The organism is Burkholderia mycopellens (genome assembly GCF_964265025.1).
Classification (GTDB): Bacteria; Pseudomonadota; Gammaproteobacteria; order Burkholderiales; family Burkholderiaceae; genus Burkholderia.
Window position 1 is genome coordinate 678,335 of sequence record NZ_OZ183802.1, and the last position, 56,802, is coordinate 735,136.

The 56,802-nt window shown below is 67.2% G+C and carries 49 protein-coding genes, 1 other RNA gene and 1 pseudogene (2 of these 51 only partly in view); 35 read left to right on the forward strand and 16 right to left on the reverse strand.

Going from position 1 to position 56,802, the window contains the following annotated elements; translation table 11 throughout:
• Window positions 1-277 carry the 3' portion of a haloacid dehalogenase-like hydrolase gene (locus ACPTTC_RS03260; protein WP_423391534.1) on the forward strand. 782 nt of this gene lie to the left of the window's left edge, so only the last 277 of its 1,059 coding nucleotides appear in the window; the start codon falls outside the window, past its left edge; its stop codon occupies window positions 275-277.
• A gap of 38 nt (window positions 278-315) precedes the next feature.
• Here the strand turns inward: ACPTTC_RS03260 and ACPTTC_RS03265 are convergent, their stop codons facing one another.
• Genes ACPTTC_RS03265 through thiL form a run of 3 tightly spaced genes read right to left on the reverse strand, consistent with a single transcriptional unit; the run spans window position 316 to window position 2,387 of the window.
• Window positions 316-816, reverse strand: a complete 501-nt coding sequence (locus ACPTTC_RS03265; protein WP_175955645.1) for a CinA family protein — start codon at window positions 814-816, stop codon at window positions 316-318.
• Between the two features lie 31 nt (window positions 817-847).
• Entirely contained in the window at window positions 848-1,399 is a 552-nt protein-coding gene (locus tag ACPTTC_RS03270; RefSeq protein WP_226195334.1) for a phosphatidylglycerophosphatase A family protein, read from the reverse strand.
• Window positions 1,389-2,387 carry a thiamine-phosphate kinase gene (gene thiL, locus ACPTTC_RS03275; protein WP_423391535.1) on the reverse strand — a complete coding sequence of 333 codons (999 nt, stop codon included), beginning with the start codon at window positions 2,385-2,387 and terminating at the stop codon, window positions 1,389-1,391. The genes ACPTTC_RS03270 and thiL overlap by 11 nt, the downstream gene beginning before the upstream one ends.
• A 135-nt stretch (window positions 2,388-2,522) precedes the next feature.
• Here thiL and ACPTTC_RS03280 point away from each other — a divergent pair, with 135 nt between their 5' ends.
• The 3 genes from ACPTTC_RS03280 to ACPTTC_RS03290 all read left to right on the forward strand — a co-directional run bounded on the left by ACPTTC_RS03280 (window position 2,523) and on the right by ACPTTC_RS03290 (window position 6,255).
• Complete coding sequence (locus ACPTTC_RS03280) at window positions 2,523-4,865, forward strand: NADP-dependent malic enzyme (protein WP_279613116.1); 2,343 nt, start codon at window positions 2,523-2,525, stop codon at window positions 4,863-4,865.
• Window positions 4,866-5,243: 378 nt separating this feature from the next.
• Window positions 5,244-5,675: a ribonuclease domain-containing protein gene (locus ACPTTC_RS03285; RefSeq protein ID WP_034182701.1), complete on the forward strand. Its 432-nt coding sequence runs from the start codon at window positions 5,244-5,246 to the stop codon at window positions 5,673-5,675.
• Window positions 5,676-5,691: 16 nt separating this feature from the next.
• Window positions 5,692-6,255: a barstar family protein gene (locus tag ACPTTC_RS03290; RefSeq protein ID WP_175955652.1), complete on the forward strand. Its 564-nt coding sequence runs from the start codon at window positions 5,692-5,694 to the stop codon at window positions 6,253-6,255.
• A gap of 203 nt (window positions 6,256-6,458) precedes the next feature.
• Here the strand turns inward: ACPTTC_RS03290 and ACPTTC_RS03295 are convergent, their stop codons facing one another.
• The 3 genes from ACPTTC_RS03295 to speE form a co-directional block, all read right to left on the reverse strand.
• Complete coding sequence (locus tag ACPTTC_RS03295; RefSeq protein ID WP_423391536.1) at window positions 6,459-7,226, reverse strand: 16S rRNA (uracil(1498)-N(3))-methyltransferase; 768 nt, start codon at window positions 7,224-7,226, stop codon at window positions 6,459-6,461.
• A 17-nt stretch (window positions 7,227-7,243) separates the two neighbouring features.
• Complete coding sequence (locus ACPTTC_RS03300; RefSeq protein WP_175955656.1) at window positions 7,244-7,660, reverse strand: VOC family protein; 417 nt, start codon at window positions 7,658-7,660, stop codon at window positions 7,244-7,246.
• 162 nt (window positions 7,661-7,822) lie between these two features.
• Entirely contained in the window at window positions 7,823-8,680 is an 858-nt protein-coding gene (speE, locus tag ACPTTC_RS03305) for a polyamine aminopropyltransferase (RefSeq protein WP_423391537.1), read from the reverse strand.
• Between the two features lie 216 nt (window positions 8,681-8,896).
• Between speE and tkt the strand changes: the two genes are divergently transcribed.
• Window positions 8,897-10,969, forward strand: coding sequence for a transketolase (gene tkt / locus ACPTTC_RS03310; RefSeq protein ID WP_423391538.1), 2,073 nt, complete (start codon window positions 8,897-8,899; stop codon window positions 10,967-10,969).
• Window positions 10,970-11,056: 87 nt separating this feature from the next.
• Window positions 11,057-12,067, forward strand: a complete 1,011-nt coding sequence (gap, locus tag ACPTTC_RS03315) for a type I glyceraldehyde-3-phosphate dehydrogenase (RefSeq protein ID WP_006485712.1) — start codon at window positions 11,057-11,059, stop codon at window positions 12,065-12,067.
• 76 nt (window positions 12,068-12,143) lie between these two features.
• Here the strand turns inward: gap and ACPTTC_RS03320 are convergent, their stop codons facing one another.
• On the reverse strand, window positions 12,144-13,046 hold the full coding sequence (locus tag ACPTTC_RS03320) for a LysR substrate-binding domain-containing protein (RefSeq protein ID WP_423391539.1): 903 nt from the start codon (window positions 13,044-13,046) through the stop codon (window positions 12,144-12,146).
• Window positions 13,047-13,196: 150 nt separating this feature from the next.
• On the opposite strand from ACPTTC_RS03320, the gene ACPTTC_RS03325 reads away from it, so the two are divergent.
• A complete protein-coding gene (locus tag ACPTTC_RS03325; RefSeq protein WP_226195340.1) occupies window positions 13,197-13,970 on the forward strand; it encodes an SDR family NAD(P)-dependent oxidoreductase in 774 nt (257 codons plus the stop codon).
• 16 nt (window positions 13,971-13,986) lie between these two features.
• Entirely contained in the window at window positions 13,987-15,045 is a 1,059-nt protein-coding gene (locus ACPTTC_RS03330) for an L-idonate 5-dehydrogenase (RefSeq protein ID WP_423391540.1), read from the forward strand.
• 119 nt (window positions 15,046-15,164) lie between these two features.
• On the opposite strand, the gene ACPTTC_RS03335 is transcribed toward ACPTTC_RS03330, so the two are convergent.
• On the reverse strand, window positions 15,165-16,364 hold the full coding sequence (locus ACPTTC_RS03335) for an MFS transporter (protein ID WP_423391541.1): 1,200 nt from the start codon (window positions 16,362-16,364) through the stop codon (window positions 15,165-15,167).
• A 312-nt stretch (window positions 16,365-16,676) separates the two neighbouring features.
• On the opposite strand from ACPTTC_RS03335, the gene cynR reads away from it, so the two are divergent.
• Complete coding sequence (gene cynR / locus ACPTTC_RS03340; protein WP_423391542.1) at window positions 16,677-17,567, forward strand: transcriptional regulator CynR; 891 nt, start codon at window positions 16,677-16,679, stop codon at window positions 17,565-17,567.
• A gap of 54 nt (window positions 17,568-17,621) precedes the next feature.
• Here the strand turns inward: cynR and ACPTTC_RS03345 are convergent, their stop codons facing one another.
• Window positions 17,622-18,344 carry a FadR/GntR family transcriptional regulator gene (locus ACPTTC_RS03345; RefSeq protein WP_423391543.1) on the reverse strand — a complete coding sequence of 241 codons (723 nt, stop codon included), beginning with the start codon at window positions 18,342-18,344 and terminating at the stop codon, window positions 17,622-17,624.
• A 213-nt stretch (window positions 18,345-18,557) separates the two neighbouring features.
• On the opposite strand from ACPTTC_RS03345, the gene ACPTTC_RS03350 reads away from it, so the two are divergent.
• The 3 genes from ACPTTC_RS03350 (at window position 18,558) to ACPTTC_RS03360 (ending at window position 21,524) form a co-directional block, all read left to right on the forward strand.
• Complete coding sequence (locus ACPTTC_RS03350) at window positions 18,558-19,880, forward strand: C4-dicarboxylate transporter DctA (protein WP_423391544.1); 1,323 nt, start codon at window positions 18,558-18,560, stop codon at window positions 19,878-19,880.
• Between the two features lie 103 nt (window positions 19,881-19,983).
• The gene (gene alc / locus ACPTTC_RS03355) at window positions 19,984-20,991 is read left to right on the forward strand and encodes an allantoicase (protein WP_423391545.1); all 1,008 of its coding nucleotides are present in this window, start codon (window positions 19,984-19,986) and stop codon (window positions 20,989-20,991) included.
• Between the two features lie 14 nt (window positions 20,992-21,005).
• The gene (locus ACPTTC_RS03360; protein WP_175955678.1) at window positions 21,006-21,524 is read left to right on the forward strand and encodes an ureidoglycolate lyase; all 519 of its coding nucleotides are present in this window, start codon (window positions 21,006-21,008) and stop codon (window positions 21,522-21,524) included.
• Between the two features lie 169 nt (window positions 21,525-21,693).
• On the opposite strand, the gene fur is transcribed toward ACPTTC_RS03360, so the two are convergent.
• Window positions 21,694-22,122, reverse strand: coding sequence for a ferric iron uptake transcriptional regulator (fur, locus tag ACPTTC_RS03365; RefSeq protein WP_034182711.1), 429 nt, complete (start codon window positions 22,120-22,122; stop codon window positions 21,694-21,696).
• A gap of 142 nt (window positions 22,123-22,264) precedes the next feature.
• Here fur and ACPTTC_RS03370 point away from each other — a divergent pair, with 142 nt between their 5' ends.
• The 9 genes from ACPTTC_RS03370 (at window position 22,265) to ACPTTC_RS03410 (ending at window position 31,548) form a co-directional block, all read left to right on the forward strand.
• Entirely contained in the window at window positions 22,265-23,068 is an 804-nt protein-coding gene (locus ACPTTC_RS03370) for an outer membrane protein assembly factor BamE (RefSeq protein ID WP_226195347.1), read from the forward strand.
• A 62-nt stretch (window positions 23,069-23,130) separates the two neighbouring features.
• Window positions 23,131-23,928, forward strand: a complete 798-nt coding sequence (gene dapB, locus ACPTTC_RS03375) for a 4-hydroxy-tetrahydrodipicolinate reductase (protein WP_423391546.1) — start codon at window positions 23,131-23,133, stop codon at window positions 23,926-23,928.
• A gap of 18 nt (window positions 23,929-23,946) precedes the next feature.
• A complete protein-coding gene (locus tag ACPTTC_RS03380; RefSeq protein WP_423391547.1) occupies window positions 23,947-24,615 on the forward strand; it encodes a MotA/TolQ/ExbB proton channel family protein in 669 nt (222 codons plus the stop codon).
• 24 nt (window positions 24,616-24,639) lie between these two features.
• Window positions 24,640-25,104: an ExbD/TolR family protein gene (locus ACPTTC_RS03385; RefSeq protein WP_423391548.1), complete on the forward strand. Its 465-nt coding sequence runs from the start codon at window positions 24,640-24,642 to the stop codon at window positions 25,102-25,104.
• Between the two features lie 291 nt (window positions 25,105-25,395).
• Complete coding sequence (leuS, locus tag ACPTTC_RS03390) at window positions 25,396-27,990, forward strand: leucine--tRNA ligase (protein ID WP_423391549.1); 2,595 nt, start codon at window positions 25,396-25,398, stop codon at window positions 27,988-27,990.
• Window positions 27,991-28,028: 38 nt separating this feature from the next.
• Window positions 28,029-28,583: an LPS assembly lipoprotein LptE gene (lptE, locus tag ACPTTC_RS03395; protein WP_039361502.1), complete on the forward strand. Its 555-nt coding sequence runs from the start codon at window positions 28,029-28,031 to the stop codon at window positions 28,581-28,583.
• An 18-nt stretch (window positions 28,584-28,601) separates the two neighbouring features.
• Window positions 28,602-29,696, forward strand: coding sequence for a DNA polymerase III subunit delta (gene holA, locus ACPTTC_RS03400; protein WP_423391550.1), 1,095 nt, complete (start codon window positions 28,602-28,604; stop codon window positions 29,694-29,696).
• A gap of 138 nt (window positions 29,697-29,834) precedes the next feature.
• Window positions 29,835-31,106 (forward strand): glutamate-5-semialdehyde dehydrogenase, encoded by a 1,272-nt coding sequence (locus tag ACPTTC_RS03405; protein WP_423391551.1) that lies wholly within the window; start codon window positions 29,835-29,837, stop codon window positions 31,104-31,106.
• A gap of 19 nt (window positions 31,107-31,125) precedes the next feature.
• Window positions 31,126-31,548 (forward strand): CopD family protein, encoded by a 423-nt coding sequence (locus ACPTTC_RS03410; RefSeq protein WP_144245423.1) that lies wholly within the window; start codon window positions 31,126-31,128, stop codon window positions 31,546-31,548.
• 97 nt (window positions 31,549-31,645) lie between these two features.
• Here the strand turns inward: ACPTTC_RS03410 and ACPTTC_RS03415 are convergent, their stop codons facing one another.
• The gene (locus ACPTTC_RS03415) at window positions 31,646-32,494 is read right to left on the reverse strand and encodes a MurR/RpiR family transcriptional regulator (protein ID WP_423391552.1); all 849 of its coding nucleotides are present in this window, start codon (window positions 32,492-32,494) and stop codon (window positions 31,646-31,648) included.
• Window positions 32,495-32,787: 293 nt separating this feature from the next.
• On the opposite strand from ACPTTC_RS03415, the gene edd reads away from it, so the two are divergent.
• From edd to ACPTTC_RS03435, 4 genes are all read left to right on the forward strand, one after another.
• Window positions 32,788-34,644: a phosphogluconate dehydratase gene (gene edd / locus ACPTTC_RS03420; protein ID WP_423391553.1), complete on the forward strand. Its 1,857-nt coding sequence runs from the start codon at window positions 32,788-32,790 to the stop codon at window positions 34,642-34,644.
• Window positions 34,645-34,663: 19 nt separating this feature from the next.
• The gene (gene eda / locus ACPTTC_RS03425) at window positions 34,664-35,290 is read left to right on the forward strand and encodes a bifunctional 4-hydroxy-2-oxoglutarate aldolase/2-dehydro-3-deoxy-phosphogluconate aldolase (protein ID WP_011350938.1); all 627 of its coding nucleotides are present in this window, start codon (window positions 34,664-34,666) and stop codon (window positions 35,288-35,290) included.
• A 219-nt stretch (window positions 35,291-35,509) separates the two neighbouring features.
• Window positions 35,510-36,871: a GntP family permease gene (locus ACPTTC_RS03430; RefSeq protein WP_175955693.1), complete on the forward strand. Its 1,362-nt coding sequence runs from the start codon at window positions 35,510-35,512 to the stop codon at window positions 36,869-36,871.
• A gap of 13 nt (window positions 36,872-36,884) precedes the next feature.
• Window positions 36,885-37,388: a gluconokinase gene (locus ACPTTC_RS03435; protein WP_175955695.1), complete on the forward strand. Its 504-nt coding sequence runs from the start codon at window positions 36,885-36,887 to the stop codon at window positions 37,386-37,388.
• 80 nt (window positions 37,389-37,468) lie between these two features.
• Here ACPTTC_RS03435 and ACPTTC_RS03440 read toward each other — a convergent pair whose 3' ends face one another.
• Window positions 37,469-38,116: a TetR/AcrR family transcriptional regulator gene (locus ACPTTC_RS03440; RefSeq protein WP_423391554.1), complete on the reverse strand. Its 648-nt coding sequence runs from the start codon at window positions 38,114-38,116 to the stop codon at window positions 37,469-37,471.
• A 277-nt stretch (window positions 38,117-38,393) separates the two neighbouring features.
• On the opposite strand from ACPTTC_RS03440, the gene ACPTTC_RS03445 reads away from it, so the two are divergent.
• Window positions 38,394-39,815 (forward strand): NAD(P)/FAD-dependent oxidoreductase, encoded by a 1,422-nt coding sequence (locus ACPTTC_RS03445; protein WP_423391555.1) that lies wholly within the window; start codon window positions 38,394-38,396, stop codon window positions 39,813-39,815.
• Between the two features lie 76 nt (window positions 39,816-39,891).
• Here ACPTTC_RS03445 and purB read toward each other — a convergent pair whose 3' ends face one another.
• Window positions 39,892-41,280 (reverse strand): adenylosuccinate lyase, encoded by a 1,389-nt coding sequence (gene purB / locus ACPTTC_RS03450; protein WP_175971346.1) that lies wholly within the window; start codon window positions 41,278-41,280, stop codon window positions 39,892-39,894.
• 232 nt (window positions 41,281-41,512) lie between these two features.
• On the opposite strand from purB, the gene ACPTTC_RS03455 reads away from it, so the two are divergent.
• From ACPTTC_RS03455 to ACPTTC_RS03480, 6 genes are all read left to right on the forward strand, one after another.
• Window positions 41,513-42,466, forward strand: coding sequence for a LysR substrate-binding domain-containing protein (locus ACPTTC_RS03455; RefSeq protein ID WP_423391556.1), 954 nt, complete (start codon window positions 41,513-41,515; stop codon window positions 42,464-42,466).
• Window positions 42,467-42,742: 276 nt separating this feature from the next.
• The gene (locus ACPTTC_RS03460) at window positions 42,743-44,029 is read left to right on the forward strand and encodes a Glu/Leu/Phe/Val family dehydrogenase (protein ID WP_175955703.1); all 1,287 of its coding nucleotides are present in this window, start codon (window positions 42,743-42,745) and stop codon (window positions 44,027-44,029) included.
• A gap of 250 nt (window positions 44,030-44,279) precedes the next feature.
• Window positions 44,280-45,173 carry a glutamate/aspartate ABC transporter substrate-binding protein gene (locus tag ACPTTC_RS03465; protein WP_423391557.1) on the forward strand — a complete coding sequence of 298 codons (894 nt, stop codon included), beginning with the start codon at window positions 44,280-44,282 and terminating at the stop codon, window positions 45,171-45,173.
• An 84-nt stretch (window positions 45,174-45,257) separates the two neighbouring features.
• Window positions 45,258-45,998, forward strand: coding sequence for an amino acid ABC transporter permease (locus tag ACPTTC_RS03470; protein ID WP_027788374.1), 741 nt, complete (start codon window positions 45,258-45,260; stop codon window positions 45,996-45,998).
• Window positions 45,998-46,675, forward strand: a complete 678-nt coding sequence (gltK, locus tag ACPTTC_RS03475; RefSeq protein WP_175971343.1) for a glutamate/aspartate ABC transporter permease GltK — start codon at window positions 45,998-46,000, stop codon at window positions 46,673-46,675. Before ACPTTC_RS03470 ends, gltK begins: the two co-directional genes overlap by 1 nt.
• Window positions 46,672-47,397 (forward strand): amino acid ABC transporter ATP-binding protein, encoded by a 726-nt coding sequence (locus tag ACPTTC_RS03480; RefSeq protein WP_011350949.1) that lies wholly within the window; start codon window positions 46,672-46,674, stop codon window positions 47,395-47,397. Before gltK ends, ACPTTC_RS03480 begins: the two co-directional genes overlap by 4 nt.
• 92 nt (window positions 47,398-47,489) lie before the next feature.
• Here ACPTTC_RS03480 and ACPTTC_RS03485 read toward each other — a convergent pair whose 3' ends face one another.
• Window positions 47,490-52,760, reverse strand: coding sequence for an autotransporter outer membrane beta-barrel domain-containing protein (locus ACPTTC_RS03485; RefSeq protein WP_423391558.1), 5,271 nt, complete (start codon window positions 52,758-52,760; stop codon window positions 47,490-47,492).
• A 642-nt stretch (window positions 52,761-53,402) separates the two neighbouring features.
• Window positions 53,403-54,314: a class II glutamine amidotransferase gene (locus tag ACPTTC_RS03490; RefSeq protein WP_226195362.1), complete on the reverse strand. Its 912-nt coding sequence runs from the start codon at window positions 54,312-54,314 to the stop codon at window positions 53,403-53,405.
• Between the two features lie 205 nt (window positions 54,315-54,519).
• Here ACPTTC_RS03490 and pyrC point away from each other — a divergent pair, with 205 nt between their 5' ends.
• The 3 genes and pseudogenes from pyrC (at window position 54,520) to rnpB (ending at window position 56,275) form a co-directional block, all read left to right on the forward strand.
• Window positions 54,520-55,584, forward strand: coding sequence for a dihydroorotase (gene pyrC, locus ACPTTC_RS03495; protein WP_046544943.1), 1,065 nt, complete (start codon window positions 54,520-54,522; stop codon window positions 55,582-55,584).
• Window positions 55,585-55,597: 13 nt separating this feature from the next.
• Window positions 55,598-55,851 (forward strand): annotated as a pseudogene (locus tag ACPTTC_RS03500) (DUF3025 domain-containing protein); the annotation flags it as partial.
• Between the two features lie 12 nt (window positions 55,852-55,863).
• Window positions 55,864-56,275, forward strand: an RNA gene (gene rnpB, locus ACPTTC_RS03505) — RNase P RNA component class A.
• Between the two features lie 68 nt (window positions 56,276-56,343).
• On the opposite strand, the gene ACPTTC_RS03510 is transcribed toward rnpB, so the two are convergent.
• Window positions 56,344-56,802, reverse strand: partial view of an OsmC family protein gene (locus ACPTTC_RS03510; protein ID WP_175955716.1) — the 3' portion only. The gene runs 6 nt beyond the window's last position; the window shows 459 of its 465 coding nt (coding positions 7-465); the start codon falls outside the window, past its right edge; its stop codon occupies window positions 56,344-56,346.

A 56,802-nucleotide genomic window follows, 5' to 3' on the forward strand; every position in this document is an offset into this window, starting at 1 on the left:
GTACGAAGGCAAGCTCGGCTCGATCGTCGGCTGGATCGACCAGTGGAAGAAGCCGGTGCTCGTCGCGGGCGACACGCCGACGTCCGACGGCTACATGCTGCTGAACGCGACCGACGTCGCGCGCGGCGGCGTGCGCGTGTGGGTGAACAAGAAGGACAAGCAGATGGCGCAGATCCGCGCGTGGTCGGATGAATCGGCCGCACAGCAGAAATCGCTCGGCCTGCCGGTGACGGCGGACAAGAACTGGATCGTCGTGAAGCCCGACGCGATCCAGTAAGCGGGCAAGCGGGGGCGCGGTGCGCGCCTCCGGCTCGATCAGCCCTCGCGCTCGTCGAGCAGCTTCAGCAGCCCGCGCAGCGCATGCGCGGCCGCCTGCGTGCGGATCTGCTCGCGGTCGCCCTTGAACACGAGCGTCTCGACGTCGGTATGCAGCCGGTTGCTCCAGCCGAACGACACGGTGCCGACCGGCTTCTTCTCGCTGCCGCCGGCCGGGCCTGCGATGCCCGTGACGGACAGCGCGACCTGCGCGCGGCTGTTGCGCAGCGCGCCTTCGGCCATCGCGCGCGCGACGGGCTCGCTGACGGCGCCGTGTTTGTCGATCAGGTCGTGCGGTACGCCGATCATCTCGATCTTGGCCTGGTTCGAGTACGTGACGAAGCCGCGCTCGAACCACTGGCTGCTGCCGGAGATGTCGGTGATCGCCGCGGCGATCATGCCGCCGGTGCAGGATTCGGCGGTGGCGAGCGTCAGGTGCTCGTCACGCAACTTGTTGCCTGCGCGGATCGCAAGCTGATGGACGACGGAATCGGTTGGCATGCGCGTCGGGAAACGGGAGTCGGGAAATCGGTCAGCCGACGACGGAGCGCCACAGGGCGATCACGAGCAGCGTCATGAACGCGGCGACCAGGTCGTCGACCATGATGCCGAGCCCGCCTTTCAGGCGGCGCTCGAAATAGCGGATCGGCGGCGGCTTGAGCATGTCGAAGCAGCGGAACGCGACGAACGCCCACAGCTGGCCGACGAAGGTCGCGGGCGTGACGAACAGCATCACGAGCCAGATCGCGACGATCTCGTCCCAGACGACGGCGCCCGGATCGGCCGAGCCCATCTTCCTCGCGGTGAAACCGGTGAGCCACGTGCCCGCCACGAAGCCGACCGCGATCAGCGCCCACCATTCGGGCACCGTCAGGTAGCGGTTGAGCACGACGAACGTGAGCCAGCCGAACAGCGAGCCGAACGTGCCGGGCATGATCGGCGCGAGCCCGCTGCCGAAGCCGAGCGACACGAGGTGCGCCGGGTGCGACAGCATGAAGCGCGCGGTCGCGCGCCGCGGCGCGTTGCCGCCGGATGCGGCGCCGGGCTCGGCCGCGGCGTGCGCGGGCGTCGGGTCAGTCTGCATGGAAGTGGTCGAAGCCGTGCAACGTGAGAGCGAGAGGCGCGCCGGCGGCATCGCGCCACGCGATCGCGGGCTGCTCCGACGGCGCGGACAACGCGCGTATTGTACCGATTCGGGTGACCGGCACGCCGGCCGTCACGCCGGCCGCTTCGACCGCCGCGCGGGCTGCCGCCGGCGCGGTGAAGCACAGTTCGTAATCGTCGCCGCCGGCCAGGGTGCAGCGGCGCTGTACGTCCGGCGGCAGCGTGGCGAGCGCGGCCGAGCGCGGCACCGCGTCGGCATCGATTTCGGCGCGCACGTTCGAGCGGGCCAGGATGTGCTGCAGGTCGCCGGCGAGGCCGTCCGAGATGTCGAGCGCCGCGTGCGCGACGCCCGCGAGCGCCAGGCCGAGCGCAATGCGCGGTTCGGGGCGCTCGAGCGCACGCCGGAACGCGGCTGCTTCGTTTGCGCCGGCCGCCCATTCGCCGCGCGCGACGCCGAGGCCGGCGCGCGCATCGCCGAGCGTGCCGGACACCCAGACGTCGTCGCCGTCGCGCGCGGCATCGCGGCGCAGCGCCGCGTCGGGCGCGACTTCGCCGAATACGGTCACGCACAGGTTCAGCGGGCCGCTCGTCGTGTCGCCGCCGATCAGCTCGCAACCGTAGCGCTCGGCGAGCGCGAACAGCCCGTTGCTGAATGCTTCCAGCCACGCCGCGTCGGCACGCGGCAGCGCGCACGCGAGCGTGAACGCGCGCGGCTCGGCGCCCATCGCCGCGAGGTCGGACAGGTTGACCGCGAGCGTCTTGTGGCCGAGCGCGTCGGGCGCGACGTCGGGGAAGAAGTGGCGGCCTTCCACCAGCATGTCGGTCGAAATGGCCAGCAATTTCCCGGATTGGGGCGTGATCAACGCGCAATCGTCGCCGATGCCGAGCGTCGACGCGCGTGCACCCTGCGCGGCGCGGCGCGTGAAGAAGCGTTCGATCAGCGAAAACTCGGAGAGGGCGGCTGGCACGGCGGATGGATCCGAAACGATTGAAGGAACGGCATTGTACGAGGCGAACGGCGGCGTTCCTGCGCCGTTCCGCCCATTTTTGTCGCGGCTGTTGTACCCGAATCGCCGGTCTTGCGGCCGATGATTGGCGCTACAATGCCGTCGAAGAGTTATTCTAATCCGCCCGTCAAGAGACACATGTCCACCCAAGCCTCCTCCAAAGCCAAGCTCCGCGAAGCCGCGCTCGACTATCACGAATTCCCGACCCCCGGGAAAATCGCGATCGCCCCGACCAAGCAGATGATCAACCAGCGCGACCTCGCGCTCGCGTACTCGCCGGGTGTGGCGTACGCGTGCGAGGAGATCGTCGAGAATCCGCTCAATGCGGCGCGCTTCACCGCGCGCAGCAACCTGGTCGGCGTCGTCACGAACGGTACGGCGGTGCTCGGTCTCGGCAACATCGGCCCGCTCGCGTCGAAGCCGGTGATGGAAGGCAAGGCCGTGCTGTTCAAGAAGTTCGCGGGCATCGACGTGTTCGACATCGAGCTGAACGAGTCGGACCCGCACAAGCTCGTCGACGTGATCGCCGCTCTGGAGCCGACCTTCGGCGGGATCAACCTGGAAGACATCAAGGCGCCGGACTGCTTCATCGTCGAACGCGAAGCGCGCAAGCGGATGAAGATTCCGGTGTTCCACGACGACCAGCACGGCACCGCGATCGTGGTGGCCGCGGCCGTCACGAACGGGCTGAAGGTCGTCAACAAGGACATCAAGAAGGTCAAGCTCGTCGCGTCCGGCGCAGGCGCGGCCGCGCTCGCGTGTCTCGACCTGCTGGTCGACATCGGCCTGCCGCTCGAGAACATCACCGTGACCGACCTGGCCGGCGTGGTCTACAAGGGCCGCACCGAACTGATGGACCCGGACAAGGAGCGTTTCGCCCGCGAAACGGACGCACGGACGCTGGCCGAAGTGATCGACGGCGCGGACATCTTCCTCGGCCTGTCGGCCGCCGGCGTGCTGAAGCAGGAGATGGTGAAGGGCATGGCCGAGCGCCCGCTGATTCTCGCGCTCGCGAACCCGACGCCGGAAATCCTGCCGGAACTCGCGCTCGAAGTGCGCCCGGACGCGGTGCTGGCCACCGGCCGCACCGACTACCCGAACCAGGTCAACAACGTCCTGTGCTTCCCGTTCATCTTCCGCGGTGCGCTCGACGTCGGCGCGACGACGATCACGCGTGAAATGGAGATCGCGGCCGTCAATGCGATCGCCGAGCTCGCGCAGCACGAGCAGAGCGACATCGTCGCGACCGCGTACGGCATCCAGGACCTGTCGTTCGGGCCCGAATACCTGATTCCGAAGCCGTTCGATCCGCGCCTGATCGTGAAGATCGCACCGGCCGTCGCGCAGGCCGCGATGGACGGCGGCGTCGCGACGCGCCCGATCGAGGACATGGAGGCGTACCGCGTCCACCTGCAGCAGTTCGTGTACCACAGCGGCACGACGATGAAGCCGATCTTCCAGATCGCGCGCGCCGCGCCGGAAGAGAAGAAGCGCGTGGTATTCGCGGAAGGCGAGGAAGAGCGCGTGTTGCGCGCCGTTCAGATCATCGTCGACGAAAAACTCGCGACGCCGATCCTGATCGGCCGTCCGGGCGTGATCGAGCACCGTATCCAGCGTTATGGCCTGCGGCTGAATCCGGGCGTCGATTTCACGGTCGTCAACACCGAGCACGACGCGCGCTACCGCGACTTCTGGCAGACGTACTACAAGATGATGGCGCGCAAGGGCATCAGCGAGCAGCTCGCGCGCGTCGAGATGCGCCGCCGCACGACGCTGATCGGCTCGATGCTGGTGAAGAAGGGCGAAGCGGACGGGATGATCTGCGGCACGATCAGCACCACGCACCGCCACCTGCACTTCATCGACCAGGTGATCGGCAAGCGCCCGGGTTGCAGCGTGTACGCGGCGATGAACGGCCTCGTTCTGCCGGGCCGCCAGATTTTCCTCGTCGACACGCACGTGAACGTCGATCCGACCCCGGAAGAGCTGGCCGAGATCACGATCATGGCGGCGGAAGAAGTACGCCGCTTCGGCATCGAGCCGAAGGTCGCACTGCTGTCGCACTCGAATTTCGGCACGAGCAACGCACCTTCGGCGAAGAAGATGCGCGATACGCTCGCAATCCTGCAGGAACGTGCGCCGGAGCTGAAGGTTGACGGCGAGATGCACGGCGATGTCGCGCTCGACGCGGCGCTGCGCAAGGAAATCCTGCCGGAGTCGACGCTGGAAGGCGATGCGAATCTGCTGATCCTGCCGAACATCGACGCCGCGAACATCGCGTACAACCTGCTGAAGACGGCCGCGGGCAACAACATCGCGATCGGGCCGATCCTGCTGGGCGCCGCGCAGCCGGTGCACGTGCTGACCGAATCGGCGACCGTTCGCCGCATCGTCAATATGGCGGCGCTACTGGTTGCCGACGTGAACGCCGCGCGCTGAGCCAAAACGAACGCGCCAGGCGGGTCGAACCGGCGTGGCGCGTCGGGCGAAATTGTAAACAAAAGCAAAAAGAGGCGTGCCCGCCATGGGCACGCCGTCGGGCAGGGCGCAAACGCGCTTCCCTCAAAGCAACAGCAGCATCTCTCCACTCCGGGTAGCGAGCGCGGCAAGGAGGCAGGGTCTTGCCGTACGAGAGATGCCGCCCGTATTTTATCCTATGTAAGATAAATATAGTGTTATTTAGGTAAAAAATGCGCCATTCCGGGTATCGCGACACTTTCGATTCCCAAACGGACATTGATTCGCGCGGCCAATAACGCTACGCTAACGCCTTTGTTGGTCGTCAACTACTTGATTTAACAGCGGGAACCCTGGTTCATGGCACGCAAGTGGCTCCGCAACGGCGCGCTCGCGTCCGTCTTCGCGATGTTCGCGATGGGTATCGTCGGCACGCCGACGGGCAGTCTGGTTTCCGCCGCTTACGCACGGGAGGCCGTTTCGGCCGACGTGGCCGCCAGCGGGCTCGATACGATCCCGACCGCCCGTCTTCCGCGCGAGGCCGTGACCACGCTGGGCCTGATCGGCGCGGGCGGCCCCTATCCGTACGAGAAAGACGGCGTCGTGTTTGGCAACCGCGAGCGGATCCTGCCAAAAGCGAAGCGCGGCTACTACCATGAGTACACGGTGCCGACGCCGCGTGCCCGCAATCGCGGTGCGCGCCGGATCGTCTGTGGCGGGCCATTGCGCCGGATCGACAACTGTTATTACACGGGCGACCACTACAACAGTTTTAAACGTATTGTTGAATGACTTCGGGACGAATGGCATGAGCGACTCCATCTACGCGCACGATACGGCGGCGGCGGAACTGTTCGCGGCCGGCGATGGCAATCTGTTTCAGCGCGTGATCCAGCTGCACGCGGCGGCGCAGGCTGGCAGCACGCCGGAGCAACAGGAAGCCGAGCCCGGGCTTTCATCGAACGAGGAGCCTATGAGCCTTTTCACGACCGTGCGACCCAATCTCGTGCAGTCGATCCGCGCGTTCCGCGTGCAGGATCTCGCCGACGAAGCCGGTCGGCTCGGCCAGCATTTCCTGTATGCGTATTGCGGCGCCGCGCAGTCGAAGCAGGAAGTGATGGAAACGATCGCGACGTCGTTCCTGTTCCCGAAGCATTTCGGGAAGAACTACGACGCGCTGTACGATTCCCTGACCGACCTCGTCGCGAAGGCCGGCGCGCAGCCGGGTTTCGTGATCGTCCTCGAAGGGCTGCCGATCGCGCAGAAGTTCGACAAGGAAGGGCGCGAGACGCTGCTCGACGTGTTCCGCGAGGCGGCCGAATTCTGGGCCGAGCGCAAGGTCGCGTTCCGCGTGTTCTACTCGTTCGCGTAAGCACGGGTCGGCCAGCGGCCGATTCGACAACATTTCTAAGAGCCCGCTTCGAGCGGGCTTTTTTTGCGTCCGCGCGAGGCGCGCGGACCGGCGCGGCGCTTCGCTCCCTGACGCCCGCCTTTTCTCCAGCACCGTTTTCGAGAGCGGCCGGGTGGCGTGCGTTCAGGGCGTGTCGCGCCGTCTTGCGGCGGCGCGACTCCCTGTCACCATCCGCCCCAACGCGCCGCGAGCGCCGCGAGCACGGCCGCGCCGGCCGTCTCGGTGCGCAGCACGCGGGGCCCGAGCGACAGCGCGGTGAACCCGCGCGCGCGGGCCGCGTTTTCCTCGTCGGGCGACAGCCCGCCTTCCGGTCCGATCAGCAGCGTGACGGTCGCAGCCGGCGGTGCGTCGGGCAGCGACGCGAACGGGATGCTCGCGCGCGGCGACAGCAGCAGCCGCAGCGCGCCGTCGGCCGGTGCGGCCGGCAGCGTATCGAGCCATGCGTTGAAGCCGGCGATGGGCGCGACGTCGGGTATGCGGTTGCGCCCGCATTGCTCGCACGACGCGCGCACGACGCCGCGCCAGTGCGCGACGCGCTTGTCCGCGCGCTCGCCGGAAAGCTTCACGACGCCGCGCGCGGTCGACAGCGGCACGACCGCCGCCACGCCGAGCTCGACGGCCTTCTCGATCACCCAGTCCATCTTGTCGCCGCCGGCGATGCCTTGCGCGAGCGTCACGCGATAGGGCGGCTCGGCTTCGGCCGGCTCGAACGTGTCGATCTGCGCGAGCGCGCTGCGCTTGTCGATCTCGACGAGCCGTGCGCGGTACTGGCCGCCGGTGCCGTCGAACAGGGCGAGCGCGTCGCCGGGCTGCAGGCGCAGCACCTGCGCGTGGCGCGCGACGTCGGCCGGCAACGCAAGCGTGGCGTCGGCGCGCAGTGCCGCGTCGACGAAAAAGCGCGGCACGGCCGCGGTGGTGGTAGCTTCGTTCATGCGTGTAACGGTTTGGGTCATGTGTCGAGACGGCGGCCGAGCGCCCATCGGTAGCCGTCGAGATCCTCGATCTGTGCGAACCGGTCGCCCCAGAACTGATCCTGCGGCGCGCTCAGCGATTTCGCGCCCGCGTCGAGCGCGCGCTGCCAGGTGGCGTCGACGTCGTCGACATACAGATAGAACGATTGCGGCGCGGTGGCGTTTGCACTCTTCGGCGTGAGCGCGGTCGAGCCGAATGCACCTTCGGGCGCGAACATCACGATCAGCTGGCCGCGATAGGCCATCTCGACGTGCATGATCGCGCCGTCTTCGTCGTGCACGTCGCGCAGTTCGAAGCCGAATGCGGCCTTGAAGAAATCGATGGCCGCACGTGCATTGCGTACGGCCAGGTAGGGCGTCAACCAAGGCACGTTGGCCGGACGTGGATCGGTCATGAAAATCTCCTGTGTGGGCGCCTGGGCACGTGCTCTGAGTCCGTGCCTGGGCGTTCGTTCAGGGGGCGGCGCGGCGTCCGGGGCATTTCGCCGCGGTGCCGTGCATCACGAATCCTGCGAAGACGTGTAGAAAAAACGGAAGCCGGGCGACCGCGCGGACGCTCAGCGGCGGACGCCCAGTGTATCGCGCAGCGCGCACGGCAGGGCAAAGAGGGACGCATGCAGCCGCGCGTCGTAGTAGCGCAAACCCTGGACGCGGCGGGCCGCGAGCCGTTCGTCGATGTCGTGTGCGAACAGCGCGGCCGCGTCGAGCGTATCGCTCGCGATCGCCATCAGCCACTGCGAGCCGTACAGCGGCACGTGCGCGGACAACGGATCGACGACCGCGAAGCTCGCGCGCAGGTCGTCGAGCAGCGCGGCGATGCGCGTCGGGTGGAACACCGGCGAGCCGAGGTGCATCGAGATCGCGCCGCACGGCGTCAGGATCCGCTTGAGCCGCGCATAGAACGCGCGCGTATAGAGGCCGGCCGCCGGCGAATCGGGCGGCGTGAGGTCGAACACGACGAGATCGAAATGCTCGACGGTCGACTCGACGAAATGCGCGGCGTCGCCGATCACGACCTCGACGCGCGGGTCGTCGAGCGCACCCTGGTGCACGTCGTCGAGATAACGGCGCGCCATCCCGACCACTTCGTCGTCGAGCTCCGCGATCACGATCCGCTCGATGCATGCATGCTTGAGCAACTGGCGCGCCGCGCCGCCGTCGCCGCCGCCGAGCACGAGCGCACGGCGCGGCGACGGATGCGCGAGCGCGGCCGGGTGCGTCATGCACTCGTGATAGACGTACTCGTCGCCGACCGACGTCATCGGCCGGCCGTCCAGCGTAAACAGGCGGCCGAGCTGCGGGGTTTCCCAGACCTCGATCTGCTGGTGCGGGGACGCGACGCGCGCGAGCCGCCGGGCGTTCGGGAAGCCGTAGGCGGCATCGGGCGTAGGGTGAAAGAGAAGCGTCGTGCTCACGGGTGGGCCGCTCAGGGCTGGCAGTTCCGACGTCTGAATTATAGGAGGCGGGCGGTTTGACGGAAAACCGTGCCGGAACACCGTGCATGGACAAGGGAAATGTCAGCCCATCTGTTAAAATGACGAGCTTTGCAGCCCCGTCCGTAGGCTCCGTCCGCTTCGCGTCCGTCAGGCGCCGCACCGCGCGCCGGGAACGATTGACGCTCGAGCTTCCGGATGCCGCCGTGCCCCCGTTTCCTCGACTCGTTCTCCGGACTCGACATGACGACTTCGTCTCCCGCCTCTACCACCCTGATGGCCAACGCGATCCGTGCGCTCGCGATGGACGCCGTCCAGCAAGCGAACTCCGGCCACCCCGGCATGCCGATGGGCATGGCCGAAATCGGCGTCGCGCTCTGGTCGCGCCATCTGAAGCACAACCCGACGAACCCGCACTGGGCGGACCGCGACCGCTTCGTGCTGTCGAACGGCCATGGCTCGATGCTGCTGTACTCGCTGCTGCACCTGACCGGCTACGACCTGCCGATGGAAGAGCTGAAGAACTTCCGCCAGCTGCACTCGAAGACGCCGGGTCACCCGGAATACGGCATCACGCCGGGCGTCGAGACGACCACCGGCCCGCTCGGCCAGGGTCTCGCGAACGCGGTCGGCATGGCGCTCGGCGAAGCGCTGATGGCCGACGAGTTCAACCGTGACGGCGCGAAGATCGTCGATCACCACACGTACGTGTTCCTCGGCGACGGCTGCCTGATGGAAGGCATCTCGCACGAAGCCTGCTCGCTCGCCGGCACGCTGAAGCTGAACAAGCTGATCGCGCTGTACGACGACAACGGCATCTCGATCGACGGCGACGTCGTGAACTGGTTCCACGACGACACCCCGAAGCGTTTCGAAGCCTACGGCTGGAACGTGATCCCGAACGTGAACGGCCATGACGTCGACGCGGTCGACGCAGCCATCGCGAAGGCGAAGCTGTCGGACAAGCCGACGCTGATCTGCTGCAAGACGGTGATCGGCCAGGGCGCGGCGACCAAGGCAGGCGGCCACGACGTGCACGGCGCGGCGCTCGGCGCGGAAGAAATCGCGAAGACGCGCGAAGCGCTCGGCTGGACGTGGGCGCCGTTCGTGATTCCGCAGGAAGTCTATGCGGCGTGGGACGCGAAGGAAGCCGGCAAGCGCGCGGAAACCGAATGGAACGCGACGTTCGCTGCCTATCGCGCGAAGTTCCCGGCGGAAGCCGCCGAATTCGAGCGCCGGATGGCCAACCAGCTGCCGGCCGACTGGGCCGAGAAGGCCGCGGCGATCATCGCCGGTGCGAACGAGCGCGGCGAGACGGTGGCGACCCGCAAGGCGTCGCAGCAGGCGATCGAAGGCCTGGCTGCCGCGCTGCCCGAACTGCTCGGCGGCTCGGCCGACCTGACCGGCTCGAACCTGACCAACTGGAAGGCATCGAAGGCGGTCCGTGCGAATCCGGAAGGCCCGGGCGTCCAGCTGGGCAACCACATCAACTACGGCGTGCGCGAATTCGGCATGAGCGCCGCGATCAACGGCCTCGCGCTGCACGGCGGCCACAAGCCGTTCGGCGGCACGTTCCTGACGTTCTCCGACTACAGCCGCAACGCGCTGCGCGTGGCCGCGCTGATGAAGGTGCCGTCGATCTTCGTGTTCACGCACGATTCGATCGGCCTCGGCGAAGACGGCCCGACGCACCAGTCGATCGAGCACGTGTCGAGCCTGCGCCTGATCCCGAACCACGACGTCTGGCGTCCGGCCGACACGGTCGAGACGGCCGTTGCGTGGACCCACGCGATCGCAGCCGACCGTCCGTCGAGCCTGATCTTCAGCCGCCAGAACCTGGCGTTCAACCCGCGTACCGATTCGCAGATCGCGAACATCGAGAAGGGCGGCTACGTGCTGAAGGACTGGGACGAAGAGATCGTTGCGCGCAAGATCATCCTGATCGCGACGGGCTCGGAAGTCGAACTCGCGATGAAAGCCGTCGAGCCGCTCGCGCAGCAGGGCATCGCGGCACGCGTCGTGTCGATGCCGTCGACCAACGTGTTCGATCGTCAGGACGCCGAGTACCGTGAACGCGTGCTGCCGCACGGCGTGCGCCGCGTCGCGATCGAAGCGGGCGTGACGGCCTTCTGGCACAAGTACGTCGGCCTCGAAGGCGGCGTCGTCGGGATCGACACGTTCGGTGAGTCGGCACCGGCCGGCGTGCTGTTCAAGCACTTCGGCTTCACTGTCGAGCACGTCGTCGAGACCGCCAAGGCCGTGCTGGCCTAAAGACATACGCGACGCGCGCCACCCCTCGCGCGCGTCGCACCGTGAAGCTGCACGAAACGAATTTTTTCAGCCATCAGGAGATAGACCATGACGATTCGCGTCGCAATCAACGGCTACGGCCGTATCGGCCGCAACACGCTGCGCGCGTTTTATGAAAACGGCAAGAAGCACGATCTCGAGATCGTCGCGATCAACGATCTGGGCGATGCGAAGACCAACGCGCACCTGACCCAGTACGACACCGCGCACGGCAAGTTCCCGGGTGAAGTGTCGGTCGACGGCGACTACCTCGTCGTGAACGGCGACAAGATCCGCGTGCTGGCGAACCGCAACCCGGCCGAACTGCCGTGGGGCGAGCTCGGCGTCGACGTCGTGATGGAATGCACGGGCTTCTTCACGACCAAGGAAAAGGCGAGCGCGCACCTGAAGGGCGGCGCGAAGAAGGTGATCATCTCGGCGCCGGGCGGCAAGGACGTCGACGCAACGATCGTCTACGGCGTGAACCACGACGTGCTGAAGGCCGAGCACACCGTCATCTCGAACGCATCGTGCACGACGAACTGCCTCGCGCCGCTCGTCAAGCCGCTGAACGACAAGATCGGCCTCGAAACCGGCCTGATGACGACGATCCATGCGTACACGAACGACCAGGTGCTGACGGACGTCTACCACGAAGACCTGCGCCGCGCGCGTTCGGCCACGCACAGCCAGATCCCGACGAAGACCGGCGCCGCTTCGGCCGTCGGCCTCGTGCTGCCGGAACTGAACGGCAAGCTCGACGGTTACGCGATCCGCGTCCCGACGATCAACGTGTCGATCGTCGACCTGTCGTTTATCGCGAAGCGCGACACGACGGTCGAGGAAGTCAACGCGATCATGAAGGAAGCATCGGAAGGCGCGCTGAAGGGCATTCTCGGCTACAACGACGCACCGCTGGTGTCGATCGACTTCAACCACAACCCGGCTTCGTCGACGTTCGACGCAACGCTGACCAAGGTGTCGGGCCGCCTCGTCAAGGTGTCGAGCTGGTACGACAACGAGTGGGGGTTCTCGAACCGCATGCTGGATACGGCTGTCGCATTCGCGAACGCGAAGTAATCCCGCACGTTGCGCGGCCGCCGCGAGGCGGCCGGCGTAGCGAACGAGCCCGGCCCGGTTTTCCGGCCGGTTTTTTTTATTGCCCGCTGTCGTTGGCTGATGCCGCCGTCGCCTCTTCGAGCGCGGCGACGAACGCGCGCTTGAGCGGGCTGTCGAGGTCGGTCCACGCGAGGCCGATGCCCGTTCGGTGCCCGGCCAGGTCGAGCGGCCGCGCGAGTACGTTCGGCGGCAGCGCGCTGGCGGCTTCCGACGGAATCAGCCCGATTCCCATCCCCGCCGCGACGAGCGCCAGCATCGTCGTGAATTCCCCGAACTCCTGCGCGATCTCGAGCGTCGTGCCCGCGCGGCTCAGCGCGAGCAGCATGTCGTCGTGAAAGCCCGGCGCGTAGCGGCGCGCGAGCACGAACGCGGGCTGGCCGCGCAGCGCGGCCGGCGCGATCGCATCGTGCGCGGCGAGCGGATGGTCGAGCGGCAGCGCGACGACGAAGCCTTCCTCGAGCACCACGCGCGTGTCGATGCCCGCATACGCGGCCGGCAGCCGGATCATCCCGAAATCGATCCGCCGGTCGCGCAGCGCGGCGATCTGGTCGGGCGTCGGCAGGTCCTTCAGTTCGAGCGTGATCAGCGGATAGCGCTCGCGCATCGTGCGCAGCACGGCCGGCAGCAGCACGGGCAGCACCGACGACACGAACGCGATCCGCAGCGTGCCGATCTCGCCGCGGCTCGACAGCCGCGCCATCTGCTCCGCGCGCGCGGCCTGCTGCAGCGTGGCGCGCGCCTCGGGCAGGAACACGCGCCCCGTATCGCTCAGTTCGACCTTGTGCCGGTCGCGCTCGAACAGGCGCGCGCCGAGTTCTTCCTCGAGCGCCTTGATCTGCATGCTCAGTGCGGGCTGCACGATGAACAGGCGCTGCGCTGCGCGCCCGAAATGCAGCTCTTCGGCGAGCGTGACGAAGGCGCGCAATTGCTTGAGTTCCATGGGTGGCGGGCCGAATTGGACGGTAATCAAATTTCATGATAACCGGATCAAAAAAGACCATTGGCCGGCGAGCGGCCGGCAGTTGAAGATACCGTCAACGCGAGACCGGCCGCGATGGGCCGCCGGCTCGACTGGCACGAGGAGGCACGCATGACCCACGCGCTTGAACGGTTCCGCCTCGACGGCCGCCGCGCACTGATTACCGGTTCCGGACGCGGGATCGGGCTGACGCTCGCCCGCGGGCTGGCCGAAGCGGGGGCGGCGATCGTCATCAACGATCGCAATGAGGAGAAGGCCGCGACGCTCGTGCGGCAGCTGCGCGAGGAAGGCTACACGGCCGACTACGCGGTATTCGACGTCGCCGAGCACGCACAGGTGCGCGCGGCGATCGACGAATTCGAGGCGCGCGTCGGCGCGATCGACATCCTCGTGAACAACGCGGGCATCCAGCGCCGCGCGCCGCTCGACGCCTTCGAGCCCGACGACTGGCATGCGCTGATGCGCGTGAACCTCGACGGCGTGTTCAACGTCGCGCAGGCCGTCGCGCGGCACATGATCGCGCGCGGCCATGGGAAGATCATCAACATCTGCTCGGTGCAGAGCGAGCTCGCGCGGCCGACGATCGCGCCGTACGCGGCGACCAAGGGCGCGGTGCGGATGCTGACGAAAGGGATGTGTGCCGACTGGGCACGCCACGGCATCCAGGCGAACGGCCTCGCGCCCGGCTATTTCGAAACCGAACTCAACCGCGCGCTGGTCGACGACGCAGCGTTCTCGGACTGGCTGTGCAAGCGCACGCCGGCCGGGCGCTGGGGGCGCGTCGACGAGCTGTGCGGTGCGGCGATCTTCCTCGCATCGGCCGCGTCCGATTTCGTGAACGGCCAGACGCTGTTCGTCGACGGCGGCCTGACCGCCGCCGTTTAGGAAAGGGAGGAATGTCATGCGTATGCGTTGCATGTGTGTCGTGATCCACGGGCCGAACGACTTGCGGGTGGAGGAGCAGGACGCGGGCGAGATCGGCCCCGGCCAGGTGCGCGTCGATGTCGCGATGGGCGGCATCTGCGGCTCCGATCTCCATTACTTCCGGCACGGTGGCTTTGGCGCGATCCGGCTGCAGCAGCCGATGGTGCTGGGCCACGAGGTGGCCGGCACGGTCGCGGAAGTGGCGCCGGACGTGACGTCGGTGAAGGTCGGCGATCGCGTCGCGGTCAATCCGAGCCGGCCGTGCGGCGCGTGCCGCTACTGTCTTGAAGGGCTGCCGAACCAGTGTCTCGACATGCGCTTCTACGGCAGCGCGATGCGGATGCCGCACGTGCAGGGCGCGTTCCGCAACGCACTCGTATGCGATGCGGTGCAGTGCGTGAAGGTCGCCGATCACGTGCCGCTGTCGCTCGCGGCGCTCGCCGAACCGTTCGCCGTCGGGTTGCATGCGGTGTTGCGCGCGGGCCCGCTGATCGGCAAGCGCGTGCTCGTGTCGGGCTGCGGGCCGATCGGCGTGCTGGCGGTCGCGGCGGCGCGCGTGCACGGCGCGGCGGAGATCGTCGCGACCGACGTCGTCGAGGCGCCGCTGGCAGTGGCGAGCGCGCTCGGCGCCGACCGCACGATCAATGTGGTTGCCGATGCCGGCTGGGTCGAGCGTTACGGTGCCGACAAGGGCACGTTCGACGTGATGATCGAGTGTTCGGGCAATGCGCGCGCGTTGCGCGACGGGCTGGACGTGATGCGTCCGCGCGGGGTCGTCGTGCAGCTCGGGCTCGGCGGTGATGTCAGCCTGCCGCAGAACGTGGTGGTCGCGAAGGAGTTGTCGATCTGCGGGTCGTTTCGTTTTCACGCCGAATTCGCGCTCGCGGTGCAACTCATCAATGCGGGGCGCGTCGACCTGCGTCCGGCCGTCACGCGCGTGTTCCCGATGCGCGATGCGAACCTTGCGTTCGAACTGGCCGGCGACCGCCAGCGCGCGATGAAGGTGCTGATCGATTTCGCGGACGAGGCTGCGTGACGATCGCGGTCACGCGCTAGCGCGCGACTGTCTCGACCCCATCGGAAAAAGGCACGCCCGCGGTTCGCGGGGCGTGCCTTTTTCATGGCGGCGAGGAAACGACTGACTGCATTACCGCATTACTGCGTGACCTGCCGCGCGCCGATGCGCTGCGACACGAGCCACAGCGCGATCAACACACCGGCAAGCGCCGCGCCCGCGACGCACACGCCGCGCCAGCCGTCGACGCCGTACGCGACGCTCGCCGCGAACGACCCGAATGCGCCGCCGATGAAGTAGCTCGTCAGGTAGATCGTCGTCACGCGGCTGCGCGCGTTGCCCGCCAGCGCATAGATCACGCTCTGGTTCGAGATGTGCATGCCCTGCACGCCGACGTCGAGCAGCAGGATGCCCGCGATCAGCGCTGCCAGGGCGTGTGCGCCGTTCGCGATCAGCGCGAACGACGCGAGCACGGCCGCCGCGAACAACCCTGTCGCCGCATTGCCGTGCCCGCGATCGACGAGCCGGCCGGCCGACGTCGCCGCGAGCGCGCCCACCGCGCCGACGACGCCGAACAGGCCGATCTGCCCTTCGGAATAGCTGTACGGCGGCTGGCTCAGCAGGAACGTGAGGCCCGTCCACAGCAGGCTGAAGCACGCGAACACGAGCGCGCCGTAGGTGGAGCGCAGTGCGATCAGCGGTTGCGCGCGCACCAGCGCGACGAGCGACTTCATCAGCGCCGCATAGTCGAGGCGCGCCTCGCGGCGATCCTTCGGCAGCTTCACGGCGAGCACGACGGTCAGCGCCGCCACCGTCACCGCCGCGATGCCGTACACCGCACGCCAGCCGAACCCGTCGGCGATCGCGCCGGCCGCCACGCGCGCGAGCAGGATGCCGAGCAGCAGCCCGCTCATCACGGTGCCGACCGCGCGGCCGCGCGAGCGTGCATCGGCGAGCGATGCGGCGAACGGCACGAGCAGCTGCGTCGAACAGGTGACGAAGCCGACCGCGACGTTCGCGACGACGAACATCGTGAAGTTCGTGCTGAACGTGACCGCGACCAGCGCGACGACGTTGAGCATCAGCAGCCGCACGATCAGCGTATGACGGTTGACCGCGTCGCCGAGCGGGACGATCAGCAGCAGGCTCGCCGCATAGCCGAGCTGCGTCAGCGTGACGAGATAGCCGAGCTCGGCCGGCGCGCGCCCGAAGCTGCGCGCGATCGCGGCGAGCAGCGGCTGCGCGTAGTAGATGTTGCCGATGACGATGCCGCATGCGCAGGCGAACAGCAGCGTCATGCCGCGGGTGAGGGGAGGATGGGTGTCGTGATGCGGTTCCATGGTCGCGAAAAACGGCGGCGCCGTCCGGCGGCACGGGGCCGCCGGCTGCGCGGGGTGACGGAAATCGGGGCCGGCGTCGACGGATCGGCGGTGAGCCGATGCGCGCCGGGCGGATCGCGGCCGGGCCCGGATCGGGCGGGCGGCGGATCGTCGTGCGGCGGGCGGAGGCAGGGCGGGCCCGGGCGAGCCGTTCCGGTGCGGTGACAGCGGCGATGCACGGGAACGGATGTGCGTATGATGCGGGAGTCGAACCATAGCGTCCAAGACTGGATCGTTATGGTCTCCATTGGTCAAACCAATACGTCGGCCGCCATGCTACTCCGCCACATCCGCTATTTCCTGGCCGTCGCCGAGCAGCGCAGTTTCACGCGCGCGGCCGACGCGCTGCACGTCTCGCAGCCGACGCTGTCGCAGCAGGTGCGCCAGCTCGAGGAAACGCTCGGCGTGCAGTTGTTCGACCGCTCGGGCCGCACGGTGCAGCTCACCGAATTCGGCGAGGTCTATGCGCGCCATGCGCGCGCCGCGCTGCACGAGCTCGATACGGGGCAGCGCGCGCTGCACGACGTCGCCGATCTTGGGAGCGGATCGCTGCGGCTCGCGATGATGCCGACCTTCGCGGCCTACCTGAGCGGCTCGCTGATCGATGCGTTCCAGACCGACTATCCGAACGTCACGCTGACGATCGATGCGATGCCGCAGGAACGCATCGAGGCGCTGCTCGCCGACGATCGGCTCGACGCGGGCTTCGCGTTCATGCCGCCGCGCGCGCCGGACATCGACGCGCTGCCGCTGTGGGACGAGCCGCTCGCGCTCGTGACGGGCCGCACGCATCGTCTGGCGCGGCGCCGCCGCGCACTGACGCCGGCCGAGCTCGGCGGCGAGCCGCTGGTGCTGCTGAGCCGCGCGTTCGCGACGCGCGAGCGCATCGACCGGTATTTCATCGAGCACGGCGCGCGGCCGAAGATCGCGATCGAGACGAATACGATCAGCGCGGTGCTGGAGCTCGTGCGGGGCGGCCGGCTCGCGACGGTGCTGCCCGACGCGGTCGCGCGCGCGAGCGCCGACCTGTGCGCGCTGGAGATCGATCCGCCGCTGCCCGCGCGCACGGCCGCGCTGCTGACACGCAAGGGCGCGTACCGCAGCGTCGCGGCGCGCGCGTTCATCGAACGTGCGCTTGCGTATCGCGATCCGTCGGGAGCTTGACTGCTACGACCGGCCGGCGTGCGCGGCGGGTAGCCGCCCGACCGCCCGGCCGCATTACGTGCGCGGCGTCGGGAAGAAGATGCCCGCGCGCTGCGCGGCGTTCGCGATGTGCGTTTCGATCGCCGTGCCGGCGGCGGCCGCATCGCGCGCGATCAGCGCGTCGACGATCGCGCGGTGCTCCTGCCACGTCGACAGCAGCAGCTCGCGCCGGTAGAACGGCATGCGCTGGCTTTCCTTCATGATGTCCGCGCTGCTGCGCAGTATCGATTCGATCGCCGCGTTGCCGGCGAGATGGATGATCCGCATGTGGAAGTCGAAGTCGAGCTGCGACGCCTCGTCGAGCGCGCTTTCGGTGAGCGCGACGTGCAGGTCGGCGAGGTTGTCCTCGAACCACGCGATGTCGTCGTCGCTGACGACGTGCGCGGCCATCCGCGCGGCGAACCCTTCGAGCGCATAGCGCATCTGGTACGTGTCGGGCGGCGACGACTCCTCGGCGAACTGCCATGCGTGCGCGGCCGTGGCCTGCGCGCTTTCGACATACACGCCCTTGCCGGCGCGGATGCGCAGCATCCCGAGCGCCTCGAGCGTCGAGAGCGCCTCGCGCAGCGATGCACGGCTGATCTCCAGCTCCTCGGAGAGCTGGCGCTGGGCCGGCAGCAGGCTGCCGACCGGATAAACGCCTGCCTCGATCCGGTCGCGGATCGTCGCGATGGCGGCGTCGGTCACGGTATGCGGAACGTTTTTCATGATGTGAACTTTGGCCGGTCTGACCAGCATTGTAATCCGCACGCAGGCGGTGCATGGCCGGCCTACGGGAAAGCCACGATCTGCCCCTGTCCGGTGCATCGAAATCCGGCGGGGCAGGGGCGGGAAATCCCTATTTTGTCCGTCCTTGACGCCACTATATCGGCTTCCTACTATCCCCCATAACATCACTGGTCTTACCAGTATGAACAGACGAAACTGCAACCGTTGGATCGGGAGAGCGCCGTGTCGAAATTCCTCAATTCGCTGTTTGGCCGGGTAGTCGTCGCACTTGTCCTAGGGATCGCGCTGGGCGCGTTCTTCCCGCATTTCGCCGAGTCGCTGCGACCTCTCGGCGACGGTTTCCTGAAGCTCATCAAGATGGTGATCGGCCCGATCGTGTTCTGCGTCGTGGTCAGCGGGATGGCCAACGCGGGCGACCTGAAGAAGGTCGGCCGGGTCGGCCTGAAGGCCGTCATCTACTTCGAGATCATGACGACGCTCGCGCTCGGCATCGGGCTCGTGCTTGCGTGGCTCACGCGTCCGGGCGTCGGGATGAACATCGACCTGCGTTCGCTCGATGCGGCGTCGCTCGCGTCCTACGCGAAGAACGCCGAGAGCCTGAAGGACACGGCCGGCTACCTGATGAAGATCATCCCCGAGACCGCGATCGACGCGTTCGCGAAGGGCGACATCCTGCAGATCCTCGTGTTCGCGGTGCTGTTCGGCTCCGCGCTGTCGCTGCTCGGCGACAAGGCGCAGCGCGTCAACTCGCTGATCGAGGAACTGTCGCACGTATTCTTCCGGATCATCGGCTTCATCATCAAGCTCGCGCCGCTCGGCGTGCTCGGTGCGATCGCGTTCACGACCGGCAAGTACGGCGTCGCGTCGCTCAAGCAGCTCGGCTATCTGGTCGCGGTGTTCTACCTGAGCTGCTTCGTGTTCGTCACGGTCGTGCTCGGCATCGTGATGCGGCTCGCGGGCTTCTCGGTGTTCAAGCTGATCCGCTACCTGCGCGAGGAACTGTCGATCGTGCTCGGTACGGCGTCGTCGGATGCGGTGCTGCCGCAGGTGATGCGCAAGCTCGAATACATGGGCGTGAAGGATTCGACGGTCGGCCTCGTGATCCCGACCGGTTATTCGTTCAACCTCGACGGCTTCTCGATCTACCTGACGCTCGCCGTGCTGTTCATCGCGCAGGCCACCAACACGCCGCTGTCGACGCATGACCTGATCGTCGTGCTGCTCGTGTCGCTCGTCACGTCGAAGGGCGCGCACGGGATCCCGGGCTCGGCGATCGTGATCCTCGCGGCGACCCTGTCGGCGATTCCCGCGATTCCGGTGCTGGGCCTCGTGCTGATCCTGCCGGTCGACTGGTTCGTCGGCATCGCCCGCGCGCTGACCAACCTGATCGGCAACTGCGTCGCGACGGTGGTCGTCGCGGTGTGGGAGAACGACATCGATCGTGCCCGCGCGAACCGCGTGCTGAACCGCGAGCTGCGCTACGTGCCGGCCGAAGAGGAAGACCGCGCGGCGCCGGTCGCCGGCGACCAGGCTCACGCGCTCTGAGCGCAACCGCGCGGGGCGGCTTCCCCAGGTCGTCCCGCGCAACCGGAATTCATGCGGCCGGCGCCTCGATGCGCCGGCACGCCATCAAATATCAGGAGACGACATGGCAGCCCCCATCCTCGATCCGAATGCGCCGGCCTTCACGCGGCGTTACATGAATCTCGCCGACCCGCGCCTCGGGGCGCAGGCGCTCTTCGCCAGCGATGAATTCTTCGCGCCGAAGGAGCGCATGCTGAATCCCGAGCCGGCCGTGTTCATTCCCGGCAAGTACGACGACCACGGCAAGTGGATGGACGGCTGGGAAACGCGCCGCAAGCGCACGACCGGCCATGATTTCTGCGTGGTGCGGCTCGCGCGGCCGGGTGTGATCTACGGCGTCGACCTCGATACGAGCCACTTCACCGGTAACTTTCCGCCGGCCGCGTCGATCGACGCGTGCGTCGCCGAAGGCGACACGCCGCCCGACGACGCCGAATGGCGCCCGATCGTCCCGGCGACGACGCTGCAGGGCAATTCGCATCACTACGTGAGCGTCGACGATGCACGGCCCTATACGCACTTGCGCGTGAACCTGTACCCAGACGGTGGCCTCGCGCGGCTGCGCGTGTACGGCTTGCCGCAGCGCGACTGGCGCGAGGTGCCGGCCGGCGAGCTCGTCGATCTCGCGGCAATCGAGAACGGCGGCTACCTGGTGGCCGCGAACAACCAGCACTTCGGCCCGGCGTCGCAGATGCTGATGCCGGGGCGCGGCGTGAACATGGGCGACGGCTGGGAAACGCGGCGCCGCCGCGAGCCCGGCAACGACTGGGCGATCCTCGCGCTCGCGCGGCCGGGCATCATCCGGCGCGTCGAGGTCGATACCGCGTTCTTCAAGGGCAATTTCCCCGACCGCTGCTCGCTGCAGGCCGCGCGGGTCGTGGGCGGCACCGACGATTCGCTCGTCACGCAGGCGATGTTCTGGGCCGAACTGCTCGGCGAGCAGAAGCTGCAGATGGATCACGTCCACACATTCGACCAGCTTGCCGCGCTCGGCCCCGTCACGCATGTGCGTTTCAACATCTTCCCGGACGGCGGCGTGTCGCGCCTGCGTCTGTGGGGCGAGCCGGCTTGAGGGAGGGCAACGGCATGAGCGAATCCCCCATCCTGCGCGTCGAGCGCCTGACGCGCGAAGCGTTCGCGCCGTTCGGCGACGTGATCGCGCTAGAAGGCGCGCGTCATTTCCCGATCAACGGCGGCACGACCGAGCGCTTCCACGATCTCGCGACGATCGATGTGTGCGCGGACGGCGGTCGCCCGCTCGTCAGCGTGTTCCGCGCGCAGCCGCGCGCGCTGCCGGTCGCGCTCACGCTGATGGAGCGCCATCCGCACGGCAGCCAGGCGTTCATTCCGCTCGCGGCCGTGTCGCGCTACGCGATCGTCGTCGCGCCGGCCGGCGAGTTCCGGCCCGACGCGATGCGCGCGTTCCTCGCGCAAGGCTGGCAGGGCGTGAATTATGCGAAGGGCGTCTGGCACCATCCGCTGCTTGCGCTCGATGCGGTCAGCGATTTCGTGATCATCGATCGCGGCGGCACGCAACCGAACTGCGACGAGATTCCGCTCGAGCGCGCCTGGGCGCTCGAGTTCGAGCCGGCCTGCGCGGCCTGACGCAAGTGCGACGCCGGGCTCCGGCTGCCTGACGGCGGCCCGGGCGGACGTGTCGAAGGGCTTTCGAAAGCCTGGGCACACGACGCACGCGGCGCCGCTATCCCGAAAAGAACACGGCCCGGGCGGCGAGATGCCGGCCGGGCCGTGCTGCGTGCGCGGAGCGCGCGAATCAGTGCTTGCGGTGCGGGCAGTTCTCGGTCGTGCAGGAACCGTACATCGCGAGCGAGTGCTCCTGAAGCCGGAAGCCGCGCTCCTTCGCGATCGCCTGCTGGCGGCCTTCGATCTCGGCGTCGAAGAATTCCTCGACGCGGCCGCAATCGAGGCACACGAGGTGGTCGTGGTGCGAGCCTTCGTTCAGTTCGAACACGGCCTTGCCGGATTCGAAGTTGCTGCGCGAGAGCAGGCCTGCCTGCTCGAACTGCGTCAGCACGCGGTAGACGGTGGCCAGCCCGATGTCGAGCTGCTCGTTGAGCAGGTTCCGGTAGACGTCTTCTGCCGTCAGGTGGCGCACCGGGCTTTGCTGGAAGATCTCGAGAATCTTGAGGCGCGGTAGGGTGGCCTTTAGCCCGATATTCTTGAGATCCGTCGGATTGGTCATGGCTAGGCATCCCTAGAGTACAATGCAGGGCTTCAATGTTACCGGCTTTTCGCCGTTCCAGAAACACGCGCGGCCTGCGACGCGGGCCTGCACGGTGAGGGAAATGATTCCAGAATCTCTTTCGCACTTTCAGAGGAGCCGCATGCGGAGTGTCATCATCGCTGCCGCCGCCGTTGCCGCGCTGGCTGGTTGTTCGTCGTACGACAGCGTGACGCAGCGCATCGCGCAGAGCATCACCCCCTACCGGATCACCGTCGTGCAAGGCAACTTCGTGTCGCAGGAGAAGGCCTCGCAGCTGCAGGTCGGCATGTCGCGCGAGCAGGTGCGCGCGCTGCTCGGCACCCCGCTGCTGGCCGACATGTTCCACGCCGACCGCTGGGATTACCTCTTCTACTTCAAGCGTGGCTCGACGGCAGTCGTCCAGCAGCGCGATCTCGTCGTGACGTTCGCGGGCGATCGCCTGGCGGGCTGGACGGGGGCGGACAACCTGCCGTCTGAGCTCGACCTGCTGGCCGATATCGACGGCGACCGCGGCGGCAAGAAGGCGAAGGCGGCCGCAGCGGCGAAGAAGGCCGCCGAGGCTGCCGCAGCCGCGAGCGCCGCGCAAGCGGCGGCGAGCGCGCCGGCACCGGAGGCTGTCGCGCCGGTGTCCGGGGCGGTGGTCGACCAGGATGCGAACGCGCAGGCCGCCCGTGCGGCGAACCGCGCGACCAACCAGGTGTCGGGTCAGGGCTCGAACGCGCGCCGCTTCGCACCGGCCGCGCAGGCTGCCGGCGGTGCGCCGGTGCCGGGCGGCCAGCCGCCGGGCGCGGTGCCGGCGATCCAGCCGCAGTTCCAGTTCCATCGTCCGCCGCCGCCGAACGCGTCGAACGAGGCGTCGCCGCCGGTCGGCCCGCAAGGCTCGGATACGCTGCAGAACCAGCCGATCACCGCGCCGGCGCAGTAAGTCCGCGTGCGGAAACAGGGCGGCATGCGCCGCCCGCCTTTAGACCTGTCGTGTAGAAAGCCATGAAGATTGCGATTGCCGGGGCATCGGGCCGAATGGGCCGGATGCTGATCGAAGCCGTTCTCAACGATTCCGACGCGCAGCTCGTCGGCGCGCTCGACCGCGCCGATTCGCCGTTCCTCGGCCAGGACGCCGGCGCGTTCCTCGGCAAGGACACCGGCGTCAAGCTGACCGCCGACCTCGACGCGGTGTTCGCGCAGGCCGACTACCTGATCGATTTCACGCGTCCGGAAGGCACGATGGCCCATATCGAGGCCGCGCTGCGCCACGACGTGAAGCTCGTGATCGGCACGACCGGCTTCACCGCCGAGCAGAAGGCCGGGTTGCAGGCCGCGGCGGGCAAGATCGGCATCGTGTTCGCGGCGAACATGAGCGTCGGCGTGAACGTCACGCTGAAGCTGCTCGAATTCGCGGCGAAGCATTTCTCGCACGGCTACGACATCGAGATCATCGAGGCGCATCACCGTCACAAGGTCGATGCACCGTCGGGCACCGCGCTGATGATGGGTGAAGCCGTCGCCGGCGCGCTCGGGCGCTCGCTCGACGATTGCGCGGTGTACGGCCGCCATGGCGTGACGGGCGAGCGCGATCCGTCGTCGATCGGCTTCGCTGCGGTGCGCGGCGGCGACATCGTCGGCGATCACACCGTGCTGTTCGCAGGGATCGGCGAGCGCATCGAGATCACGCACAAGTCGTCGAGCCGCGTGTCGTACGCGCAGGGCGCGCTGCGCGCGGTCCGCTTCCTGTCGGCGCGCGGCGCCGGCCTGTTCGACATGCAGGACGTGCTCGGCCTGCGCTGACACCACGGGGAAACTCCGATGGCGATACCCACCGGCGTTGTCCACTACCTCGAAAGCGGCGATGCGATCACGCATGCCGTCGCCTATGTGCTGCTGGCGATGTCCATCGCCAGCTGGTGCTTCCTCCTCATGAAAGCCTGGCTCCTGATCCGCGCGAAGCGGCAGGGGCCGCGCGCGCTCGCCGCGTTCTGGCGCGCGCCGTCGCTCGACGCGGGCATTGCCGCGCTCGCCGGCGCCGATCGCGAGCGTGTGTTCGTGCCGCTCGCCGAAGCCGCGCGCGATGCGGCCGACGATCACGACCCGGCCGCGCTGGCCGCGCGTGTCGAACGCAGCGAACGCGTGCTGCGCGCGTTGCGGCATGCGATGCTGCGCTCGCAGCGGCGCCTCGAATTCGGCCAGGTGCTGCTCGCGTCGATCGGCAGCACCGCGCCGTTCGTCGGGCTGCTCGGCACCGTATGGGGCATCTACCACGCGCTCGGCAGCATCGCCGCGAGCGGGCAGGCGCAGATCGAGAACGTCGCGGGGCCGGTCGGCGAGGCGCTGATCATGACCGCGTTCGGGCTCGTCGTTGCGATTCCCGCGGTGCTGGCCTACAACATCCTCGGGCGGCTCGTGCGGCAGCTCGCCGAGGAACTCGACGGCTTCGCGCGCGATCTGCACGTATTCGTGTGCGCGCAGGAAGCCTGACGCGCGCATTCCGGAGGAGCGACCATGGCATTCGGCGGACTCGAGCACCACAAGACGTCCGCGCCGATGGCGGAGATCAACATGACCCCGCTGATCGACGTGATGCTGGTGCTGCTCGTCATCTTCATCATCACCGCGCCGCTGATGACGCACGCGATCCGGCTCGACCTGCCGAAGGTCGCGGCCAGCGTCGCGCGCGACACGCCGCAATCCGTCACCTTGTCGATCGACGACGCGGGCAAGCTGTACTGGGACGACGCGCCCGTGGCGCTCGATGCGCTGCCGGCGCGCTTCCGGGCCGCCGCCACCGCGGGCGGCGCGCCGCCCGAGCTGCGGCTGCGCGCGTCGCGTGCGACCCGCTACGACGTGATCGCGCAGGTGATGGGCGCCGCGCAGGCCGCCGGCCTCACGCGGATCGGCTTCGTGACCGACGTGCCGCCGCAGGCGGGCGGTTCCGCGGCGGCGCCCGCCGTGCCGGCCAACCGCTGAGCGGATCCGGCGGCCGGCCGCTGCCGCGGGATCGGGCCACACGCCGCAAGACCGGTCGAATGGGCCGGCGCGGGCGGTATAATCAACGTTTTTCCCGGTTGGCAGGCTTTTTTCAGGTAACCCGGAATTTTCCAGGCTACCCGGGCATGCTGCGGGTTACCCCGAAAATGCCCGGAAACCGCGAACAGGTCCGGCAACAGCGAACCTGCAGGTCCGCCGGGCAAGCACGATTTTCGATCCACTCCTGCGCGCGCGCCGTCGCGCCGCTTAAAGCCTAGTCCGAACCACACCATGCACGAGAGATACGTACCCGCCGACGTCGAAGCCGCCGCCCAGGGCGACTGGCGCGCAGCCGATGCCTACAAGACGAAGGAAGATTCGCAGAAGCCCAAGTTCTACTGCGTATCGATGCTGCCGTACCCGTCCGGCAAGCTGCACATGGGTCACGTGCGCAACTACACGATCAACGACGTGATGTACCGCTATCTGCGGATGAACGGCTACAACACGTTGATGCCGATGGGCTGGGACGCGTTCGGGATGCCGGCCGAGAACGCCGCGATGGCGAACGGCGTGCCGCCCGCGAAGTGGACCTACGACAACATCGACTACATGAAGGGCCAGATGCAGTCGATGGGCCTCGCGATCGACTGGTCGCGCGAGATCGCGACGTGCAAGCCCGACTACTACAAGTGGAACCAGTGGCTGTTCCTGAAGATGCTCGAGAAGGGCATCGCGTACAAGAAGACGGGCACCGTGAACTGGGACCCGGTCGACCAGACCGTGCTCGCGAACGAGCAGGTGATCGACGGCCGCGGCTGGCGTTCGGGCGCGCTCGTCGAGAAGCGCGAGATCCCGATGTACTACCTGCGCATCACGCAGTACGCGGATGAGCTGCTGAACGACCTCGACGGCCTCGGCTGGCCCGAGCGCGTGAAGATCATGCAGCAGAACTGGATCGGCAAGAGCTTCGGCGTGAACTTCGGCTTCCCGTACGAACTCGACGGCGAGAAGAAGCTGCTGCGCGTGTTCACGACGCGCGCCGACACGATCATGGGCGTCACCTTCTGCGCGATCGCGGCCGAGCATCCGCTGGCCACGCGTCTTGCGCAGGACAAGCCGGAACTGCTCGCATTCATCGACGAATGCAAGCGCGGCGGCGTCGCCGAGGCCGACGTTGCGACGATGGAGAAGAAGGGCGTCGCGACGGGCTTCTCGGTCACGCATCCGCTGACGGGCGAGCCCGTCGAGGTGTGGATCGGCAACTATGTGCTGATGAGCTATGGCGAAGGCGCGGTGATGGGCGTGCCGGGCCACGACGAGCGCGATTTCGCGTTCGCGAAGAAATACAACCTGCCGATCAAGCAGGTGATCGCGGCCGAAGGCCAGCAGTACTCGCTCGACGCATGGCAGGAGTGGTACGGCGACAAGGAAGTCGCCGTCTGCGTGAACAGCGGCAAGTACGACGGCCTGCGCTACACGGAAGCCGTCGACGCGGTGGCGGCCGACCTGAAGGCCGGTGGTTTCGGCGACAAGCAGGTCACGTGGCGCCTGCGCGACTGGGGCGTGTCGCGCCAGCGCTACTGGGGCACGCCGATCCCGATCATCCACTGCCCGTCGTGCGGCGACGTGCCGGTGCCGGAGAAGGACCTGCCCGTCGTGCTGCCGGAAGACCTCGTGCCGGACGGCTCGGGCAACCCGCTCGCGAAGTCGGAAGCGTTCCTGAACTGCACGTGCCCGAAGTGCGGTGCGGCGGCCAAGCGCGAAACCGACACGATGGACACCTTCGTCGATTCCTCGTGGTACTTCTCGCGCTACACGGCGCCGGATGCCGAGACGATGGTCGACGCGCGCACCGATTACTGGATGCCGATGGATCAGTACATTGGCGGCATCGAGCACGCGATCCTGCACCTGCTGTATTCGCGCTTCTGGACCAAGGTGATGCGCGACCTCGGCCTCGTGAAGTTCGGTGAGCCGGCGAAGAACCTGCTCACGCAGGGCATGGTGCTGAACGAGACGTTCTACCGTGAAGACGCTTCCGGCAAGAAGACCTGGTACAACCCGGCCGACGTGACGGTCACGCACGACGACAAGGGCCGCCCGGTCGGCGCGACGCTGAACACGGACGGCCAGCCGGTCGTGCTCGGCGGCATCGAGAAGATGTCGAAGTCGAAGAACAACGGCGTCGATCCGCAGGTGCTGATCGACCAGTACGGTGCCGATACCGCGCGCCTGTTCACGATGTTCGCCGCGCCGCCCGAGCAGCAGCTCGAGTGGTCGGGTGCGGGCGTCGAGGGCGCGAGCCGCTTCCTGCGCCGCGTGTGGAGCTTCGGCGCGGCGAACCGCGAAGCGCTCGCCGCGCGCGCGGGCTTCGATGCGGCCGCGCTCGGCGAAGCCGACAAGGCGCTGCGCCGCGAGATCTACAGCGTGCTGAAGCAGGCCGATTTCGACTACCAGCGCTTGCAGTACAACACGGTCGTGTCGGCTGCGATGAAGATGCTGAACGCGATCGACGGCGCGAAGGGCGCGACGCCCGGCGTGCTGCGTGAAACGTACGGCGTGCTGCTGCGCGTGCTGTACCCGGTCGTGCCGCACGTCACGTTCGAGCTGTGGAAGGCGCTTGGCTACGCGGACGAATTCGGCCCGCTGCTCGACGCACCGTGGCCGAAGGTCGACGAGGCCGCGCTCGAGCAGGCCGAGATCGAACTCGTGCTGCAGGTGAACGGCAAGGTGCGCGGCGCGCTGAAGGTGGCGAAGGACGCGAGCCGCGAGGCGATCGAAGCCGCGGCGGTGGCCGACGACGCGTTCGCGAAGTTCAGCGACGGCAAGCCGGCGAAGAAGATCGTCGTCGTGCCGGGCCGCCTCGTGAACATCGTCGTCTGACGGCCGTTGGCCGTCGGACGTACCCAGAAGGAGCGAAGGTGATCCGCAGATCGTTTTTGATGCTCGCAGTCGGCAGCGCGGTTGCGCTGTCGGCATGCGGCTTCCAGTTGCGCGGCCAGCAGGACTACGCGTTCAAGCACCTGCTGATCGCCGGCGCGCCGGCGCCGGTCGAGGCGCGCCTCGTGCGCCTCGTCGAGGCCGGCAGCGACACGAAGATCGTCAAGTCGGCGGACGACGCCGATGCCGTGCTGCGCATGTGGGAGTCGCGTGGCCAGAACACGCTGACGCTCAACAAGTACGGCTCGGCGCAGGAATACGCGCTGTTCTACACGCTGAACTATACGTTGACGAGCAAGGACGGCACGGTGCTGATCCCGCCGAGCGCGATCGCGCTGAACCGCGCGATGACGTACAGCGACCAGTACACGAACGCGAAGGCGCAGGAAGCCGACATCCTGTACGGCGACATGCAGAACGATGCGGTCGACCAGCTGATGCGGCGTCTCGCGATCGTCCATTCGCTGACGCCGGCGCCGGAAGACGTGGTACCGGGCGTCGCACCGCGCGCGCCGCTGCCGCCGCCGCCGCTCTGATCGACGGCGCACGTATCGATGCAACTGCGACTTGATGCACTGGAGCCGCACCTCGCGAAGGGGTTGGCCGGGCTCTATACCGTCTACGGCGACGAGCCGCTGCTCGCGCAGGAAGCGTGCGACCGCATTCGCGCGGCCGCGCGCGCGGCCGGTTTCACCGAGCGTTCGGTGCATACGGTCGAGCGCGGCTTCGACTGGAGCGTGCTGCTCGGCGCAACCCAGGCGATGTCGCTGTTCGGCGAGCGCCAGCTGATCGAGCTGCGCATTCCGTCGGGCAAGCCCGGCAAGGAAGGCGCCGATGCGCTGAAGACGCTCGCGGCCACGCCGAACCCCGACGCGCTGATGCTCGTCACGTTGCCGCGCCTCGACGCGGCCACGCAAAAATCCGCATGGTTCACCGCGCTGCAGAACGGCGGTGTCGCGCTGAAGATCGATCCGGTCGACCGCGCGCAGCTGCCGAACTGGATCGGCCTGCGCCTCGCGATGCAGGGCCAGCGCGCCGCGCCCGGCGAGGACGGGCGGCGCGCGCTGCAGTTCATCGCCGAGCGCGTCGAAGGCAACCTGCTTGCCGCACACCAGGAAATCCAGAAGCTCGGGCTGCTGTATCCGCAGGGGGCACTGTCGTTCGAGCAGGTGCACGACGCGGTGCTGAACGTCGCGCGTTACGACGTCTTCAAGCTGAACGAAGCCATGCTCGCCGGCGACGCTGCGCGGCTCGCGCGGATGATCGACGGCTTGAAGGGCGAGGGCGAGGCGATCGTGCTCGTGATGTGGGCCGTCGTCGAGGAATTGCGCACGCTGCTGCGGATCAAGCGCGGCACGACGGCCGGCAAGCCGCTGGCGACGCTGCTGCGCGAGAACCGCGTGTGGGGGCCGCGCGAGCGGCTGGTCGGCCCCGCGCTGAATCGCGTGTCGGAAGCCGTGCTCGAGAAGGCGCTGGCGTTTGCCGCGAAGCTCGACCGTCAGGTCAAGGGGCTCACGGCCGTCGCGCCGGGCCGCCGCACACAGGACGAACCGCCGCCCGATCCGTGGGACGGGCTGTTCCAGCTCGCGATGACGGTGGCCGGTGCCCGCGGCGAGCGACCGCCGACCGCGGGGCGCGTGCGACGCTAAGTCCCGTTCGGGCCTTCAGCGCGCGCTGCGCAACCCGCTTACAATGTTTCGATAGCTGGCGCGGCTCTCCGGCCGCCGCCGCTCACGCTTCCCCAAGAATTCATGCCGCCCAGCGCGGCGCGCTTCTCGAGTCACACGATGGATATCGATCAGTACATGACCGACCTGGGCCGTCGCGCCCGGCACGCTTCCCGCGCAATGGCGCGCGCCAGCACGGCCGCGAAGAACGCGGCGCTCGACGCCGTGGCGCGCGCGATCGAACGCGACGCGCAGGTGCTGAAGGACGCGAATGCCCGCGATGTCGCCCGTGCCCGTGAAAAGGGGCTCGATGCGGCGTTCGTCGATCGCCTGACGCTGTCGGACAAGGCGCTGAAGACGATGGTCGAGGGCTTGCGCCAGGTGGCGTCGCTGGCCGATCCGATCGGCGAGATCGGCAACCTCAAGTACCGCCCGAGCGGCATTCAGGTCGGCCAGATGCGCGTGCCGCTCGGCGTGATCGGCATCATCTACGAATCGCGCCCGAACGTCACGATCGACGCGGCTGCGCTGTGCCTGAAGTCGGGCAATGCGACGATCCTGCGCGGCGGCTCCGAAGCGCTCGAATCGAACGCGGCGCTCGCGAAGCTGATCGGCGAAGGGCTCGAGGCAGCCGGCCTGCCGCAGGACGCGGTGCAGGTCGTCGCGACGGCCGATCGCGCGGCGGTCGGCAAGCTGATCACGATGACCGAATACGTCGACGTGATCGTGCCGCGCGGCGGCAAGAGCCTGATCGAGCGCCTGATCAACGAGGCGCGCGTGCCGATGATCAAGCACCTCGACGGCATCTGCCACGTGTACGTCGACGAACGCGCCGATCTCGCGAAGGCGCTGACCGTCTGCGACAACGCGAAGACGCACCGCTACGGCACCTGCAACACGATGGAGACGCTGCTCGTTTCGAGCGGTGTCGCGGCGACGCTGCTGCCGCCGCTCGGCAAGCTGTATCGCGACAAGCAGGTCGAACTGCGCGTCGATGCGGCCGCGCGCGCGGTGCTCGCCGATGCGGGTGTCGGCCCGCTCGTCGATGCCACCGAGGAAGACTGGCACACCGAATATCTCGCACCGGTGCTCGCGATCAAGGTGGTCGACGGCCTCGACGCCGCGATCGAGCACATCAACCATTACGGCTCGCACCACACGGACGCGATCGTCACCGAGGATCACGACCGCGCGATGCGGTTCCTGCGCGAGGTCGATTCGGCGAGCGTGATGGTCAACGCGTCGACGCGCTTCGCGGACGGCTTCGAATTCGGCCTCGGCGCGGAAATCGGCATCTCGAACGACAAGCTGCACGCACGTGGCCCCGTCGGCCTGGAAGGGCTGACGTCGCTGAAGTACGTCGTGCTCGGACACGGCGAAGGCCGCCAGTAAACAGCGAGGCACTCAACCGATGGCGATGCTCTGGGTCAAGACGTTCCATATCGTTCTGATCGCCGCGTGGTTTGCAGGGTTGTTCTACTTGCCGCGCATCTACGTGAACCTGGCCATGGAAACCGATCCGGCCGCCGTGCGGCGCCTGCTGCTGATGGCGCGCAAGCTGTTCCGCTTCATGACGATGATCGCGGTGCCGGCGCTGGCCTGCGGGCTGTGGCTCTGGCTCGCGATCGGCATCGGGCAGGGGCAGGGCTGGATTCACGCGAAGGTGACGGTCGTGCTGCTGCTGATCATCTACCACGCGTATTGCGGGCACCTGCTGCGGGTGTTCGAGCGCGGCGAGAACCGCCGCACCGACAAGTGGTATCGCGTGTTCAACGAGCTGCCGGTGCTCGGCATGCTCGCGGCGGTCGCGCTGGTCGTGATCAAGCCGTTCTGAGCGGTTTGGCCGGAGAGGTTGCCGGCACCGCCCGATGTGCAACGGCGCCCCGCGGGGCGCCGTTTGTCTTTTACGCGCGGTCGGCAGCGGTGCCGGCTCAATCCTTCGCGCCGTCGTCGATCCGGCGGCGCGTGATCGCCTCCTTCGCGCGGCCGACCCGCTCCATCAGCGCCGGGCCGCGCGACAGCGCGACGCCGACCGCGAGGATGTCCCCGATCGCGAGATGAGACATCCGCGACGTCATCGGCGAGAACACGTCGGTTTCCTCGGCGACATTCGACGCGAGGCTCACCGTCGCGAGCTTCGCGAGCGGCGAATGGCTCTGCGTAATCGCAACGACCTTCGCGCCGCACGCGAGCGCGGAGCGCGCGGCGTCGACGATGTCGCGCGTGCGGCCGGTGTTCGAGATCGCGACGACGACGTCGTGCGGGCCGAGCAGCGCCGACGACATCGAGAACGTGTGCGGATCCGAATACGCGACACTCGGCACGCCGAGCCGGAAGAACTTGTGCTGGATGTCCTGCGCGGCGATGCCCGAGCCGCCGGCGCCGTAGAACTCGATCCGCGAGGCGTTCGACAGCAGCGCAATCGCCTCGGCAACGCTGTCCGCGGACAGGCTGTTGCGCACCTCGATCAGCGCCCCGATCGTGCGGTCGAACACCTTGCCGATGATGCCGGGCGCTGGTTCGTCGGGCTTGACGTCGCGATAGACCGACGACACGCCCGGCGCGACGCTCTGCGCGAGCCGGATCTTGAATTCGCGAAAGCCGCTGCAGCCGAGCGCCTGGCAGAAGCGGGCGATCGTCGGCTGGCTGACGCCCGCGCGCGTCGACAGCTCGGTCATCGCGAGGTCGAGCACCTCGCGCGGCGCGGCGAGGATGTAGTCGGCGAGCTTGCGCTCGGACGGGCGCAACTCGGCGCGGATTGCTTCAATGCGGGGCAGCATGGGGCGGCAGGCAGAAATCGGGTTCGGATGAGCGAGTGTATCGCAATCGAATTGTAGAAAATCTACATAAAAATACTAGCGCTATCACAGTGCTCTCGGCGCAGCGATGACGAGGGTAATTAGGGTTTTTACTAGGTAAAGCCTTGCTGGTAGCGGGAATAAGGGTTGCGCGCGAATCGATCGGCATTGCACGCGTGTAGTTTTTCTACTAGACTGGCTTCGTTCTGTCGATGCATTCGACCGTCCCCACGATTCCAACCGCCGGTGTCGGCCGGCATACAGGAGCGCCCAGCATGACGTCGCTGCACCCCACCCTGGCGAAGGTCACCGAACGCGTGATCGCCCGCAGCCATTCGACCCGTTCCGCCTATCTGCAGCGCATCGACGGCGCGCAGGGCAAGTTCCCGGCGCGCGGCGCGCTCTCGTGCGCGAACCTCGCGCACGGCTTCGCCGGCCTCGAAGGCAACGACAAGTTCGCGATCAAGGCGATCCGCGAGCCGAACATCGGCATCGTGTCCTCGTACAACGAGATGCTGTCCGCGCACGCGCCGTACAAGGATTTCCCCGACATCATCAAGGCGGCCGCGCGCGAGAACGGCGGTGTCGCGCAGTTCGCGGGCGGCGTACCGGCGATGTGCGACGGCGTCACGCAGGGCAACCCGGGGATGGAGCTGTCGCTGTTCTCGCGCGAGGCGATCGCGATGGGCACGGCAATCGCGCTCACGCACAACATGTTCGACGCGGCGCTCTGCCTGGGCATCTGCGACAAGATCGTGCCGGGCCTGCTGATCGGCGCGCTGCAGTTCGGCCACCTGCCGACGATCTTCGTGCCGGCCGGCCCGATGACGAGCGGCCTGTCGAACGACGACAAGGCGAAGATTCGCCAGCAGTTCGCGACCGGCCAGGTCGGCCGCGACGCGCTGCTCGAGGCCGAATCGGCCGCGTATCACGGCCACGGCACCTGCACGTTCTACGGCACCGCGAACAGCAACCAGATGCTGATGGAGCTGATGGGGCTGCACCTGCCGGGTTCGGCGTTCGTCCACCCGCACACGCCGCTGCGCACCGCGCTGACGGCCGAGGCTGCGCGCCGCGTACTCGACCTGACCGTCGAGCGCGGCCACTACACGCCGATCGGCCATGTAATCGACGAGAAGGCGATCGTCAACGGGATCGTCGCGCTGCTCGCGACGGGCGGCTCGACCAACCACACGCTGCACCTCGTCGCGATCGCGCGCGCGGCCGGCATCCTGATCGACTGGAACGATTTCGACGAACTGTCGGCCGTCGTGCCGCTGCTCGCGAAGATCTACCCGAACGGCAAGGCCGACGTGAACCACTTCCACGCGGCGGGCGGCGTCGCGTTCCTGGTGCGCAACCTGCTCGAAGGCGGCCTGCTGCACGAGGACGTGACGACGGTGGCCGGCAAGGGACTGTCGCACTACACGAAGGAGCCGAAGCTGATCGACGGCAAGCTGACGTGGGTCGACGGCGCGGCGGAGAGCCACGACACGAAGGTGCTGCGCGGTATTGGCGACCCGTTCCAGCCGGACGGCGGCCTGCGCCTGATGCAGGGCCGGCTCGGCCGCGGCGTGATCAAGATTTCGGCGGTCGCGCCCGAGCACCGCAAGGTGATCGCCCCCGCGATCGTGTTCGATTCGCAGGAAGCCGTGCAGGAAGCATTCGATCGCGGCGAGCTGAAGCGCGATTTCGTCGCGGTGGTGCGCTTCCAGGGTGCGCGCGCGAACGGGATGCCCGAGCTGCACCGTTTGACGCCGCTGCTCGGCGTGCTGCAGGATCAGGGCTTCCATGTCGCGCTCGTCACCGACGGCCGCATGTCGGGCGCGTCGGGCAAGGTGCCGGCCGTGATCCACGTGTCGCCCGAGGCGCTGCTGGCGGGCCCGCTCGGCAAGGTGAAGACGGGCGATACGCTCGTGATCGACGCGGAAGCCGGCGTGCTCGACATCGAGGTCGACGCCGCCGAGTGGCAGGCGCGCCCGGTCGCGCAGCCGCTGCACCAGGCCGAGAACGAGGTCGGTTTCGGGCGTGAACTGTTCGGCGTGTTCCGCGCGGCCGCCGCGCCGGCCGAGCAGGGCGCATCGGTTTTCGGCGCGCTGGTCGGCGAAACGGCCGCCCACGTCGCCGCATGAATTTCAAGGAGCCAATTCAATGAAGACGATTGCTGAAATCGTGAAGCTGGGCCCGGTCATCCCGGTGCTCGCATTCGACTCGGTCGAGCAGGGCGAACACGTGTCGCGCGCGTTGCACGCGGGTGGCGTGAAGGTGCTCGAGATCACGCTGCGCACGCCGGCCGGCCTGGAGGCGATCCAGCGTGCGAGCCAGCTCGCGGACGACATCGTCGTCGGCGTTGGCACGATCACGAAGCCGGAGCATTGTGAGCAGGCGAAGCGCGCGGGCGCGAAGTTCGGCGTGTCGCCGGGCCTGACGAAGGAGCTGCACCTCGCGTCGCTCGACGCGGGCCTGCCGCTGCTGCCGGGCGTGATGACGCCGAGCGACATCATCCAGGCGCTCGAATTCGGCTACGAGATCGTGAAGTTCTTCCCCGCGCAGCAGGCGGGCGGCGTGCCGATGCTGCAGGCGTTCCACGGCCCGTTCCCGGCGCTGAAGTTCTGCCCGACCGGCGGCATCACCGTCGAAACGGCGCCGAATTTCCTGAAACTGCCGAACGTCGTCTGCGTCGGCGGTTCGTGGCTCACGCCGAAAGCCGCGCTCGCCGCGCAGGACTGGGCCGAAGTCACGCGCCTCGCGCAAGCCGCGAGCCAGCTGCCCCGTTAAGACTTGTACGAAATGATGGTTTGACCCTCGGAAAGCGAGCCTTAGTGCTTGTTTTGCCGAGGGTTTTTGCTGATGGAACCGGTTCTATCCGCGAACCGTAAAGATAAGTAAAATTCAGCGTCCTGACGGGGTGGGTACCCCCCGTGTTTCGGAGACCTGCTTAGCCGGGCATACTCGCAACAACTCGCCCGGCTCGAACAATTCTAGGAGGAGTGCCACATGGGGGCTGTCCAAGGCAGCATGCTGCTCGTATTCACGCTGATCGCGATCGCCGCGCTGATCCTGATGATCGCGCGCTTCAAGATCTACCCGTTTCTGGTGCTGATCATCGTCTCGCTCGGCCTGGGTCTCGTCGTCGGGATGCCGATGGACAAGATCGTCAAGTCGTTCGAGGCGGGCACCGGCGGCACGCTCGGCCACATCGCGATCGTCGTCGGCCTTGGCACGATGCTCGGCAAGATGATGGCCGAATCGGGCGGCGCCGAACGGATCGCGACCACGCTGATCGACTGGTTCGGTGAAAAGAACATCCACTGGGCGATGATGTTCGTCGCGATCATCGTCGGCCTGCCGGTGTTCTTCGAAGTCGGCTTCGTGCTGCTGATCCCGATCGCGTTCAACGTCGCGAAGCGCACCGGCAAGTCGCTGCTCGTCGTCGGCCTGCCGATGGTGGCCGGCCTGTCCGTCGTGCACGGCCTGATCCCGCCGCACCCGGCCGCACTCCTGGCCGTTCAGCAATACGGCGCCGATATCGGCAAGACGATCGCGTTCGGCCTGATCGTCGGCGTGCCGACCGCGATCATCGCGGGCCCGCTGTTCGCGCTGACGATCTCGAAGTTCGTGAAGCTGCCGGAGAACAACCCGCTCGCCGCCCAATTCGTCGACACGCACACGGATGGCCGCAAGCGTGAACTGCCGAGCTTCGGCATCACGCTGTTCACGATCCTGCTGCCCGTCGTGCTGATGCTCGTCGGCAGCTGGGCCGACCTGCTGTTCGCGCCGAAGTCGCTGCCGAACAACCTGCTGCGCTTTGCCGGCAACTCGGACGTCGCGCTGCTGATCGCCGTGCTCGTGAGCTTCTTCACGTTCGGCAAGCTGCAGGGCTTCAACCGCGACCAGATCCAGAAGTTCTGCGGCGAGTGCCTGGCGCCGATCGCCGGCATCACGCTGATCGTCGGCGCGGGCGGCGGCTTCGGCGGCGTCCTGCGCGACAGCGGGATTTCGCAGCAGATCGTCGAAACCGCGAAGCACGCGCACCTGTCGCCGCTGCTGCTCGGCTGGTTCGTTGCCGCGCTGATGCGTCTCGCGACGGGTTCGGCGACGGTCGCGATGACCACGGCCTGCGGCATCGTCGCACCGATCGCGGCGGCGGCCGGCACGACGGTCAGCCCGGAACTGCTGGTGCTCGCCACGGGCTCGGGCTCGCTGATCTTCTCGCACGTGAACGACGGCGGCTTCTGGCTGATCAAGGAATACTTCGGGATGACGGTCGGTCAGACGTTCAAGACCTGGTCGTTGCTCGAAACCATCATCTCGGTGCTTGGTCTTGGCTTCACGCTGCTGCTGAGCATGGTTTTGTAACAAGGGGTAGTCAATGATTCTGATCGCAATGGGCGTGTCGGGCGCGGGCAAGTCGCGAATCGGCGAAATGCTGGCGGAACGCCTGTCGTGCAGCTATACCGATGGCGACGCGTTTCACAGCGCGGCGAACAAGGAAAAGATGCACCACGGCATTCCGCTGACCGACGACGACCGCTGGCCGTGGCTGCGCACGATTCGCGCAGCCATCGAGGAAAAGCAGCGGGCCGGCGAGACGGCCGTGTTCACGTGCTCGTCGCTGAAGCGGTCGTACCGCGACGTGCTGCGCGGCACCGACACCGACGTGCGGTTCGTGTATCTGAAGGGTTCGTTCGAGGTGTTGCACGAGCGCCTGAAGAGCCGCACCGGCCATTTCTTCGATCCGTCGCTGTTGAAGAGCCAGCTGGACACGCTCGAGGAGCCCGGCCCGGACGAAGCGATCGAGGTCAGCATCGAGCTGACGCCCGAGCAGATCGTCGATCAGGTCATGCTGAAGATCGGCCTCGCGCAGCAGCACTGAGCGCGGTTCACGGCAATCGTCATGCACAAGGCGCCCTGCGGGGCGCCTTTTTCATTGGTGGACCTGGGCCCGCGGGCCGGTCAAGCCGCGCGTGCCTGCTTCGCGATGCCGTCGAGCAGCACGTCGAGCATCGTGTCATGCACGGCTGCCGGATTGAGCTGCGCATAGAGCGGGGCGGCTGCCTTGACGAGCGGATGCGCGGCGTCGGACAGCGCTGCCATTTCCGCGAGCTCGACGTCGTTCGCGGCGCGCGTGAGGCCGCCGGCTTCGGCCGCGGCAAGCCCGATCACGCTCGCATACCAGCCGACGCACACCGACGGCAGCGCCGCGCGCGGGATGCCGGCGTCGGCCAGTGCGCGATGCACGGCCTCGATGTGCGCGAGATCGGCCGGCCCGGTACTCATGTGCCGCTGCAGCAGCGCGAACGCCGCCGGGTAGCGCAGCGCGAGCGCGCGGTACTGGCGTGCGAGGTCGCGCAGCCGTTCGCGCCACGGCAGCGCGGCATCGACCGGCACGAGCGAGCGCGACAGCGCGTTCGCGATCGCGCGGCTCAGGCCTTCCTTCGACTTGAAGTGATACAGCACGCTCATCGGGTCGCAGCCGACCGACTGCGCGAGCTTGCGTACGCTGAACGCGGCTTCGCCGACGTCTTCGAGCAGCGCGAGCGCGGCTGCGACGATTGCATCCTTGTCGAGGCCGCGCGGGCCCTGGGCGGGTTTGTCTTTCATCGATGCGGGCTGGCGTGCCGATACGGCGCCGGCTGTAAACTTGACGAAAGGTTATTCTACACTGCAGAATTATTTCTGCGGTGTAGAAATTGGGTGTCCCGGCACCTTTCAAGACGTGCTTTCGCACAGTCCGGGATCCAGGCGGCACGAGCGTGCCCGCCGTCAACACGGGCCATCACGCCCCTTTTTTTCGTTGACACCCAAGTGGAACCGGCTGCCCCACCCGCGAAGCCAGAAGGCTCTTCGACAGGCGGCCCAAGACCATGCAAGTGCAATCATGACTTTCAACCATCAACCCCTGATCCAGGGCGAATCGCGTTTCGAACAAACGCAACTGAACATCGAAAAAGACAACTGGAACTGGTGCGACCCGGCCCGCTACGATGGCGAGCGCCCGGCCAACTGGTACGAGGCGTCTCTGTCGCGTCACGCGAACAGCGCGCCGCTCGCGCACGATGCCGAATGCGACGTGCTCGTGATCGGCGCGGGCCTGCTCGGCGCGTCGGCCGCGCTGCATCTCGCGGAAGCGGGCGTCGACACGATCCTCGTCGACAAGCATCACGTCGGCTCGGCCGCATCGGGCCGCAACGGCGGGCAGCTCACGCCCGGCCTCGCGCGCTGGGAAGCCGCCGACATGATCGACTACCTGTCGCATGACGACGCGAAGCGGCTGTGGCGCTTCGCATCGGCCGAATCGATGGACCTGATCGATGCGATCGGCGCACGTTACGCGCTTGAACTCGACCGCAAGCGCGGCCACATTACGGCGGCGGTGCACCCGGGCCACATGAGCGCGCTGCTGGACGGCGCGGATGCGCGCCGTCACCTCGGCGACGCGGGCGTGACGCTCGTCGGCCGCCATCAGCTGCACGACGAATACGTGTGCTCGGGGCTGTACCACGGCGCGGCGATCGACGCGCTCGGCGGGCAGATTCATCCGCTCGCGCTGGTGCGCGGCCTCGTGCACGGCTTCCGGCTGAACGGCGGTGCGCTGTTCGAGGGCACCGAGGTGCTCGAACTCGACGAGACGCCGAACGGCGTCGTCGCAACGACGCCGGGCGGCACGATCACCGCGCGCAAGGGCGTCGTGCTCGCGCTGCACAACACGACGTTCCGGCTGCTCGACGACGGTGCCGCGACGACCGTGCCGTTCTTTACCTACGTGAGCGTGACGGCGCCGCTCGACGTCGATGTCGCGACGCTGATGCCGGCCGGCATGCCCGTGTACGACACGCAGTTCCAGATCGACTACTACCGGCCGGTACGCGGCAACCGCCTGCTGTTCGGCGGGCAGGGCACCGGCACGTGCTGGGCGCAGCCCGACGTGAACGCGTACCTGCTGACGCGGCTGAACGCCGTGTTCCCGCAGCACGACGGTCGGTTCGCGCTCGACTACTGCTGGAGCGGCGTCAGCGACTTCACGCTGAACGGCGCGACCGATAGCCGCAAGACCGACGGCCGCGTGCCGATGTACATGGTGCAGGGCTGGAGCGGTCACGGCGTCGCGCAGACGGTGCGGATCGGCAAGGCGATCTGTGACGATTTCGTCGGCCGTAACGACGATTTCTCGATGCTGACCGGCATCGACCATCGCGCGATTCCGCTCGGCCGCCAGTTGTCGCCGATCGCGATTCCCGCCGCGAAGGCCGCGATGAGCGTGATGAGCGCGCTCAACCCAGGGCGGATGATCTCGTTCTGACCGGCGGCTGCAGGCAACGAAAAAGCCCGATGCGATTGCTCGCATCGGGCTTTTTTACGTGCGGCGGCGGTGGCGCTTACGCGATCCGCTTCGCGAGTTCGACGGCCTTGCCGATGTACGACGCAGGCGTCATCGCGAGCAGGCGATCCTTCGCATCCTGCGGGATCGCGAGCGTGCCGACGAATTCCTGCAGCGCTTCGCGCGTGATGCCCTTGCCGCGCGTCAGCTCCTTCAGCTGCTCGTACGGGTTCTCGATGCCGTAGCGGCGCATCACCGTCTGCACCGGCTCGGCGAGCACTTCCCAGCAGTTGTCGAGGTCTTCGTTCAGGCGCTGCGGGTTCACTTCGAGCTTGTCGAGGCCGCGGATCAGCGAGTCGTACGCGAGCAGCGAGTAGCCGAGCGCGACGCCCATGTTGCGCAGCACCGTCGAGTCGGTCAGGTCGCGTTGCCAGCGCGACACCGGCAGCTTGTCGGCGAGGTGGCGCAGCGTCGCGTTCGCGAGGCCGAGGTTGCCTTCCGAGTTCTCGAAGTCGATCGGGTTGACCTTGTGCGGCATCGTCGACGAGCCGATTTCACCGGCCTTCGTCTTCTGCTTGAAGTAGCCGACCGAGATGTAGCCCCACACGTCGCGGTCGAGATCGAGCAGGATCGTGTTCGCGCGCGCCACGGCGTCGAACAGCTCGGCCATGTAGTCGTGCGGCTCGATCTGGATCGTGTACGGGTTGAACGTGAGTTTCAGGCGATTCTCGATCACGTCGCGCGAGAACGCTTCCCAGTCGAATTCCGGATACGCCGAGAGATGCGCGTTGAAGTTGCCGACCGCACCGTTCATCTTGCCGAGGATCTCGACCTTCTCGATGCGCGTGATCGCACGGGCGAGGCGGGCCGCGACGTTCGCGAGTTCCTTGCCGAGCGTCGTCGGGCTGGCCGGCTGGCCGTGCGTGCGCGACAGCATCGGCTGTTCGGCGTGTGCGTGCGCGAGTGCGACGAGGCGCTGGTAGACCGTGCGCAGTGCCGGCAGGATCACGTGTTCGCGCGCGCCGGCGAGCATCATCCCGTGCGACGTGTTGTTGATGTCTTCCGACGTGCACGCGAAGTGGATGAATTCGCTGGCCTTTTCGAGTTCTTCCTGGCCCTTCACCGATTCCTTCAGCCAGTATTCGACGGCCTTCACGTCGTGGTTCGTCACGCGCTCGATTTCCTTGATGCGGGCGGCGTCGTGCGCGGTGAAGCGCTCGGCGAGCTGCAGCAGGAATTGTTCGGACGCATCGGAGAAGCGCGGGACTTCGGCGAAGCCGGCGCGCGACAGCGCGATCAGCCAGTGCACCTCGACGGTGACGCGGTGGCGCATGAAAGCGGCTTCGGAGAGCCAGTCGCGCAGCGCTTCGGTCTTGCTGGCGTAGCGGCCGTCGATGGGCGAAAGCGCGGTGAGGGCGAAAAGCGTATCGGGACGAGTGTCGGACATGATCGGGCGGGCCTTGGGGCCGGGTCGAGCGAGGGGGAAGGATAATCCGGCATTTTACCATCGGCGCGGGACAATCCCGGTCGCGCGCGGCCGGCGGGTGCTGCCGCGTGCGGACACCGCGCCGGCGCCCGTTCGCGGCGGGGCGCCGGGCCGCTCGCCGCACCGCCGGCCGGGCCGGCGCGCCGGTAGAATGCAGGCTTCTTCCCGACCGCCGCCCGCCGCGCCCGCCTGCATGGAACTGAAATGGCTCGAAGACTTCGTCTCGCTCGCGGAAACGCGCAGCTTTAGCCGGTCCGCCGAGCTGCGGCACGTGTCGCAGCCGGCGTTTTCGCGGCGCATCCAGGCGCTCGAGGCATGGCTCGCGACCGAACTGATCGATCGTTCGGTCTATCCGACGCGGCTCACGCAGGCCGGGCAGATCTTCTACGAACAGGCGCTGACGATGCTGTCGCAGGCGCACGAGGCGCGCACGCTGCTGCGCGGCCACGTCGGCGCGCCGGTGCCGACGATCGAGTTCGCGGTGCCGCACACGCTGTCGCTCACGTATTTCCCGCGCTGGCTGCAGCGGATCGAGGCGAAGATGGGCCAGGTCCACACGCGGCTGCGCGCGCTGAACGTGCACGACGCGGTGCTGTCGCTCGTCGAGGGCGGCTGCGATCTCGTGATGGGCTACCACCACCCGAGCCATCCGGTCGCGCTCGACCCCGCGCGCTACGACATGCTGATCCTCGGCAGCGAGCCGATCAGCCCGTTCTCGGCGCCGGGCCGCGCGGGGCGGCCGCGCTATACGCTGCCCGGCACGGCCGATGCGCGCGTGCCGTACCTGTCATATACGCCGAACGCGTATCTCGGCCGGATGACGGAAGTCATCGTCGCGAATGCGTCGACGCCGCTGTTCCTCGATCGCGTCTATGAAACCGACATGGCCGAAGGGCTGAAGGCGATGGCGCTCGCGGGCCACGGCATCGCGTTCCTGCCGCACAGCGCGGTCGAGGATTCGGTCGCGGGCGGCCGCCTGATCCGGCTCGACCGATCGGTGCGTGGCGGCGCGCATCCGTTCACGCTGACGATGGAGATCCGGCTGTACTGCGACAAGCTCGCGCTGCAGGGCGACGATCCGCGGCAGAAGCTCGTACGCGCGCTGTGGGACGTCGTGCGCGACGAACTGCGCGAAACCGCGGCTTAACCGTGGGCGGTTAACCGCGACCGCGCGGGGCGGCCGGCTGTCGTCGAGCTTGCGCCGCCTGTCGGGCGGCTGTCCGCCAGCCCTCCCGCATCCTGGAAACACGACTTTTCACGCACGCGATGCACGATCGATCGCGTGCGTTCTTGCGCAAATCGACCGCGGATTTGCGATAAATCGCGATCATGCAAGAAACGCATAATCGAATAAGCAAACGGCATTGGATAAAAAAAACGGGTTTTTCGACAATGTGCGCACCTGTTGACCGTTGGAGCATCCATGTCTTCGCAATTGCAGTCCATCCCGTCCTACCTGCACGCCGACGATCTCGGCCCGTGGGGCAACTACCTTCAGCAAGTCGATCGCGTCGCGCCGTACCTCGGCTCGCTGTCGCGCTGGCTCGAAACGCTGAAGCGCCCGAAGCGCATCCTGGTCGTCGATGTGCCGATCGAGCTCGATAACGGCACCGTCGCGCACTTCGAAGGCTATCGCGTGCAGCACAACGTGTCGCGTGGCCCGGGCAAGGGCGGCGTGCGTTACCACCAGGACGTGACGCTGTCGGAAGTGATGGCACTGTCCGCATGGATGTCGGTCAAGAACGCGGCCGTGAACGTGCCGTACGGCGGCGCGAAGGGCGGTATCCGCGTCGACCCGCGCAAGCTGTCGCGTGGTGAGCTCGAACGCGTGACGCGTCGCTACACCAGCGAAATCGGCATCATCATCGGCCCGAACACCGATATTCCGGCGCCGGACGTCAACACCAACGAACAGGTGATGGCGTGGATGATGGATACCTTCTCGATGAACCAGGGCCAGACGTCGACCGGCGTCGTGACCGGCAAGCCGATCGCACTCGGCGGTTCGCTCGGCCGCAAGGAAGCAACGGGCCGCGGCGTGTTCGTCGTCGGCTGCGAAGCGGCGAAGAAGAAGGGCCTCGAAATCGCAGGCGCACGCATCGCGGTGCAGGGCTTCGGCAACGTCGGCGGCATCGCGGCGAAGCTGTTCCAGGAAGCGGGTTCGAAGGTGATCGCGGTGCAGGATCACACGGGCACGATCTACCAGCCGGCCGGCCTCGATTCGAACAAGCTGCTCGACCACGTCGCCCGCACGGGTGGCGTCGCGGGCTTCGAAGGTGCGGAGCCGATGCCGAATGACGAGTTCTGGACCGTCGAAACCGACATCCTGATCCCGGCGGCACTGGAAAACCAGATCACCGAGAAGAACGCAGCGAAGATCCGCACGAAGATCATCGTCGAAGGCGCGAACGGCCCGACGACGACGGCGGCGGACGACATCCTGACCGCGAACGGCGTGCTCGTGATCCCGGACGTGATCGCGAACGCGGGTGGCGTGACCGTGTCGTACTTCGAATGGGTGCAGGATTTCTCGAGCTTCTTCTGGACGGAAGACGAGATCAACCACCGTCTCGAGCGCGTGATGCGCGAAGCGTTCTCCGGCGTGTGGGCAGTCGCGGAAGAGCACAAGGTGTCGGTGCGTACGGCAGCGTTCATCGTTGCGTGCAAGCGCATCCTGATGGCGCGTGAAATGCGCGGCCTGTACCCCTGATCGGCGGTTGCCGATTTCAGATCGGTTGACTACGATCAATCCATGACGCAATCCATCCGGTTGCGTGCATGAACCCTCGCGGGCGGTGCCGAATCCGGCACCGCCCGCGTGCGCATTCAGGCGCGGGAAGGGGGGCGAAGCCGGGAGGAAGGCTTCGCGCGGCGCGATTCGCAGTGCGGTAAACAACCAGTACTTTCAAAAATATTACTTTGATACACTGGCGCGGGTTTTAGCCAAGGAGATGACCAAAATGAAATACCAAAAGGCAGTCCTGATGTTCGCGGCGCTTTGCGCGTTCGCAAGTGGCGCACATGCTCAGGAGACGGGCACGCTGAAGAAGATCAAGGACACGGGCGTGATCGCGCTGGGACACCGCGAGTCGTCGATTCCGTTCTCCTACTACGACGAAAAGCAGCAGGTGGTCGGTTATTCGCGCGACTTCCAGATGAAGGTGGTCGACGCGGTGAAGAAGAAGCTGAACCTGCCGAACCTGCAGGTGAAGAACATCCCGGTCACGTCGCAGAACCGCATTCCGCTCGTGCAGAACGGCACGGTCGACATCGAGTGCGGCTCGACGACCAACAACACCGAGCGCCAGCAGCAGGCCGCGTTCTCCGACACGATCTTCGTGATCGGCACGCGCCTGATGACGAAGAAGGATTCGGGCGTCAAGGATTTCGCCGACCTGAAGGGCAAGACGGTCGTGACCACCGCCGGCACGACGTCCGAGCGCCTGCTGCGCAAGATGAACAACGACAAGCAGATGGGCATGAGCATCATCAGCGCGAAGGATCACGGCGATTCGTTCAATACGCTGGAGTCAGGCCGCGCGGTCGCGTTCATGATGGATGACGCGCTGCTCGCGGGCGAACGCGCGAAGGCGAAGCAGCCGGGCGACTGGGTGATCGTCGGCACGCCGCAATCGGAAGAGGCGTACGGCTGCATGATGCGCAAGGGCGATGCGGACTTCAAGAAGGTCGTCGACGACGCGATCTCGCAAGTCGAGAAGTCGGGCGAAGCCGCGAAGATCTACGCGAAGTGGTTCGAGAACCCGATCCCGCCGAAGGGGCTGAACCTGAACTTCCCGCTGTCCGATTCGATGAAGAAGCTGTACGCGAACCCGAACGACAAGGCGCTCGACTGAGCACACGGCCGTTGATGCAGAAATGACGCTAATGAGACGGAAGAGGCCCCGCTTCTTCCGTCTCTTTTTGCTGGAGTCTTGCCCATGTCTTACCACTGGAACTGGGGCATCTTCCTGAGCCCCGTGTCGACCGGCGAGCCGACGACTTATTTCGGATGGCTGATGTCCGGCTTCTGGGTGACCATCGAAGTGTCGCTCGTCGCGTGGGTCATCGCGCTGATCGTCGGTTCGCTGTTCGGCGTGCTGCGCACGGTGCCGAACAAATGGCTGTCCGCGATCGGCACCGTGTACGTGTCGATCTTCCGGAACATTCCGCTGATCGTGCAGTTCTTCGTCTGGTATCTCGTGATACCGGAGCTGCTGCCTGCGTCGATCGGCACCTGGATCAAGCAGTTGCCGCCCACCACGCAGTTCTTTACCGCGTCGATCATCTGTCTCGGCCTGTTCACGGGCGCGCGCGTGTGCGAACAGGTGCGCTCGGGGATCAACGCGCTGCCGAAGGGCCAGCGCGCCGCCGGCCTCGCGATGGGCTTCACGCAATGGCAGACGTACCGCTACGTGCTGCTGCCCGTTGCGTACCGGATCATCGTGCCGCCGCTCACGTCGGAATTCCTGAACATCTTCAAGAACTCCGCCGTCGCGTCGACGATCGGCCTGCTCGACCTGTCCGCGCAAGCGCGCCAGCTCGTCGACTACACCGCGCAGACCTATGAATCGTTCATCGCGGTGACGCTCGCGTACGTGATCATCAACCTCGTCGTGATGGCGTTCATGCGCTGGATCGAAGGCCGTACGCGGCTGCCCGGCTATATCGGAGGCAAGTGATGCATCAGTTCGACTGGAGTAGTATTCCCGGCGCGCTGCCGACGCTGTGGACGGGGGCCCTCGTCACGTTCCAGATCACGCTGATCGCGATCGTGGTCGGGATCGTCTGGGGCACGCTGCTGGCGCTGATGCGGCTGTCGGGCGTGAAGCCGCTCGCGTGGTTCGCGCAGGGCTACGTGACGGTGTTCCGCTCGATCCCGCTCGTGATGGTGCTGCTGTGGTTCTTCCTGATCGTGCCGCAGCTGCTGCAGGGCGTGCTCGGGTTGTCGCCGACGATCGACATCCGTCTCGCCTCGGCGATGGTCGCGTTCTCGCTGTTCGAAGCCGCGTATTATTCCGAGATCATCCGCGCCGGCATCCAGGCGGTGCCGCGCGGGCAGGTGAACGCCGCGTTCGCGCTCGGCATGAACTACGCGCAGGCGATGCGCCTCGTGATCCTGCCGCAGGCGTTCCGCGCGATGGTGCCGCTGCTGCTCACGCAGGCGATCGTCCTGTTCCAGGATACGTCGCTCGTGTACGTGATCAGTCTCGCGGACTTCTTCCGCACGGCCGCCAACATCGGCGATCGCGACGGCACGACCGTCGAGATGGTCCTGTTCGCCGGCGCATGCTATTTCGTGATTTGCTCGTTGGCGTCTGTCCTCGTCAAGAGTCTCCAGAAAAAGGTCACACGATGATTTCCATCAAGAACGTTTCCAAGTGGTACGGCCAGTTTCAGGTCCTCACCGACTGCACGACCGAGGTCAAGAAGGGCGAAGTGGTCGTCGTGTGCGGCCCGTCGGGTTCGGGTAAATCCACGCTGATCAAGACCGTGAACGGCCTCGAGCCGTTCCAGCAGGGCGAGATCCTCGTGAACGGCCAGTCGGTCGGCGACAAGAAGACGAACCTGTCGAAGCTGCGCTCGAAGGTCGGGATGGTGTTCCAGCATTTCGAGCTGTTCCCGCACCTGTCGATCACCGAGAACCTGACGCTCGCGCAGGTCAAGGTGCTCGGCCGCGGCAAGGACGAGGCGAACGAGAAGGGCATGAAGCTGCTCGATCGCGTCGGCCTGAAGGCGCATGCGCACAAGTTCCCGGGCCAGCTGTCGGGCGGCCAGCAGCAGCGTGTCGCGATCGCGCGCGCGCTGTCGATGGATCCGATCGCGATGCTGTTCGACGAGCCGACGTCCGCGCTCGACCCCGAGATGATCAACGAAGTGCTCGACGTGATGGTCGAACTCGCGCAGGAAGGGATGACGATGATGGTCGTCACGCACGAGATGGGCTTCGCGAAGAAGGTCGCCCATCGCGTGATCTTCATGGACAAGGGTGCGATCGTCGAGGACGACCGCAAGGACGATTTCTTCTCGAATCCGAAATCGGAACGCGCGAAGGACTTCCTCGCGAAGATCCTGCACTGAGCGTTCGCGCGCGTCGGCGCCGCATGCGCGCCGATACGAAAACCGCCCGGCCGAGCGCCGGGCGGTTTTTTTTCGTCCGCCGCCAGCAGGCGTTACCAGCTGTAGCGGTAGCCGACCTGCCCGACGATGCCGCGCCGGTAATCGCCGCCGATGTTGCGCGCGATCTTCGCGTTCGCGTAAAGCTCGCCCGACTTGCCGAAGCCCGCGGTCACGCCGACGCCGAGCTCGTACCACGTGCGGCCGAGATGCGTGGCGAACGGTGTGCCGCCGACGACGGTCTGGCCCGGCGACAGGAAGTCGTGCAGCACGTCGGCCGTGAAGTACGGCGTGGCGGCACCGCTGCCCGAATCCGACTGGAGGTTCGGCCGGAAGATGCGCACGCCGACGCGGCCGCGCAGCGCGTTCGTCGTCGTGCCCGATACCGCCGACACGTTGTCGTTGAACCCGTTCAGCTTCAGGTACTGATACATCAGCTGCGCCTGAGGCTCGACCGCGACCGGCAGCGCGCCGATCGCGAACGGCTTGCCGACTTCCTGCGACAGCGCGATGCCGAAGCCGTTCTGCGACGCCTCGTTGCCGTAGCTGTCGCGATAGCGGTTGCCGTAGTGCGTGACCTGCCCGACGCTGTCGAAGTACGTGCCGTCCGACAGATACTTCGTCCAGTAGCCGCCGATGCTCTGCGCGTGCATTTCGACCGAGCCCGTCGACGTCGACAGGTTGGCCGTATCGGCGCGCGCCATATCGCTGAAGCTTGCGTTCGATACGCCGATGCTGGCCGTCACGCCCGCATGCGTGCTGCCGCCGCCGTTCGGGGCCTGGTCGAGTGTCCAGTCCTTGCCGAACTGCGCGAAGAACGTGCGCTCGTCGGCCGCGAAGCGGCCCGCATTCGCGTCGAGACTCTGGCCGCCGATGCGCCCCCACACGCCGTCGCGATTGCCGGGCTGCTGCTTTTCGAGGTTGGTGATGTCGCCGACACGTTCGTGCAGCTTGCCGAGCGTCGAGAAGCCGTAGTCGGCGTTGAGCAGCGGCGTGAGTGCATAGCCCGAGACACCGGGGCGATACGCGAGCGGGCCGCCGTTGTTGCCGTTCCCGGTGTTGCCCCCGTCACCGCTGCCGGACGGGTGGATCGGGTTGCCGGGGTCCGAGGGGTCGAGTTGCGAGCGCAGGTACCAGCCGTTCGCGTCGCCTTGCCCGCCGCGATAGAGCCGGTATTCGTACGCACCCGCCTGCACGGGGCCCGCGAGCTGGAATGCCGATGCGGTGGTCGTGCCGCCGTTGGCCGTGACGACCACCGGAATCCCGTCGCCCTTCGTCTGCGCGCCGGTGCCGGCCGTGTTGGCGATTTTCAGGCCCGTCGTGCCGCTCGCGGTGCCGCCATTCACGATCACCCGATCGGTCGGCGACGCGTCGGCGCCGAGGAACGTGTTGAGCGCGATCGTGCCGCCGTTGCCGACGTAGCTGCCGGTCGTCAGCGTCTTGTAGCTGCCCGCGAGCGTCGGCGAACCGGTCGGTGCGGCGAATGCGACGAGGCCCGCGTTGTTCAGGCTGCTCAGCACGGAGCTGCCCGTCATGCGCCACGTGCTGGTGTTGTCGACGGTCAGCGCGACCGGATCGATCTTGCCGGTCAGCGTCGTGCCGTTCGCGAGGAACACGTTGCCGGTGCTCGATGCGTCGGAGACGATGTCGCCGGTGAGGTTCACGGCCGATGCGGTGAAGGTGGCGTTGCTGCCGTTCGACAGGTCGAGCAACGTGCCATTGCCGGCCGTCACGACCGTGCCGTTGCGCACGGCGATGTCGGCCGTGCCGCCGCGCACGGCGAAGGCCGGCCCGGTGGCGGACGTGACGCTGCCGCCGTCGACGAGTACCGAGCTCGTCGCGCCGTTTGCGAGCGTATCGGACGCCAGTACGCCGGCCGTGGCGCCCTTGAGCGTCGTGCCGGTCAACGCGAGCACGCCGCCGCTGTCGGCGGTTGCGCCGTTGCCGGTGGCGCTGGCGACCGTCGAGCCCGTATCGCCGATGGCGCCGCCGTTCTGCGCGACGAGGCCGTCGGCCGTCGTGCCGGCCGTGGTGATCTTCGCACCCGACAGCAGTGCGGTCGCGCCGCCGGTCGTCACGATCGCGGCCGAACCCGCGCCGGTCGTCGCGACGGTCGTGCCGTTGGCCGCCAGCGTCGAATCCGCGCCCGACACGAAGAAGCCGCGCGCGTTGTCGCCGGTGGTGCTGACGACGGTCGCCGCATCGGCCGCGATGCGTGCGCCGGCGCCCGTCGACGACAGGCCGTCGGCCCCGCCGCCGGTCGTGCCGATCCGCGTGCCGGACAGCGCGATCGTTGCGTTCGTGCCCTGGTTGTCGATCCCCTTGCCCGAGCCGCCGGCCGCGATCGACGTCGCGCCGGCCGCGAGCCCGCCGCCCGTCACGGTCGAGTCGATCAGCACGCCGTCGGCGCTGCCGTTCGCGATCACGGTGCCGGCGCCCGACAGCGCGACCGATGCGCCGGTGCCCGTCAGGTGGACGCCGGCGATGCCATCGTCAGCCTCGATCGAACCTGCGTTGGCGAGCGTCGCCGACGCGCCCTGGACGAGCGCGCCGGTGCCGTCGGAGACGCGGATCGTCGACATGTTGTTCACGGTGCCGAGCGTGCCGATCGCGACGCCCGTCGAGCCGGCACCCGTCAGCAGCACGGTGTCGCGATTCTCGAGCGTGCCGAGGTTTTGTGCGACGAAGCCCGTCACGCCGGCCGTCGATGACGTGACGGCGGCGTGGTTGGTCAGTGTCGTCGCGACCGGTGCGCCGGCATTGGCGCCGGCGAGGTCGTGCGCCTGGCCGTCGACGACGCCGGCGATCGCACCGGCCGCGTTCAGGTTGATCGTCGCGCCCGCGTCGATCGTGCCTTGCGCGCCGCCTTCGACCGCGATCGCGATGCCGTTCGCGCCGTTGACGTTGTAGGTTGCGTTGCCGGTCGACAGCACGGTGCCGGTGTCGGTCGCGAGCACGCCGTGCGCGCGCTGGCCGTTGACGTCGGTCGTCAGCGCGCCGGCCATCGACGTGCCTGTGTAGGCCGCGCCGCCCGCGACGCGGAACAGCGTCGAATCGTCGGTGTCGACGCTGACGTGCTGCGCGGCAACGTTGATCTTCGAGCCCGCGCCATAGGCATAGAAGCCGATCTGGTTGGTGCCCGACATGAACGCGGGCACGGCATTGGCGCCGACGTCGATCGTCGCGCCCGAACGTGCATGCACGCCGATCGCGCCGGCGCCCGTCAGGTTGAGCGCACCGTCGAGCGTGGCTTTCGCGAGCGGCCCCTCGGCCCACACGCCGTAGTTGCGCGTGCCCGAGGCGGGATCGAGGCCGCCGGCCACGTTGATCGTGCCGGTCGAGGTCGCGGCCGTCGCGGTCGTGCCGGTTCCGACGACCATGATGCCGATGCCGTTGACGCCATTCAGCGTGATGGTGCCGGTGTTGGTCACGGTCGCGGCCGTGTTTGCGGCGAGCATGCCGACGTTGGCGAGCGGCGTGCCGGACGCCGCACCGTTGACGACGATCGCGCCCGCGTTGTTCAGCGTGCCGGACGACGAGCCGATGCTCGCCAGCGCGGCGCCGTTCTGCGTCTGCGAGCCGATCACGATCGTGCCGAGGTTGCTCGCGGTGCCCGACGCCCCGAGCAGGATGCCGTACGCGTGCGCGGACAGCGCGACGTCGTTTACGGCTTCCGGCGCGCCGGCATCGTACTGGGCTGCGCGGCCGAGGTAGATCGTGCCGCCGGCTTCGTTCGTGAAGCTGCCGCCGGCGACGAGGCCGCCGATCACCTGGCTGTCGAGCGTCGTCGCGTTGACGCCGACGTTGATCGTGCCGGCGTTCGATGCGCTCGCGCCGTCGGTCGCGGCCACCGCGTAGTTCTGCAGGTCGAGCCGGTTGCGGATGAGATCCCATGCGCCGACGTTCATCACGCCGTTGTTGACGAACGTGGTGCCCGCGCCGTTTGCGTACACGCCGCTGCCTTCGACGTACGTGTCGAGGCCGAAGTTGTCGGGCCGCGCGGCGCCGCCCGTGCTGACGTTGTCGCCGATCGTATAGCCGGACGAAATCGAACCGTTGTTGACGCCGCTCGCGCCGCTCAGCAGGCGCACCAGCGTAAAGTCGCCCGACAGGCGCCCGTCGTTGATGAAGTGCGCGCCGTTCTCCGCGATGACGGCGGCGCTCGCATCGATCGTGTTGGAGCCGCGGAAGTCGATCTGGCCGTCCTTGCCGATGTGCAGCGTCGCGTTCGCGCCCGTGCCGTGCATCGCGGACGGGTAGTTTCTGGGCAGCGCGTTCTTGTCGCCGGGCGACACGTCGTTCGCATACTCGAAGGTCTGCGGGGAGAGCGTCACGGCCTGGCCGAACGCGTTGTCGTAGGCGGCCTGCGAGCCGAGCGCGCCGTTCTCGACCGAGCGCACGAGAAAGTTGTTGTATGCGGCGAGCGACGCGGCGTCGGTGACGGTCCACGTGCTGCCGTCGAACGCGGTGAAGGTGCCCGCGTAGGTCGGCACGTCGAGCTGGACGCTGCCGACGGGGCCGCCGCTCGCGAGATAGTCGCCGGTGATGAACCAGATCTGGTTCCGCGAATTCCAGTTGATGACGCTCGGTGCCGAGCCGGTGCCGTCCGCGTAGGTGAGGTCGGTCTGCTTGGCCGCGATCGTCATGACGTTGCCGGCCGCCGCGGGCGCGTTCGCCGGGTTGCCGATCGATACGTCGAGCGTGCCGCCCGAGTTCTCGACCGTGCCGATCCGCGTGTTCACGTACTGGTTGCCGTTCACGTCGTGGTAGACCTGCACGACGGTCGAGCCTGCGACCGACGAGGTGAACGCGGACGAATCGTAGGTGGCGACCGACGTGCGGCCGCCCGTGATCGAATCGGGGGTGCCGACGCTTTGCGTCTTGCCGCCGAGCGTCACCAGCGGCTGATTCGGGTTGCCCGAAATGATGGACGTGTTGCCGAGCGGCATCGGCGTGTAGCCCATGTCGCCGGTCGCGCCGGTCCATGCGCCGGTCAGGCTGACCCGATCACCGCCCGATACGGTCGTGGCGCCGACCAGGTTGTCGTTGACGGTCGGGCTGAAACTGCCGAGCGCGCAGGTGCCGCCGCTCGCGACGGCCGCGCCGCTGCCGCACGTCGAGGCGTACGCGGAGCTGGCCGACAGCGCGGCCAGCGCGGCGCCGACTGCCGCGATGCGAAGCGAGATCCGGCGCGTTGTCGCGTGTGCGGCGCGGCGGCGCGCGCGGGATGAGCTACCCGAACGTTTGCCGCGCGCCCGTGCCGTTTCCGCAACCGCGACCCAGCAGCCGGTGGTCTCGCTCCATATCGATCGAAATGAGTGATTCACGACAAGCCCCTCTCTCTTGTTTTGATGTGGTTTTCACCGCGGCGCAGTGAAATCGCATTCCGCGGTGGAGAATGGCGTGAATGGGGTGCGGCGGCCGTGGCCTTTCTCTGCCAATCGCAATTCGTTACACCGAGGATGGGCGGAGTCTATTGATCGGGCCGGTGGTTGATTGTCGGGAAGCTAACAAATGCGGCAATCATGCCGTTTTCACCGGGTATTTTTTGGTTATGTGATGAGTCGAACTGAAAGCCTTGATGGATAAGGATTCGGCGGGCTTGAGCGATGCGAGGACGCGATTGCTGGATCGGTGGTGTGGCGTACGGTTTGTGCCGGATTGGCGCGTTAAAATGCGGTTCCCGGGATTATGGGCGGACTGGGCGCCGTGTTTTGTTTTCTGTCTTTTGATTATTTTCGTTTGAAAATAAATCAAATCGGGCAAATGTCGTGCGGCGTCGCTTCGATATACCGGACTGTGATCCGGATGAAGCGAGGCCGGTGCCGGGGTGGGCCATTTGCTCCGACGGCAAGCGTTGCTGTCTCGCCTGCGCGCGAGAAGCCACCGCCGCGATCGGACGCGGCGGGCCATCGACTTGCCGCGCAGCGGCGAAAAGGTGAAGGGAAGAGGGCGCGGGCGTGCCGGGCTCAGAAGTCGATCGCGTCGTCGGAATCGACTTCGGCGGCAGTGGCGAGCGCCTCGCGGGCGCCGCGCGGTGCCGACGCCGATGCGTCGAGCGCCGGATTGCGCAGCTTTTCTAGCACGCGTTCGGGCACCGGGATCCGCATCCGCGCGGCGACGTCGCCGCACTGGAACATGATCAGCTCGCCCGGTTCGAACGCGGTCCAGACCTCGTTGTCGGTGAGCGGCTGTGTCGCGATCACGGCGACCCGATCCTCGGGCGTCGTGTATTTCGCGAAGTCGATCGACAGGTCTTCGTCGACGAGGTGCGCCGTCGAGAACGGCCAGCGCCGCACGAGGTAGTGCAGCCGCGTCGAGCAATGCGCGAACAGCGCCTGGCCGTTCGACATCAGGAAGTTGAACACGCCGTGATCGGTGATGCCGCGCGTCAGCTCGCCGACGCGCTCGAACAATTCGGGCAACGGCGGCTGCGCGCCGGGGAACGCTTCGCGCAGCCCCTGCATCAGCACGCAGAACGCCTGTTCGCTGTCGGTCGTGCCGACCGGATGGTAGACGCTGCCGTCCATGTCCGGTGCGTAGTCCTGCAGGTCGCCGTTGTGCGCGAAGATCCAGTGCCGGCCCCACAGCTCGCGCATGAACGGATGGCTGTTCTCGAGCAGGATGTGGCCTTGCGTCGCCTTGCGGATGTGCGCGATCGTGTTCTTGGACTTGATCGGGTAGCGCTTCACCATTTCGGCGATCGGCGACGTGGCCGAGGCCTGGTGATCGATGAACAGGCGGCAGGCTTTATCTTCGAAGAACGCGATGCCCCAGCCGTCGGCATGGTGATCGGTGAGCCCGCCCCGGGCCGCGAAACCTGTGAAGGAGAATGTGACGTCCGTCGGCGCGGCGCAGTTCATTCCTAAGAGTTGGCACATTTTACTTGGGGCAGCAGGCTGAGGCGGGGGGTAACGAACCGGGCGAACCCCGGTACAATGCGGCTTCTAGCATATCACCGAGCCCTGAGCGGTAAAAAGCGGATTCCGCCGGCCGAAGGCCCCGTGTTGCGGTTTGCCGTCAGTCGGCCCGCGCACGCGCGATCCGGCCCCGCCGATGGCCCGACCGTTCCTCACGACGCCTCCTATGACTGCCTCGAACGCTTCCTCCCCGGCGACGCTTTCGCTCGCCCGTCCCGACGACTGGCACCTGCACCTGCGAGACGGCGACATGCTGGCCGCCGTGCTGCCGCACACCGCACGCCAGTTCGGTCGCGCAATCGTCATGCCGAACCTGAAGCCGCCGGTGACGACCACCGCGCAGGCGCAGGCCTATCGCGAGCGCATTCTCGCCGCGCTGCCGGCCGGGATGACGTTCGAACCGCTGATGACGCTGTACCTGACCGACAACACGCCGCCGGACGAGATCCGCCGCGCGCGCGAAAGCGGCTTCGTGCACGGCGTGAAGCTGTATCCGGCAGGCGCTACGACGAATTCCGACCACGGCGTCACCGATCTCGCGAAGTGTGCGAAGACGCTCGAGGCGATGCAGGAAACCGGCATGCCGTTGCTCGTGCACGGCGAGGTGACCGATGCGTCGATCGACTTGTTCGACCGCGAGAAGGTCTTCATCGACCGCGTGATGACGCCGCTGCGCCGCGATTTCCCGGGCCTGAAGGTCGTGTTCGAGCACATCACGACGAAGGACGCGGCCGACTACGTGCGCGACGCGGACGCGGCGCCCGGCCTGCTCGGCGCGACGATCACCGCGCATCACCTGCTGTACAACCGCAACGCGCTGTTCGTCGGCGGGATTCGCCCGCATTACTACTGCCTGCCGGTGCTGAAGCGCGAGACGCATCGCGTCGCGTTGGTCGAGGCCGCGACGTCGGGCAACCCGCGCTTCTTCCTCGGTACCGACAGCGCGCCGCATGCGCGCGACGCGAAGGAAGCCGCGTGCGGCTGCGCGGGCTGCTACACGGCGCTGCACGCGCTCGAACTGTATGCGGAAGCGTTCGATCACGCCGGCGCGCTCGACAAGCTGGAAGGCTTCGCGAGCTTCTTCGGTGCCGATTTCTATGGGCTGCCGCGCAGCGCCGAGACGGTCACGCTGCGTCGCGAGGCATGGGAACTGCCGCGCGAGATCTTCGCGGGCGATACGCCCGTCGTGCCGCTGCGCGGCGGCGAGACGATCGGCTGGAAACTGGCGTGACCTTCATGCCGCCGCACACACGTGTGGCATCGAAGTGAGTGCCGACTATTTTCGTGGTCCGATGCGCAACGCATCGCGGATGTCGGCCCGCGCGTTGCGGCCGAGCGCGCGGCGCGCACACTGACGGGCCGCGCGTTCGCATCGCTCCCGGGGCTCGGCGTGCCGGGTTGGCGCGACGCGAATGCCGAGGCCGCGTTCTACGCCGATCCGGCCGTGTTTTGCAGCGGCCGCCGCTCGCGTGCTGCCGGCGGCGGCGCGCAGTGCTAGAATGCGCGTCGCAAAGCAGGCTAGGCAGTCGCGGCCTCGCCGCCTTCGGGCGCGCGGGGGCGAGGAAAGTCCGGACTCCACAGGGCAGGGTGATGGCTAACGGCCATCCGTGGCGACACGCGGAACAGGGCAACAGAAAGCAAACCGCCGATGGCCCGGCGCAAGCCGGGATCAGGTAAGGGTGAAACGGTGCGGTAAGAGCGCACCGCGGCGACGGCGACGTTCGCCGGCACGGTAACCTCCACCCGGAGCAATTCCAAGTAGGCAGGCGCGCATTTTCGGATGCAGGACGGGGCCCCCGTCTCGTCTGCGGGTAGGAAGCTTGAGCGCGTCAGCAATGGCGCGCCTAGAGGAATGGCTGCCACGCGTTGCGTGCTTCGGCGCGCGGCGTGCACAGAATCCGGCTTATCGGCCTGCTTTGCCGTTCGAATGTGAAAGGGCCGGCGTCTCCCCATGGAGCGCCGGCCTTTTTCGTGCGCGCTCGCCGCGCGCTCAGGCGGCGACGATGTCGAACGAGTGCGTGAGTTCCGCCGTCTTCGCGATCATGATCGACGCGGAGCAATACTTGTCGTGCGACAGGTTGATCGCGCGCTCGACCGTGGACGGGTTCAGGTTGCGCCCGGTGACGGTGAAGTGGAAGTGCACCTTCGTGAACACCTTCGGGTCTTCACTTGCGCGCTCGGCCTTCAGCGTGACCGAGCAGCCGCTGACTTCCTGGCGGCTCTTCTTCAGGATCAGCACGACGTCATAGGCCGTGCAGCCGCCGGTGCCGAGCAGCACCATTTCCATCGGGCGCGGCGCCAGGTTGTGGCCGCCGCCTTCGGGCGCGCCATCCATCGTAACGAGGTGGCCGCTGCCGGTCTCGGCGGAAAACGCCATGCCGTCCTGGCCCATCCAGCTTACTTTGCATTCCATGCTTGCACTCCAGCGTTGCCTGATTCGGGTTCGATC

Coding starts and splice junctions, on each gene's coding strand:
- gap (WP_006485712.1), top strand. CDS start 11,057: ATGACGATTCGCGTCGCAATCAACGGCTACGGCCGTATCGGCCGCAAC.
- ACPTTC_RS03265 (WP_175955645.1), bottom strand. CDS start 816: ATGCCAACCGATTCCGTCGTCCATCAGCTTGCGATCCGCGCAGGCAAC.
- ACPTTC_RS03330 (WP_423391540.1), top strand. CDS start 13,987: ATGCGTATGCGTTGCATGTGTGTCGTGATCCACGGGCCGAACGACTTG.
- alc (WP_423391545.1), top strand. CDS start 19,984: ATGGCAGCCCCCATCCTCGATCCGAATGCGCCGGCCTTCACGCGGCGT.
- ACPTTC_RS03455 (WP_423391556.1), top strand. CDS start 41,513: ATGGAACTGAAATGGCTCGAAGACTTCGTCTCGCTCGCGGAAACGCGC.
- ACPTTC_RS03290 (WP_175955652.1), top strand. CDS start 5,692: ATGAGCGACTCCATCTACGCGCACGATACGGCGGCGGCGGAACTGTTC.
- ACPTTC_RS03295 (WP_423391536.1), bottom strand. CDS start 7,226: ATGAACGAAGCTACCACCACCGCGGCCGTGCCGCGCTTTTTCGTCGAC.
- ACPTTC_RS03415 (WP_423391552.1), bottom strand. CDS start 32,494: ATGCTGCCCCGCATTGAAGCAATCCGCGCCGAGTTGCGCCCGTCCGAG.
- pyrC (WP_046544943.1), top strand. CDS start 54,520: ATGACTGCCTCGAACGCTTCCTCCCCGGCGACGCTTTCGCTCGCCCGT.
- ACPTTC_RS03470 (WP_027788374.1), top strand. CDS start 45,258: ATGTCTTACCACTGGAACTGGGGCATCTTCCTGAGCCCCGTGTCGACC.
- ACPTTC_RS03325 (WP_226195340.1), top strand. CDS start 13,197: ATGACCCACGCGCTTGAACGGTTCCGCCTCGACGGCCGCCGCGCACTG.
- ACPTTC_RS03480 (WP_011350949.1), top strand. CDS start 46,672: ATGATTTCCATCAAGAACGTTTCCAAGTGGTACGGCCAGTTTCAGGTC.
- dapB (WP_423391546.1), top strand. CDS start 23,131: ATGAAGATTGCGATTGCCGGGGCATCGGGCCGAATGGGCCGGATGCTG.
- tkt (WP_423391538.1), top strand. CDS start 8,897: ATGCCGCCGTGCCCCCGTTTCCTCGACTCGTTCTCCGGACTCGACATG.
- ACPTTC_RS03410 (WP_144245423.1), top strand. CDS start 31,126: ATGGCGATGCTCTGGGTCAAGACGTTCCATATCGTTCTGATCGCCGCG.
- ACPTTC_RS03345 (WP_423391543.1), bottom strand. CDS start 18,344: ATGCTGGTCAGACCGGCCAAAGTTCACATCATGAAAAACGTTCCGCAT.
- ACPTTC_RS03270 (WP_226195334.1), bottom strand. CDS start 1,399: ATGCAGACTGACCCGACGCCCGCGCACGCCGCGGCCGAGCCCGGCGCC.
- ACPTTC_RS03320 (WP_423391539.1), bottom strand. CDS start 13,046: ATGGAACTCAAGCAATTGCGCGCCTTCGTCACGCTCGCCGAAGAGCTG.
- ACPTTC_RS03360 (WP_175955678.1), top strand. CDS start 21,006: ATGAGCGAATCCCCCATCCTGCGCGTCGAGCGCCTGACGCGCGAAGCG.
- ACPTTC_RS03335 (WP_423391541.1), bottom strand. CDS start 16,364: ATGGAACCGCATCACGACACCCATCCTCCCCTCACCCGCGGCATGACG.
- ACPTTC_RS03300 (WP_175955656.1), bottom strand. CDS start 7,660: ATGACCGATCCACGTCCGGCCAACGTGCCTTGGTTGACGCCCTACCTG.
- cynR (WP_423391542.1), top strand. CDS start 16,677: ATGCTACTCCGCCACATCCGCTATTTCCTGGCCGTCGCCGAGCAGCGC.
- ACPTTC_RS03285 (WP_034182701.1), top strand. CDS start 5,244: ATGGCACGCAAGTGGCTCCGCAACGGCGCGCTCGCGTCCGTCTTCGCG.
- leuS (WP_423391549.1), top strand. CDS start 25,396: ATGCACGAGAGATACGTACCCGCCGACGTCGAAGCCGCCGCCCAGGGC.
- ACPTTC_RS03385 (WP_423391548.1), top strand. CDS start 24,640: ATGGCATTCGGCGGACTCGAGCACCACAAGACGTCCGCGCCGATGGCG.
- ACPTTC_RS03460 (WP_175955703.1), top strand. CDS start 42,743: ATGTCTTCGCAATTGCAGTCCATCCCGTCCTACCTGCACGCCGACGAT.
- purB (WP_175971346.1), bottom strand. CDS start 41,280: ATGTCCGACACTCGTCCCGATACGCTTTTCGCCCTCACCGCGCTTTCG.
- ACPTTC_RS03405 (WP_423391551.1), top strand. CDS start 29,835: ATGGATATCGATCAGTACATGACCGACCTGGGCCGTCGCGCCCGGCAC.
- ACPTTC_RS03280 (WP_279613116.1), top strand. CDS start 2,523: ATGCCGTCGAAGAGTTATTCTAATCCGCCCGTCAAGAGACACATGTCC.
- ACPTTC_RS03370 (WP_226195347.1), top strand. CDS start 22,265: ATGCGGAGTGTCATCATCGCTGCCGCCGCCGTTGCCGCGCTGGCTGGT.
- eda (WP_011350938.1), top strand. CDS start 34,664: ATGAAGACGATTGCTGAAATCGTGAAGCTGGGCCCGGTCATCCCGGTG.
- ACPTTC_RS03465 (WP_423391557.1), top strand. CDS start 44,280: ATGAAATACCAAAAGGCAGTCCTGATGTTCGCGGCGCTTTGCGCGTTC.
- gltK (WP_175971343.1), top strand. CDS start 45,998: ATGCATCAGTTCGACTGGAGTAGTATTCCCGGCGCGCTGCCGACGCTG.
- fur (WP_034182711.1), bottom strand. CDS start 22,122: ATGACCAATCCGACGGATCTCAAGAATATCGGGCTAAAGGCCACCCTA.
- ACPTTC_RS03430 (WP_175955693.1), top strand. CDS start 35,510: ATGGGGGCTGTCCAAGGCAGCATGCTGCTCGTATTCACGCTGATCGCG.
- ACPTTC_RS03445 (WP_423391555.1), top strand. CDS start 38,394: ATGACTTTCAACCATCAACCCCTGATCCAGGGCGAATCGCGTTTCGAA.
- ACPTTC_RS03490 (WP_226195362.1), bottom strand. CDS start 54,314: ATGTGCCAACTCTTAGGAATGAACTGCGCCGCGCCGACGGACGTCACA.
- edd (WP_423391553.1), top strand. CDS start 32,788: ATGACGTCGCTGCACCCCACCCTGGCGAAGGTCACCGAACGCGTGATC.
- ACPTTC_RS03435 (WP_175955695.1), top strand. CDS start 36,885: ATGATTCTGATCGCAATGGGCGTGTCGGGCGCGGGCAAGTCGCGAATC.
- ACPTTC_RS03440 (WP_423391554.1), bottom strand. CDS start 38,116: ATGAAAGACAAACCCGCCCAGGGCCCGCGCGGCCTCGACAAGGATGCA.
- holA (WP_423391550.1), top strand. CDS start 28,602: ATGCAACTGCGACTTGATGCACTGGAGCCGCACCTCGCGAAGGGGTTG.
- ACPTTC_RS03380 (WP_423391547.1), top strand. CDS start 23,947: ATGGCGATACCCACCGGCGTTGTCCACTACCTCGAAAGCGGCGATGCG.